The following is a 57,303-nucleotide window of genomic DNA, read 5'->3' as shown; positions in this document are numbered from 1 at the left end:
CTACGCGACCGTCCCGCGATAGACGGCCATGGGCACCGCGGCCGCCGACCAGCCCGGCGGTACCGACAACGCGCCGAGCGAGGTTGCGCGGCCGACGCGCACCGAGATCGCGGCGCCGCGAACACCGTGCCGGTCGGGCACAAGGCAGCGCAGCGCCGCCGCCTTGTTCAGCGCGTTCAGGTAGGCGATCGCGACACCGGACGGCGCCGTGAGTGAGCTCAGCTTCGACAGCGGGCAGGTGGCCGCCGCGAGGGAGACGTCGAATGTGGCCAGCGGCGAACGGGACAGCGCGCGCAGCGCGCCGGGTGCGGCGGAGATGAGCCGACTTCCGGCCGAGACGATCTCCGGCGCCGACCTCGAGGCGCACGCGTCCCGGCTCGCGCCGCCGGGCGGCAACGCGAACGGCGCCAGGACCGCGGCGCCGGCCGATGCCCCGGCGTAGGCGTGCATGGCCGCGGCGTCCTGGGCCCACATCCGTTCGTAGTCGGCCTCGGTGTCGGCGATTGCCGGGCCGGCCAGACCGAGTGGGTCCGCGAGGATGAGCGATTGTCGCTGCGCGCGGTTGGCGCCGATGGTCTCGGGCGGCACCGTGGCCCCCAGCGCCGCGCCGTGCGCGCTTACCGCGGCGGCAGCCTGCGTGGCCGCCTGCTCGGCCCGGATCGCGGTGTCGGTGAGCCAGTCGATGTAGGCCGCCGCGCGCTCGGGGGCGGGGGTGCGGCCCTCGCAGCTGGCCAGCAGCTTCGCCGTCACCGCCCGGTAGTCGGCGACCGCGGTGTGCAGCCGGGTGGCCAGGCGGGCCCACGCCGTCGCGGCCCCGGCCAGCGACTCCGAACCGGGGCCGGTATGCAGCTGGCCGGAAATGATTTCGGGGGGAAGCGTCGTGAAATTCATAGCTATCTCTGCCTAACGACGGCCGGCTTCGGCCGTGCTGAGAACGGGACTCTTCTGTTGGACGTAGGCGCGGGGGTTACAGGCCCACCTGCAACGGCGGCAGTGCGGATACGGCGGTTGCCGCGGGGGAGTGAGCCCTCAGCAGCGGGCGACGCGGAGCCGCGTCAACAGATCCCCGTCCGGCGGGATCATCTCGGGCATCCGCGACGGCGCCCGGGGCAGCCGAAATATCGCGGCCTCGAACGAAGCCGGTAAGGGCGATCCGATCGACGGCGGCGACGAGCGGGCCCACGTCGGCGGCCGATCCTGGGTCATCCACGGGGTCTTGGTGGACTTGTGATGTGTCGGCGCGGACCCGGCGGAAAAGTTCGGGGCGCCGGGGCAGGCGTTGTGCGCTTGGACCGGCGCCGCATTCACCGCTGCGTGCACGGCCCGCGGGGACGCGGCGCGCTCCAGGCCGGCGACCGCTCTTCCGTGCGACGCCCAACCCGCGGTGACCGCGCAGAACAGCCCGAGGACCGCGGCGACCGCGATGGCTGACCGCCATCGTCGAGTCCCGTGGGCGTTTCCGACTGTCACAGTGGCCCGAATTTACAACACGAGGCTGGGCCGGCAAGCCGTGTGAGCTGTGAGAACGGTCAAAGTCCGGTGTGCGTTCGCGGGCCAACTAGCGGGCGGTGGCAGGGGAGTTGAATGCGATGAGCGGGATGGCCATTTCGGCGGGTGTCGCCGCGCCGTGAAAGCCTACGAGGCGAGCCGTTTCCGGTGGCTCGTGCCCGGTCGCCAGCACGGCGGTGTCGCCGGTGCAGACGGCGACGACGTCGCCGATCCGGGCCAGGTGGGCCGGGTGGACCGGTCCGAACATGCCGGTGGCCACCGCCTGCTCGCGGCTGTAGACGTGGGCCCTGCCGTCGAGTACCTCGGTCCAGGCGGCCTGGACGTCCGCCGCCGCACCGGGCTCGGTGTGCAGGTAGCGCACCCGCGGCTCGCCGGCGACGACGCGGACCCCCGCGGCCAGCCGCGGGTCGGTGTCGAGGTCGACCCGCGCGTCCGGCGGGACGTTGAAACCGCCGTGGTCGGCGGTCACCAGCAGCGCCGCTCGCGGGGGCAGGGCCTCGACGAGCCGGGTCAGCAGCTCGTCGACCTGGGCCGCCGCCTCGTGCCACCGGGACGATCCGACGCCGAAGGCGTGGGCCGCCGTGTCCAGCGCGGCGGTGTAGCCGTACACCAGGCCCGGCGCCGCCTTCAGCTCGTCGGCCAGTTTCCGCGCGTTGTCGTCCGGCGGTTGAATGGGGCGGAACTCCGCGCCCCGATAGGCGGAGTCGGTTAGCCCACTGCCGATGAACGCTGCCGGCAACACGGCGCGCGCGCTGACGCCCGCCCGGTTGAGCCTCCCGAACCACGTCGGCAGCGGCTGCCACTCGCCGTGCGGGGGGTCGTCGCGCCACAGGATGTGGTTGATCACCCGGTCGGTGCCGGGAACGTTGAGCGTGAAGCCCAGGATCCCGTGCTCGCCCGGCTGCGCGCCCGTGCCGAGGGAGACCAGGCTGGTGGGGGTGGTCGAGGGGAAGGTGCAGGTGAGCTCCGTGAGCCGACCGGTCTGCCCCGCGAGCACGGCGGCGAGCAGCGGCGCGCTGCCGGCCAGCTCCGCAAGCAGGTGCCAGCCCAGTCCGTCCACCAGCACCACCGCGACGCGGTCGACCTGATCGGCCCCGCCCAGCCATTCACGCAGCGCCAACTTGTCGACGGCGCCCGGCACGCCGAGGAGCGCGGCGGCGGCGGGCAGCACGTCGCAAAGGGAACCCGGCACCGGGCCAGTCTGGCATGAAATTAGACGCGCGCCAGTCGCTCGCTCGTCACGCGCAGCTGACGGTCGGTTCCCTCGGCGAGCGCGCGGACCTGCCGCGGGGAAAGCCGGCCACACAGCCGCCCCCAGTGCAGCGCAACCTCGTCGCCCACGACCACGTCGGGCACCGCGCTGAACCCGTCGGTCCATACGTCGTAGACGCCGGACGACGGTTCGGACAGCACCAGCGACCCGCCGTCGAGCACCAGCCTGCGGTGCCGCACCTCGATCCGGTCGCGGTCGCGGCCCAGTACGGTCCCCCAGGTGATGCGGCAGTTGTCGAGCACCTCGAGGGGGTGTTCGTCCATGCCCCGGCCCAGAAACCGCGTCCACGGGTACACCCCGAACACGTGAAAGCAGTGGTTGGCGGCGGCCTCGCGGGCCAGCTCCGGCGTCAGATGCGACCAGTAGCGGCCCGCCTGCGGGCCGATGATCGCCAGTAACGCCTCGAGGAAGGCCGGCGGGTCCAGGTCGGCGCCGGCGCCGCCGCCCAGCCAGTACGCCTCGACGAGCCGACGGTCCAGCGGGTCGGCGATTCCGGTGAGCGCCGACAGCACCCGCAGGTACGGCCACGCCCCGGAGAACCTCGCCGCCGCCCTGCGGACGTCCTCGATCGTGCCGTCGCGCAGGGTGGCTCCCAGCGGGGGACCGCAAAAGCCCAGCGCGTTGGGCGCATAGGCGTAGCGCGCGAACATCGCGACTCCCGCTTGAGGGTCGGCGGTCTCGCCGGTCAAGCGTGCCCCACCAGCTTGACCGCGTCGCGGTGCATGCGCCCGAAGTTGTAGTAGGCCGCGCACGCCCCCTCGGGGGAGACCATGCAGGTGCCGATCGGCGTCTCGGGAGTGCATGCCGTGCCGAAAACCTTGCATTCCCAAGGCTTGAGCACACCCTTGAGCACCTCGCCGCACTGGCAGGCCTTGGGGTCGGCGACGCGCACGCCGGGCATCGCGAACCGCAGCTCGGCATCGAACTCCGCGAAGTCGTCGTGCAGGCGCAGCGCGCTCTGCGAGATGAATCCCAGCCCCCGCCACTCGAAGTGGGGACGCAGCGCGAACACCGTGCCCATCAGGGCCAGCGCGGCGGGATTGCCGTGCTCGGGCACCACGCGCGTGTACTGGTTCTCCACCTCGCAGCGGCCCTCGCGGATCTGCGTCAGCAGCATCGCGACGGCGGCCAGGATGTCCAGCGGCTCGAAACCGGCTACCACCAACGGCTTTCGATACACCTCCGGCACGAACCGGTAGGGGCGGTTGCCCACCACCGTCGACACGTGCCCGGGGCCGATGAACCCCGAAAGCCGCAAGTCGGGTGACTCCAGGATGGCCTTGATGGGCGGGACGATCATCACGTGGTTGCAGAACACGCTGAAGTTGGTCAAGCCAAGGTCGCGCGCCCGCACCAGCGTCACCGCGGTCGACGGCGCGGTGGTCTCGAAACCGATGGCGAAGAACACCACGTGCTTGTCGGGATTGTCGAGCGCGATCTTGAGCGCGTCCAGCGGCGAATAGACGAACCGCACGTCGGCGCCCTTGGCCTTGGCGTCCAGCAGGCTGCCGTTGGAGCCGGGCACCCGCATCATGTCGCCGAAACACGTGAAGATCACCTCCGGCTGGCCGGCCAGCCACATCGCGTCGTCGATGCGGCCCATCGGGATCACGCAGACCGGACACCCAGGGCCGTGCACCAGCTCGACGTTCTCGGGCAACAGGTGCTCGATGCCGTGCCGGTAGATCGTGTGCGTGTGCCCGCCGCACACCTCCATGAATTTGAACTGCTCACCGTCGGCGCCGGCCAAGCGACCGATGGCGCCCAGCAGCTTCCGCGCCGCGGCCGGATCACGGAACTCGTCTACGAATTTCATTGTGCGCCTTCCCCTAGACTATGGCCGACGAGTCGAAGGCTTGAATCTCGGTGTCGTAGGCGTCGCCGAGTTTCTGGACGGCGGCCAAAGTGAGCAGCGCCTCGGTCTCGTCGATCTTGGCCATCGCGAACCCGACGTGGACCAGCACCCAGTCGTCGGGCTCGGGCATGTCGTCTTCGAGCAACCGGACGCTGATGGTGCGCTGCACGCCGCTGACATCGACCTTCGCCAGATAGTTGGCGGGATCGGTGATTTCGACGATCCGGCCCGGAATTCCAAGACACATCTGCTGCTACTCTCCTTCTTTTCCGCCGAGCGGGTCTAACAGATCCGCGGCAGCGGGTCGCCGACGAGCATGTCGACGATCCGCGTACCGCCGAATCCCGTTCGCAGCACCACGCTTTCGGCTGGTTCTCTGAAGATTTCCCCGACCTCGGCCGCGTCGGCACCCAGCGGGTGCGACCGCAGCGCCGCCAGCCCTGCCTCCGCCTCCTCCGCCGCGACGACGGCGACGAACTTGCCCTCGTTGGCGACGTAGAGCGGGTCGATGCCGAGCAGCTCGCAGGCGCCGTTCACCGTGGGCGCCACGGGAAGCCGCTCCTCTTCGAGCAGCACCCCGAGGCCGCAGGCCTGGGCCAGTTCGTTGCAGACGGTGCCCACCCCGCCCCGCGTCGCGTCGCGCATCCAACGGGTGGACGGCGCGGCCGCCATCAGCATTTCCACCAGCGGGCTGACCGACGCGGTGTCGGAAGCGATGTCGGCCTCGATGGCAAGGTCGCCCCGCGCGAGCATGACCGCCATGCCGTGATCGCCCATCGAACCAGACAGCAGCAGCTTGTCACCGGGCCGCACCGACGCCGCGGACAGCGTGCGTCCGGCGGGGATGATCCCGGTCCCGGCGGTGGTGACGAACATGCCGTCGGCGGCGCCCTTGGGCACCACCTTGGTGTCGCCCGTGACGATCCGCACGCCCGCGTGGGTGGCCGCCGCCGCCATATCGGCGACGATCTCCTTCAACTCGGCGATGGGAAAGCCCTCCTCGAGCACGAACGCCGCCGAGATCCAGGACGGCACGGCGCCGGCCATCGCGAGGTCGTTGCAGGTGCCGTGCACGGCGAGGGCGCCGATGGAGCCGCCGGGAAAGCGCCTGGGCTGCACCACGAACGAGTCGGTGGACATCGCGACGCGCTGCCCGCCCGGCAGCGTCAGGACCGCGCTGTCACCCAGCGACTCCAGCAGCGGGTTGCGGAACGCTTCCACGAACACCGCGTCCACCAGCGCCGCCGACGCCTTGCCGCCGGCGCCGTGCGCCAGCGTCACGTGGTCGTCGAGCAAGCGGGGGCGGCGCCTGCGGAACGATTCGATCCGCTCGATCACCTCGCCCTCGGCGAATCGCGGCCCAGACGAAAGGTATTCACCCGCAGGCTTGTTCATGCCGCCCCCACGCCCTGGCCGCCGCCGAGTTGCTCGTGCACGCTCAGCCACAGCTGATAGCCCAGCAGCGCCTGCGCCTCCTGTATCCGGTGCACGCTTTGCGAGCGAACCACGAAGCAGGCGTCCACATTCGGATTGTTCGCGAATGCGCCGCCGTCGTAGCCGGCGAATCCGATGGTGTACAGGCCGCGCTGGCGTGCCTCGGCCAGCGCGGCAAGCAGGTTGGGCGAGCCGCCGCTGGTCGACATGGCGATCGCCATGTCACCGGCCTTGGCGCGGGCGATCAGCTGCCGGGCGAACACCAGCTCGAAGCCGACGTCGTTGCCCAGCGCGGTCAGGATCGCCTGGTCGGTGGTCAACGGCCACGCGGGCAACGGCTTGCCGACCGGCGGCCGGGCGAACAGCCTCGCCAGTGTGGTGGAATCGGTGCAGCTGCCGCCGTTTCCGAAAGTGAACATCCGCCCGCCCGCCGCGAACCGGCGCGCCAGCTCGGCGGCGGCCCGGTCGAGCAACGCGGCGTTGGCTTCCAGGCTCGAGCGCCGCAGCGCCAGGCTCTCGGCGGCCTTCGCCTCTGCCGACGCGGCCAGGTCGGCCAGCAGCGACCCGGCATCGTCCTCCTGGGCGTCGATGAAGGGGTACAGGAAGTTGGTGGGTTCGTCACCGGCGGGGCTCATCGGCCGTCCTCCTCGTCGTCCAGTCTGCCGATCGCCATGCCGGCGTGCACCAGAATCAGGTCCCCGGCGGCGACGGGGTCGATCAGCGTGGTCACCACGTTCTCGACGCCCCGCGCGGTGCGCACCGTGGCGTGCCCGTCCGCCGACGCCGTCACCGCCTCACCCGGGCGCCCCTCGTCGCTGCAGGTGACGCAAACCGACTCGGGGCGTTCGGGTTTGAGCAGTCCGGGGTGTTCGAAGCAGACGTGCGTCAGCTCCCACAGCAGGTGGTAGAACAGCACGAAGCCTCCCGTCGCGGGCACGCGCGGATCGGGGTCGTCGAGCCACAGCACGTGATCGGCCAGGCCCGCCGCGGGTCGTTCGCCGCTGCCGATCCAGATCGTCGTGGCGCCCCACGCGGGGGCGCGCCGCATCACCGAGCGCACTTGCGCGTCGGCCGCCCCGGACACCGCGACGACGAGGTCGCCCGGCCGCACGGACACCCGAACCAGATCCACCAGGTCGGGACCGGTCAGCGCCACTGCGGGCAGGGCCCGTTTGCCCATGATCACCGGGTGGACGAACTCGACCGCGATGTGCAGCGCGTGCGGTTCCCACGATGGCGCAATGGACCACATGGTGGCGCCGGCCGCGAAGCGTTTGGCGAGAGTCAACGCGGTGGCGGCGAGGTCTTCGGCCAATTCGGCGCCGAGCCCGCGATCGATGGCCGTGGTGGTCATGGTAGGCCCCCCTCCGGCGCGGTCAGCATGGAGATCGCCGCCTGCCCCAGGGCGAGCCCGCCGTCGTTGGGCGGGACGGTCCGGTGGGTGAGCACCTCGAACCCGGCCCGCTGCAACCGGTTTCGACACGATTTGAGCAACAACACGTTCTGGAACACCCCGCCGGTGAGGCCCACCAGCCGGGTGGCGCCGGCCACCTGCCCGACCACCGTGGCGACGGCGTCCGCGACGGCCTCGTGGAAGGCGGCGGCCAGGACCGCGGGTCGCGCGCCGGCGTAGAGCGCCGACACCAGCGTCTGCACCATCGGGGCGGGATCGATCACCCCGTCGGCCCGCACCATAAGGGGCAGGGACGGCAGGGTCTTCGCGTCCGCCGACTCCGCCAGCGCCTCCAGCTCGATGGCGGCCTGGCCTTCGTAGTCGATCCGGTGCCGCACACCGAGCAGCGAGGCGACCGCGTCGAACAGGCGCCCCACGCTCGAGCAGGGCACGCATCCGGTTCCGGTCTCCAATTGCGCACGGGTGACGCGCAATTCGTCGGGGGTCGCCGCCGCGACGGGGGCCAGGTCCGGCGTCCAGTCGATGCCGGCCGACCGCAACTGGGACAGCGCCATCCGCCACGGATTGCGGACCGCCGCGTCGCCGCCGGGCAGGGGCACCGCCAACAGGTGGCCGGCGCGGACGAACCGGTGGCTGTCGCTGCCGAGCCGCAGTATCTCTCCGCCCCAGATGGTCTGGTCGCACCCGTAACCCGTGCCGTCGAAGGCGACGCCGACGATGGGCTCGCCGATGCGGCCGCGCTCGGCCAGCAGCGACACCACGTGGGCGTGGTGATGCTGAACGAGGTCCAGCGGACGACCGTTTGCGCGCCGCTCGGCCCAGTTCCGGGTGTGATATCCGGGGTGCAGGTCAGCGGCCAACCGAGCCGGATCGCCGCGAATCTCGCTGAGCTGGCTCACCGCCCGCTCGAACGCCCGCAGCGTCTCCCAGGTGGCCATGTCACCGATGTGCCCGGACAGGTAGGCGCGCGAGCCATCGGTGAGGCAGAAGGTGTTCTTCAACTCCCCGCCGACGGCCAGCACCGCGGGCCCCGCGATCTTCAAGTCGACCGGCAGCGGCGCGTAGCCACGGGACCGGCGGATCGGCAGTTCGGACCCGGCCCCGGCCCCGTCGTCTTGCACCACGCGCACCACAGAGTCGTCGCACGGGACGTGGATCGGGCGGTCATGGTCCAGGACCGCGTCGCACAGCGCGGGAAGCCGCCGGCGCGCATCGTCGTCGGTGAAGCAGATCGGCTCGTCGGAGCGGTTGGCGCTGGTCAACACCAGCGCGTCGGGCACCGGACCGGCGTACCCGGGAACGGGCGCCAGCAGCAGGTGATGGATCGGGGAATACGGGAGCATCAGCCCCAGCAGCGGGCTGCCCGGCGCGACGGCGTCGGCGACGGGCGCGTGCGGCCGGCGGCGCAACAACACGATTGGGCGGGCGGGACTCAACAGCGCAGCGGCCTCGGTGTCGTCGACGCGGGCGTAGCGGCGCGCGACGCAAAGGTCGCGGACCAGGATGGCAAAGGGCTTGGCGCCACGCGCCTTTCGCGCGCGCAGGGCGTCGACGGCCCCGGCGTCGGTGACGCCGCAGGCCAGGTGGTAGCCGCCGACGCCCTTGACGGCGACCACCGCGCCCGCGGCCAGTGCGCGCTGCGCGGCGCCGAGCGCGGCGTCGGCCCCGTCGATGCGCCCGCCCGCCGACCGGAACCACAGGATCGGCCCGCAGTCGGGGCAGGCGATCGGCTGCGCGTGGAACCGGCGATCCGCCGGGTCGCGGTATTCGGTGGCGCAGCGCTCACACATGGCGAACCCCGACATGGTGGTGCCCGGGCGGTCATAGGGCAGGCCGCGGACGATGGTGAAACGCGGCCCGCAGTTGGTGCAGGTGACGAAGGGGTGGCGGTAGCGCCGGTCACGCGGGTCGAAGAGCTCGGCGACGCAGTCGTCGCAGACCGCGACGTCTGGCGGTATCGGCGTCGTGACGCCGGGGACGGCGCGGCTGGCCACGATCCGGAACTCCCGCCCGCAGCCGGCGTCGTAGGCGACCTCGCTGACGGCGACGTCGCCGACCCGCGCCAGCGGCGGGGCGTCGGCCCGGAGGCGCCGGCCGAATTCGGCTATCCGTGCGCGTTCGCCCTGCACCTCGAGGAAGACGGCGCCGGAATCGTTGCCGACGAAGCCGGACAGGCCCAGCTCGGTCGCGAGGCGGGCCACGAAGGGCCGGAAGCCCACCCCCTGCACGACACCGGTCACGGTGAAGCGCTGCCGAACCCGGGCACAAGCGGGGCCTTGCCGCAGCAGCAGGGGGGACGGGGTCATCTCAGCCGCCCTCCGGGAAATCCGTCGGGTCCGTGTAGCCCCTGCCCATCAGCTGCAGGCCGGCCATCGCCTCGTCGGCCCCCGCACGGTCGGTCTTTTCCACGGCGAAGCCCATGTGGATGATGATCCAGTCGCCGGGTGAGAATGTCTCGTCGGGCAGCATGCCGACGTTGACCCTGCGCTGTTCGCCGGTGACGTCCACCAGGGCGAGCTGCCCCTCGAAGCCGTCCAGCATCCGGATCACCCGGCCCGGGATCCCTAGGCACATGGCTCGGGGTCCTGTCGGCTGGTCGCGGCCGAGTGGGACTGCAGCGCCGCGACGATCTCCTCGACGGCGCGGGCGGCGCGGGGGACCGCCCTGGCCACGGGTTCGGTGAGGCCGATGCCCTCCTCGACGCTGCCGGCCTCGCAACCGACGACGACCGTGTACGGTGGGCTGCCGCCCAGCGCGCGCAGGCTGGCGAACACCGCGGCGGGATCCATGCTGTGACCGTCGAAACCCGTTGCCGCCGAATTCGATTCATGGTCGGCCTGGAAGACGTGTAACGTGCCGGGGCTGCCACGGCTGGGCACCGCGTCGACGAGCACCAGCGTGTCCCAGTCCTCGAGCAGGTCGTAGGCCAGATGCATGCCGCTGATGCCGTAGTCGGTGACCCGGACGCAGGAATTGCCGTTCGGGTCGTCCTGCGCGATCTCGGCGTTGCGGATCACCTCGGATCCGAACCCGTCGTCGCCCAGGAAGATGTTGCCGATGCCCGCTACCAGGATGCGCGCCGTCATCTCCCGGGCCGGCTACATTCGCCTCAGTTTGAGGTAGCGGCGAGCATCGGGCACCGACGCCACCCCCAGCACCAGTCCGATCGCGATCACCAACGCGATGATCGCGACGAATATCCAACCCATGATCTCCATGTCGGACTCCTTTCACGAGTTTGCCGGGCTGCGTTGCGCTTCCAGCGGCTCGATTTCGTCGGGCGAGAAATACAGGTAACGGCCGTACCAGTCGTGCAGGTCGGCGGCCGGGTCGTCGTCGACGACGACGGCGACATGCTTGTTGCCCTCGACGTCGGAGTGCACCGAGGTGACGCGTGCGGTCTTGCCGGCGACGAAGATGTCCTGGGCGTCGGCGTTGCGCCGGGGCCGCAACCGCACTTTGCTGCCGCGCGCTACCCGGGTCCCGTTCACCAGCACGGCATCGATCTCCGGACGGACCGCGTTGTCGGCCAGGGGATCCCACCAGTCGACTCCGTTCGGAACCTCCGGGACCAGGCCGCGGACCGCGTGGGGATCGCGCAGCACGCCGTGGAGCCGCGCCATCGCCTCTGGGGACATGGCGTCGCACTGGTCGATGATCCGCGCCGCCCGGGGGTCGGTGGCCCGCGCCTGTGCCTTCTCCGCGTCCGTCATGGTCATCACCCGCAGGGTGAGGATTTCGTCGATCTCCGTGCAGTCGTACAGGGCGGTGTCGCTCTGTTCGGCGACCTCGGGGTGGTCGTAGAGGATGATCGGCGAGACCAGCAGCAGGTCGCGGACGCCGGGCGGGCCGGCCAGCACCGGGAAGCAGCGGTGCTGGCCGCACCTTGACACCGCGTCGGCCGCCTCCGGTGGCGGTTCGAGCAGCGAAACGAACTGGCCGCGCTCGAGTTCGGCGATCAGGTGCGTTCCGATCATCGACCGCGCGATCGAGTCGTTCTTGTCTGCCGCACCGTCACCGACGTTGCGGACCCGCGCCGACACCCGGCACAGGTCGCCGTCCGCCTCGCTGGCGACCGTCAGCACCCCACGCACCTCCCGTCGTTGCCGGACGAGGCGACCGCCATCGAGGAATTCGATGTCGGTGGCCGCGTCCGCCGTCACCGACAGTGTCCACGGCCCGCCGTCCAGCGCGACAGGGCCGAATGACCTCTCGCATTCGACCGCCTCGTCCCAGGTGAGCCACGACCCGCCCGCGGTCGTCAGCTCGTCGACGGGCCGGTATTCGCCGGGGGCGACCTCGCGCTCGGCCCGGCGGTGCTGCAACTGCAGGAATCGCACCACCAGGCGCAGCTCCGCGGCGCCGTCCACCAGGAACTGCGAAGCCATGGTGTCGTCCTCGCCCAGGCCCGCGTCCAGCGCCCCGGGCGGTCCCAGAACGCCGAACTGCCAGCGTGATTGGTTCTTGCTCGACGTTCCGCGATACGGGTAGAGCAAGTAGCCCTCGTAGAGCACCGCGTCGGCGACGGCGCGGGCCCGGTCCCGATTCTCGCTCACCGCGCCGTCTCCCGGTCCGTGTCCAGCAGTGAGGTGATGGCGTGGTCGAGGTCCAGCAGCCCGTGCGCCGACTTGTAGGCGGCCAGCGCGGCGATGGTGTCATGGCTCAGCCGCACCCAGCCGGCGTTCGGATAGTGCTGGGCCATCAGCTGCCGCCAGACGGCAACCGGCATGTCGTAGCGGCATTCGCAGTCCCACGGCACCTGCTGGACGAAGAACCCACGTTCGGATTTGACGAAAATTGTTCCACTGAACAGGAATTGAAGTGGCAGCGCGCCGTCGCGCAGCGCGTGCAGGTATTTGGCGGCGGCGACCTCGAAGTCGTAGGTGCAGTCCAGGGGCAGCGCCGCCGTCGTGGTGCCGGTGAACCCCGGCACCATCGCGCTGCAGTGCTGCCAGAGGAAGGTGCGCTGGGTGCTCGCCCAGCGTTCCCGCGGGCCGAACAGGTCGACCACGCCGGCGGCCTCGTCGTCGGAGTAGGACCGCCGCAGCGGCTCGATGCGGACCTGGCAGCGCAGGGCGATCGCGTGGACCGGCTCGGTGGCATCGCCGGCATCCACGGCGACGCGCGCGGTCAGCACCGGGCTGACGGTGTACGGCTCGGGCGCTACGTCGAGGACCGTGAAGGCCGTGAAGGCTAGGTCCATCATGGCGGCGTTTCAGGCTGCTTCGCGGCGCGGGTTTCCAGGTGCGCGAAGAAGCCGTCGATGAATTCCCGCGCCTCCTGGCCGCCGTCGAACCCGCGCCACAGCAGGCGCAACCGCCCGACGAATTCGTAGCAGGCGTCGATGGGGACCAGATAGCTCTGCGGTGCACCGGTTTCCGGGACGCGGACCAACAGCGCCTCGATGTCGTCGGCCAGCATGCGGACCCGAGCGTCGGCGCCGCGGAGCGCGTCCCAAACGTCGAGTGCGAGCTCGGATTCGCACGCCCCGGCCGGGCCCGGGTAGAAGGCGACGGTGCGGCCGAGGGCGGAGTTGGTGAAGAAGAACGCGACGCCCACCGGGATCTGCAGCGTCTCCCACGCGCGGCGGTCCAGCGCGAAATCCGGGAAGGAAAGGTACCGGTCCGGCACCGCGCGGTAGCGGAGTTCGGCCCGCGCGTCGGTGAACAGCAGATAGCAGGCGCGGCACACGCACATGAGCTGCCGGTCGGTCACGTTCACCACATGCTGGTGCTCGTCGGCGATCCATTCCGAGCACATCTCGCACCGCTCGCCCGCCGGTTCGGGGGCCGGCCGGTTGGTGCGGATGCGGGTGAGCACGTCGTACGGAGTCGTCATGCCGGGGCGCCCATCGGTTCGGCCAGCGCTACCGATGGCACGCCATCACGAACAAGTAGGGGGAGCGGCTCGAGGTGAGTTCCGTCGGCGCCGGCACCCGCGTGGATGACGTCGAATTGCGTGCCGCACCGGGGGCAGCCCAGCAGCGTCTCGCGCAGTCGTGCACCCGCCAACGAGCCGTCACACACCGGACAATGGTCACGGTAGGCCAGCGGCAGGTCGCCGATCCTGCACACCAACAACGGAACGTCCGACACCAGGAAGCCCGCCACCTCGCCGGGCGCCAGCTCGGCCAGTTCGGGTACCGGGTACCAGGTCGAGCTGGTCGAATGAACGTGGGCCAGCAGGGATTCGGCGGGGATCACGGCCGGGCCGGGCGCGGATTCCGCGGCCACCACCTCGATCGACGAGACCTCGGGCGCCGCGGCGCGCACGGCGTCCTGGACCGCCAGCTCCAGCGTCACCGCCGACGACGGACAGCTCTTGCAGCTGCCGGTGAAGGCGAGCCGCACCACCCCGTCATCGGTGACCTCCAGCAGGTCGACGTCGCCGCCGTGCGAGCCCAAATACGGCCGCACCCGGTCGAGGGCGTCGGACACCCGGCGGTGCAGGTCGTGCGGGTGCAGGCCGTGGACCAGGAGCAGGCTGGCCACCAGGTCGTCGGTGGCCAGCCGCTCGGCCAGGCCGGGGCCTGGACCGTCTTGGGCCAGCAGCATGATCCGTTCCAGCCCGGCCCCGTAGAGCCCGACCACCTCGCGGACCAACTCCCGGGCGCGTTCCTGCGCGGCCGCGCCACCCGTCGCGCAGGAATCCAGCAAGGTCTGGATCCGATCGCCCGCTGTGCGCCAACGCGCCTCGCTGTCAAGGTTCTCCGGGCGATCCACCTTCAATCACTCCCCGACGGGTGACTGTGTCGGCGTGTGCAGTCTCTCCAGGGTCTTGCCCTTACCCAGGTACATATGCACGCCGCAGGGCAGGCACGGATCGAAGCTGCGCACCGTGCGCATGACGTCGATGCCCTTGAAGTTCTCCCGGCTGTTCTCCTCGAAGATGGGCTGGCCCTGCACCGCGTCCTCGTAGGGCCCCGGCGTGCCGAAGCTGTCGCGCGGGTTGGCGTTCCACGGGGTGGGCGGGTAGGGGTGATAGTTGGCGATCTTGCCGTCCCGGATGACCAGGTGATGGCTGAGCACGCCGCGCACGGCCTCGGTGAAGCCGCAGCCGATGGCCTGGTCGGGCACCTCGAAGCGCTCCCAGGTCTTGGTCCGCCCGGCGCGGATCTCCTCGAGCGCCTTCTCGGCGAAGTGCAGCGCGCACGCCGCCGCGTAGGCCTGGAAGTAGGTGCGCGCTCGGTCCCGTTCGATCGTGTTGCTGCCGTACTCGGGCACCTTCCACTCGAACTCGACCGGGCCCTTGAGCGCGGTCTTGGGCAGGTTGATCTTGACGCTGTTGCCGGTCGCCTTGACGTAGCCGATGTCGACCAGGCCGGCCAGCGCGGTCGCCCACAACCGGGCGAGCGGGCCGCCGCCGGTGTCGAGCGCCAGGTGGTCCGTGCCGTCGAACCACCGCGGCGACATCACCCAGCTGTACTTGCCGCCGTCCATGTCGCGCTTCTGGGGGTGCGGGTTGGTGTGCTGGTTCCACGGGTGCCGCCGGTCCACCGCGTTGCCCAGCGGATCGGTCTTGACGAACATCTCCTGATCGGTCCAGTCGTCGTAATACGAACTGCCCAAAAGGATCCGGATGCCGAGGTTGATGTCCACCAGCGAGTGGGTGAGCAGCTTGCCGTCGACGACCACGCCCGGGGTGACGAACATCGCGTTGCCCCACCGCTCCATGTCCTTGTATTCGAAGTTGCACACCTCGGGGTCCTGGAAGGAGCCCCAGCAGCCGAGCAGGGTGCGCCGCAGCCCGACCTTCTCGTAGCCGGGCAGTGCCTCGTAGAAGAAGTCGAACAGGTCGTCGTGCATGGGCACGACCTTCTTCATGAACTCGACGTAGCGCATCAGCCGCGTCATGTAGTCGGTCATCAGCTGCACGGTCGCGACGGTGCCGACCCCGCCGGGGTACAGCGTCGACGGGTGCACGTGGCGACCCTCCATGAGGCAGAACATCTCTCGCGTCCAGCGGCTGACCGCCAGCGCCTCCCGGTAGAACTCGCCGCTGAACGGGTTGAGCGATCGCATGATGTCGGCGATCGTCCGGTACCCGTGCGCGCCGGCCTGCGGCGCCGGCGTCTTCTCCGCCAGCGCAAGGACGCTCGGGTTGGTCTCGGACACCATCTTCTCGCAGAAGTCCACGCCGACCAGGTTCTCCTGGAAGATGTTGTGGTCGAACATGTATTCCGCTGCCTCACCCAGGTTGACGATCCACTCGCCGAGGTGCGGTGGCTTGACCCCGTACGCCATGTTCTGCGCGTAGCACGAGCAGGTGGCGTGGTTGTCACCGCAGATGCCGCAGATGCGGCTGGTGATGAAGTGGGCGTCGCGCGGATCCTTGCCCTTCATGAAGATGGAGTAGCCGCGGAAGATCGACGAGGTGCTGTGGCACTCGACCACTTCGCGGTTCTCGAAGTCGATCTTCGTGTAGATGCCCAGGCTGCCCACGATCCTGGTGATGGGGTCCCACGCCATGTCGACCAGTTGGCCGGGTTCCCGCTTGGCGTGGGTGGGCTCCGGAATGATGGTTGTCATCGCACTTCTTCTTCCCGCTGCAGGCGCTCAAGGCCGACGGCTCATTGGTGAGAGCGAAGCGCGCCGACCCGGTAGGTGACCTACCAGGTGCGGCGCGCCCCGGTGGTGAGTTGGTTACCGCTGTGGCGCCACCGCGGTTCCTTGTCGACGGTGCGCGCCGTGATACCCCTCAAGTTGCGAATCACGGTGCCGTACAGACCCGACGCGGTGCTCGAAAACTTCCCGCCCGGCGGTTCGTCCATGAACGGCATGAACTTGTCGGGGAAGCCCGGCATCGTGCACCCGATGCAGATGCCGCCGACGTTCGGGCAGCCGCCGACACCGTTGATCCACCCACGCTTGGGCACGTTGCACTTGACCACCGGACCCCAGCAACCAAGTTTGACAATGCATTTCGGCGAGCCGTATTCGGTGGCGAAGTCGCCCTGTTCGTAGTATCCGGCCCGGTCACATCCTTCGTGCACGGTGTTGCCGAACAGCCACTTGGGGCGCAGCGCGTCGTCGAGCGGAATCATCGGCGCCTGACCGGTGGCCATGTAGAGCAAATAGGTCAGCGTTTCCGACAGGTTGTCGGGATGGATCGGGCAGCCGGGCACGCACACGATCGGAATTCCGGCCTTGCTCTTCCAGTCCCAGCCCAGGTAATCGGGTACCCCCATCGCGCCGGTCGGGTTGCCGGCCATGGCGTGTATGCCGCCGTAGGTGGCGCAGGTGCCGACCGCCACGATCGCGGTGGCCTTGGGCGCCAGCCGGTCGAGCCACTCGCTGGTGGTCATCGGCTGGCCGGTGGCCGGGTCGTTGCCGAACCCGCACCAGTAGCCCTCGTCCTTGATCTTTTCGTTGGGGATGGATCCTTCGACGACGAGCACGAAGGGCTCCAGCTCGCCGCGGTCGGCCTTGAAGAACCACGAGAGGAAGTCGTCCGCGCCGCCGGTGGGGCCGCATTCGAAATCGATGAGTGGCCAGTGCACGGCGACCTTCGGCAACCCCGGCAGAGCGCCCAGGGCGATCTCCTCGACCGTGGGTTGGGTGGCGGCAGTCAACGCCACCGAATCGCCGTCACAACTGAGCCCCGCGTTAATCCAGAGAACATGGATCAATGTTTCTTCTGCTTTGACTGCTGCTTCTGTTGGCATGCTGCAGCTTTCCGGGGCCGGGCTGAGACCCCTGCGCCGCCGGAGTCGACCGTCGGCCCACTTGCGCAGCGCTAGTTTTTGGGTCTACTCCTCACCGTCGGGTGTGTCAACGGTTCTGCGGCACCAAGTAGTTAGACAACCGTTGCAAAGCCTTTCGCGCCGCCGGGCGCCCGCGCGGGCCCGGCCGGCGGTGACGCGCTCATGCAAAGTGCTTGCAGGAACGGGCAGGTCAGCCCGGGCGGTCGGCGGCGAAGCGCCGCAGCCAGCCGAACCACGCGGCCATCCCGGCGCCGGTGCGCGCGCTGAGCGGCAGGATCGTCGCGGTCGCATTGACCTTGCGCACGTGGGCGATGTAGGTGTCGACGTCGACGTCGAGGTGGGGGACCAAGTCAATCTTGTTGAGCAACACCACATCCACCGACCGGAACATCACCGGGTACTTCAGCGGCTTGTCCTCGCCCTCGGTCACCGAGTAGACCATGGCCTTGGCGTGCTCGCCCACGTCGAACTCCGCCGGGCAGACCAGGTTGCCGACGTTCTCGATGATCACCAGGTCCAGTGCGGGCAGGTCGAGTCCCGGCAGCGCGCGGTTCACCATCGGCGCGTCGAGGTGGCATTCGCCGCCAAAACCGTTGCTGGTGTTGAGCAGTGACACCTGGGCGCCGCGACCGCTGAGCTTGGCGGCGTCCAGGTCCGTGGCGATGTCGCCCTCGATCACCCCGATGGCCAGCTCGCCGGCGAGCTCGTCGAGCGTGGCCTGCAGCACGGTCGTCTTGCCCGATCCCGGCGAGCTCATCAGGTTGACGGTGCGTACACCGTTGCTGTCGAATGCCGCCCGATTGGCGTCGGCGAGGAGGTCGTTCTCGGCGAAGATCGCTTCCAGCACGTCGACACGCTGCTTGCCGGTCTGGTAGCCCCCGTGATCGCCGTGCCGGTGATCCGGATCGTCGTGGGCGTGGGTGTGCACGGTGCCGTCGTCATGCCGATGAAATCTTCCCATGGTCAAATCCGTTCGGGAAAAGCGCTTTTCACGAGACGTCCAGCGAGGTCACCAAGAATTCGTTGCCACGCAACACCTCGACGTCGGAACTGTCGCACTCCGGGCACCAGATCGACCAGGCCGACGTGATCTCCGATCGGCGGCCGCAGGCACGGCAGCGCACCTCCGCGCCGACGCATTCGAGCTCCAGCTCGGCCCCCGGCATGTTCTCGGCGTCGCGCACGAGCGTCCAGCAGAACGACAGGGATTCGGGCACCACCTGGCGCAGCGCGCCGATCCGAACCCGCACCACGTCGACGCGCCGGCCGTCGGCATGCGTCTTGACCACCCCGGCGATCGCTTCGCACAGCGACAGCTCATGCACCGCCGGTCACCGGCATCCGCCCGCAGCGAGGCCCATGAGCACTGTTCTACACCCGAAGGGCCCGGCCGCGCAGCAGTGTGGGTGGGCGAACGCTCAGGAGGAAGTCCACTTTTGTTCGAGGCGGCCGTAGCGCCAGACGAGCAGGGCCACCGCCCAGGTAACGACGAACGCCCCGACGACGAAATAGCCCACGGCGTTGAGGTCCAGCCCGCCGATCCAGCTCCAGAACGGCCCCCGCCAGCCGAATTGCTCGGCGAACAGGCTGAGCAGTTCGACGCTGCCGATCAGCAGCGCGACGACGACCGACAACGCGGTGATCGTGATGTTGTAGTAGATCTTGCGCACCGGGTTGGAAAACGCCCAGCCGTAGGCGAAGTTCATGAACGAGCCGTCGATGGTGTCCAGCAGGCACATGCCCGCGGTGAACAAGACGGGCAGGCACAGGATGGCGTACCACGGCAATCCGGCGGCCGCGCTGGTGCCCGCCAGGACCAACAGCGCGATTTCGGTGGCGGTGTCGAAGCCGAGCCCGAACAGCAGCCCGACGGGGTAGGAGTGCCACGACTTGGTGATCGATTTGGTGAAGCGGCCGAGGAACCGGTTCATCAGGCCACGGTTGTCCAACTGCCGTTCGAGTTCGGCCCCGTCGGTTTCGGGGTCGTAGTCGCCGCGGCGCAACCGGGCGAACACCCGCAGGATCCCGACGAGCACGACGACGTTGAGCAGTGCGATCGCGTAGAGGAACACCCCGGAGACGCCGGTGCCGATCAGCCCCGTGTAGTGGTGCAGCGTCGAGGAGTCGTCGCGGACCGGTCCGACGATCGTCTTGACCCCGGACGCCAGCAGGATCGCCAGTACGAAGACGACGGTGGAATGGCCCAGCGAGAAGAAGAAACCGACGGCCAGGGGGCGCTGGCCGTCGTTCATCAGCTTGCGGGTGGTGTTGTCGATGGCGGCGATGTGGTCGGCGTCGAACGCGTGCCGCATGCCCAGCGTGTAGGCCGTCAGCCCCACGCCGACGCCAAACGCCTTGCCTCCGAGGCTGAATTGCGCCGGGGTCACCAAAGCCATCAGGGTGAACCAGCCGATGACGTGGAGCGCGACGATGATCGCCGACATGGCCGCGAGTCGCCACCACTCCGCCGCCGTGAGGGCGCTGCGAAGCCTGGTCGTCCATGACGGGCGCCAGTCGAGCTCAGTACCGGCCACTGGGGTCCTTCGGCGTCGGGCGGGAAACAACCGGCACGACTGTATGTGCCGCCGTCGACTAGATGCAAGTGGGTTGCAGGAATCCCCGCGACCGGGGCGGGGCCAATTCGGCCGAAAACTGGCGCGCCCAGCTGACCGGCGCGACACTGAACGGGTGACGCCCAAGCCGTCGGCACTGGACCCGTCCGTCACCGCCCGGATCGGCGATCTTCTGCGCGCCCGCGGGCTGCGGCGGATGTCCTCACGCATCGAGGTGCTGGCGGTGCTCGAGCCGGTGGACGGGCACCTGCCGGTGGCGGAGATCCACAAGCGGGTGCAGGCCGGCCTGCCGCACGGCGCGCACGCCCCCGACGTGGCGACGATTTATCGGACGGTGACCACCCTGGTCGGGCAGGGCGTGCTGCACGCGTTGACCCTCGACGGCGGTGTCACCACCTACGGGATGGCGACGGCGCCGCACCACCACGCCGTCTGCACCGAATGCGGCGCGATCATCGAGGTGCCCGCCCGGCAGCTCAGTTCGGCGCTCGAACACGCGATGGCGGGAAGTTCCTTCGCGCTCTCCGAGGCCGCGGGCCTGACGTTGCACGGGCTGTGCCCGCAGTGCCAGGACGCCAAGCCGCTCAAACGATCAGGGCGCTGAGCCCGGTCCGAATGTGGCGACCCGCTTCGCGGGGCTGTGCCGAATGTGGCGACCCGCTTCGCGGGGCTGTGCCGAATGTGGCGACCCGCTTCGCGCGGCTGTGCCGCGCTTGCGATCGCCACGGCCGCGCTTGCGATCGCCACTAGTACAGGTCCAGTAGCGCGTTCTCGACCACCTCGGGCAGCGCCGGGTGGATCCAGTACTGCCCGCGGGCCATCTGCGGCGCCGTCAGCCCGAAGCTCATCGCCTGGATCAGCGGCTGGATGATCGACGACGCCTGGGGGCCCATGATGTGCGCGCCCAGCAGGCGGCCGGTGCTCCGCTCGGCGACGAGCTTCACTATCCCGGTGGTGTCCTCCATCGCCCAACCGTAGGCGACGTCGCCATAGTCGCGTATCGCGACCGAAACATCGAATCCCTTTGCAATCGACTGGTTTTCGGTCAGGCCGACGGACGCGAGCTGAGGGTCGGTGAACACCGCCGACGGCACGAAGCGGTGATCGGTCCTCACCATCGAATCGGTGTCGTCCCAGTCGCAGATCAGGTTGTGCCGCACGACGCGGGCCTCGTGGTTGGCGACGTGCTTGAGCTGATACGGCGACGAGACGTCGCCGAGGGCGAAAACCCCACGGGCGGAGGTACGTTGGTATTCGTCGACCACCACCCGGCCGTCCTCGACGTCGACACCCGCCTGCTCGGCGTCCAGCAGGTCGCCGTTGGACACTCGCCCGGTCGCAACCAGCAGCAGGTCGGCCCTCAGCGTGGATCCGTCGTCGAGTCGCAGCGCGACGCCGGAGCCGTCGTCGGTGCCGCCCACCACGTTGCGGTGCGTGCGCAGTTCCCATTTGGCGGCCGCGATGCGGGTGAAGCGTTCGCAGATGGTGTCGTCGCAGTGCCGCAGCATCGTGCCCCCCCGGATCACCAGGGTCACCCGCACGCCGAGCGCGGAGAAGACATGGGCGAATTCGGCTGCCACGAAGCCACTTCCGACGATCACCAGGTGCTCGGGCAGCTCGGGGATCCGCATGATCGTGTCGCTGGTGTGATAGGCGACGCCGCAGTCCAGGATCGCCGGCGGGATCACCGGCCGGGACCCCGCCGCGATCACCACCTGGTCGGCGGTGAATTCGTCGCCGGCATCGGTGCGCAGCAGGTAGCGCCCGTCGGGCTGGCGCGGCCCGAACCGGGTGTGCTGGCTGTACAGGTCGATGTTGGGAGACACGCTGCGGTAGTCTTCGCCGCTCATCGAGATCGGATCGATCCGCCCGAAGATCCGCGAGACGATGTCGTCCCACCGCAGCCGGTCGATGTGGGCGTCGACCCCGTAGCGCGCCGCCTCCCGGATCGTGGTGGCGACCTCAGCGGCGTAGACGAACATCTTGGTCGGGATGCAGCCCACGTTCAGGCAGGTGCCGCCGAACGTGCCGTGCTCGCACAGCGCCGCACGCTTGCCGGTGAAACGGTCATCGAGAATGGTGTTGCCCGAACCGGTTCCGATGATCGCGATGTCGTACGTCTCCACTCCTCAGCCCTTCTTCGAGGACGTGCGGTCGGCGGCGACGTAATGATCCAGCCAGCGGTCGAGCTGGTGGTAGGCAGCCTGCCGCGGTTGCGGCAGCGACAGGAACACGTCGTGTTTGGCGTCGCCGATCGGAACGATCGTGCTGTGATTGCCGATACAGCCGGCCCGCCTGGCGATCTGGGTGACGTCGAGCACCGCGTCGCCACGTTGCATGGACGCCGCGTCGCTGGTTTCCCGGACGGTGTGATCCGAACGCAGGATCAGGTTGGGCACCCCCACGTCGAGCCCGCGGTGCAGCCGCGCGTGGCCGCGCCGGATGGCGTGCAGCCAGCCGAGCGTGATGGGGAAGCCGCCCACCGGTTTCCACTGCAGGTTGTAGTCGAACTCGCCGTGATAGTCGCGGTGCAGCGTGGTGCCGTAACCGCCGTCGGTCGGCGTCCGCACCACCCCCTTGGACCGCACCCGGGACAGGCCGGCGATCAGCGCCGCGGTCACCGGGAGGCGCAGGACCGCCGGGCCGTGCAGGTCCAGAAACGGGCTGTTGAGCACCAAACCCCCGATGCCGGCGTGTGCCGCGGCATCGCGCCGGCGCAGCCGGTCCAGCCACAACGACACGATCAGCCCGCCGGAGGAATGGCCGTAAACCAGGACCGTGGCGGGCCGGTCCTGCTCGCGGATGGCCGCCAGGGCGTGCTCGAGTTCGGCGTCGTAGTCGTCGAGGTTGGTGATGAAATGCGGTGTCTGACCGTCGCGGCGCGAGCGGCCACATTTCTGTAGGTCCAGCGCGTAGAAGGTGAAGCCGCGATCGGCGAAGTGATCGGCCAGCGCGGTGTTGAAGAAGTAGTCGGTGTAGCCGTGCACGGCCAGCACCGCGTGGCCAGCGGCTGAGGGGCCGGAGGGCTGGTCAGGCTCGCCACGCCGGATCAGCGTCGCGACGATCTCGCCCTCGCCGACCGGATCCGGCCCGAGGGGGATGGTGCGCTGCCAATAACCGGGCAGGACATCGGGCACCCAGCCAGTCACCCCGCCACTCACCAGGCCAGCTTAGAGGTTTTGCTGGCCGCCGGAAGGCGCACGCCGTTCGTGCCCCGTTTGGCTCGGGATAGCCTGGGAACCGGCGTAGTCGAGGGAAGGACCACGGAGCACGTGTCATCGTTAGCCCGAACCGCACGCGCGGACGTCGTGCTGGTGGGCGCGGGCATCATGAGCGCGACGCTCGGTGCGTTGCTGCGGCGGCTTGAGCCCGACTGGTCCATGACCGTCGTCGAACGCCTGGACGCGGTCGCCGCGGAAAGCAGCAGCCCCTGGAACAACGCCGGCACCGGACACTCCGCGTTGTGCGAGCTCAACTACACCCCGCAGAGCCCCGACGGTTCGATCGACATCACCAAAGCGGTGCGCATCAACGAACAGTTCCAGGTGACCCGGCAGTTCTGGGCCTACGCCGTCGAGCACGGGATCCTCACCGACACGGGCTTCTGCAACCCGCTCCCGCACGTCAGCTTCGTGCGCGGCGCGCAGCGCGTCGAGTTCCTGCGGCGGCGCCAGCGGGCCCTGGCGGGCAATCCGCTGTTCGCCGGCACCGAATTCATCGACGACCCGCACGAGTTCGCCCGCCGGCTGCCGTTCATGGCCGCCAAACGCGACTTCTCCGAGCCGACCGCGCTCAACTGGGCGCCGCACGGCACCGACGTCGACTTCGGGGCGCTGTCCCGCCAGCTCATCGGCTTCTGCGTGCGAGATGGCGCGACCGCGCTGTTCGGCCACGAGGTCCGCGGTCTGACCCGGCAATCGGACGGCAGCTGGACGTTGCTGCTGCGCAATCGGCGCACCGGTGAGAAGCACCGGCTCAACGCCAAATTCGTCTTCGTCGGGGCGGGCGGGGACGCGCTGCCGTTGCTGCAGAAGTCGGGTATCGGCGAGGTCAAGGGCTTCGCCGGATTCCCCATCGGCGGCCGGTTCCTGCGCACCGACAACCCGGCGCTCACCGCCGCGCACCGGGCCAAGGTGTACGGGGTCCCGGCCCCCGGCGCCCCGCCGCTCGGCGCGCTGCACTTGGACCTCAGGTTCGTCAACGGCAAGTCGTGGCTGGTGTTCGGGCCGTACGCCGGCTGGTCGCCGAAGTTCCTCAAACACGGCCGCCTCTCCGATTTGCCCCGCTCGGTGAAGCGCGACAACGCGCTGTCCATGCTGGGCGTCGGCCTCACGCAGCTCAGGCTGCTCCGCTATCTGATCGGGCAGCTGCGGCTGTCGGAGCCGGGCCGCATCCGGGCGCTGCGCGAATTCGCGCCCAGCGCGGCGGCTTCCGACTGGGAGCTGACCGTCGCCGGCCAGCGGGTGCAGGTGATCCGGCGGGACAAACGCAAGGGCGGCGTGCTGGACTTCAGCACCACCCTGGTCGCGGCCGCCGACGGCAGTATCGCCGGGCTGCTGGGCGGCTCGCCCGGTGCGTCGACGGCCGTCGCCGCCATGCTCGACGTGTTGGAGCGGTGCTTCGCCGGCCGCTATCGCTCCTGGCTACCCACGCTGGAAGAGATGGTGCCGTCGCTAGGGGTGGAGCTGTCCCGCGAGCCCGCGCTGTACGACGAGGTGTGGTCCTGGGGTTCCAGGATGCTGGGGTTGACGTCCGATTCGGGGGTGCGGTCATGAGTGAGGCGTTACGTCGGTCCTGGGCCAAAGACCTTGATGCCCAGACCCTTTACGAACTGCTCAAATTGCGTGTGGAGGTTTTCGTGGTGGAGCAGGCCTGCCCGTATCCGGAGCTGGACGGACGTGACCTGCTCGCCGAGACCCGGCACTTCTGGCTGGAGACGCCGCAGGGGGAGGTGATCTGCACGTTGCGGCTGATGGAGGAGCACGCCGGCGGCCGCAAGGCGTTCCGGCTCGGACGGTTGTGTACGAAACGCAGCGCGCGCGGCCAGGGCCACACCACCCGGCTGCTGCGTGCGGCCCTGGCCGAGGTGGGTGACTACCCGTGCCGGATCGACGCGCAGACTTACCTGGCCGACATGTACGCCCAGCACGGGTTCGTCCGTGCCGGCGAGGATTTCGTCGATGACGGCGTTCCACACGTGCCCATGCTCAAGCCTTCGCGGCCGGGCTCGGGTCTGACGGAGCTCCCGTGAAGCCGTATCCGTTCAGCGCGATCGTCGGGCACGACCAGCTGCGGCTGGCGCTGCTGTTGTGCGCGGTGCGCCCCGAGATCGGCGGTGCGCTGATCCGTGGCGAGAAGGGCACCGCCAAGTCGACGGCGGTGCGCGGGCTGGCGGCGTTGCTGTCCGCCGCCAACGGCAGCTCGGAGAGCGGACTCGTCGAAATGCCGCTCGGCGCAACCGAAGACCGGGTGATCGGTTCGCTGGACCTGCAGCGGGTGCTGCGCGACGGCGAGCACGCCTTCTCGCCGGGTCTGCTGGCCCGCGCGCACGGCGGCGTGCTCTACGTCGACGAGGTCAACCTGCTGCACGACCACCTGGTGGACGTGCTGCTGGACGCCGCGGCGATGGGCCGGGTGCACATCGAGCGCGACGGCATCTCGCATTCGCACGAGGCCAGGTTCGTGCTGATCGGCACGATGAACCCGGAGGAGGGCGAGCTGCGCCCACAGCTGCTGGACAGGTTCGGCCTGACCGTCGACGTGCACGCGTCGCGCGATGTCGACGTGCGGGTCCAGGTGGTGCGGCAGCGGATGGCCTACGAGGCCGACCCGGACGCGTTCGTCGAGCGCTATGCCGGCGCCGAGGCCGAACTGGCCCGGCGGATCGCCGACGCGCGGGCGCTCGTCGGCGAGGTGGTGTTGCCGGACAACGAGTTACGGCGCATCGCGGCGGTATGCGCGGCGTTCGACGTCGACGGGATGCGGGCCGATCTGGTGGTGGCCCGCACCGCCGCGGCGCACGCCGCCTGGCGCGGCGCCACGTCCGTCGAAGAGCAGGACGTCCGGGTGGCCGCCGAGCTGGCGTTGCCGCATCGGCGCCGCCGCGACCCGTTCGACGACCCGGGCATCGACCGCGACCAGCTCGATGAGGTGCTGGCCCAGGCCGGCAACGACGATCACGAGTCTGCACCCGAGCCCGAGCCCGACCCGCCGGGCGGTGGGCAGGCCGCGGAAGTCCCTGCGGAGCAACCGGACTCATCGGTAGGCCAGAAGTCGCCACCGCCGCGGCCCAGCGCGCCCCCGTCGAAGACTTTCCGCGCCCGGGCGCTGAAGGTGCCGGGTGTCGGCGCGGGCGCGCCGGGGCGACGCTCGCGGGCCCGCAACGCCACCGGCAGCGTGATCGCCGCCGCCGACGGCGGCGACACGGGTTCGGGCGCGCACGGGCTGCACCTGTTCGCGACCCTGCTGTCCGCCGCCGAGCGCGCCGGCGCCGGCCCGTTGCGGCCGGGACCCGACGACGTGCGGCGCGCGATCCGCGAGGGGCGCGAAGGCAACCTGGTCATCTTCGTCGTGGACGCCTCGGGTTCGATGGCTGCGCGCGACCGGATGGCGGCGGTCAGCGGCGCGACGCTGTCGCTGCTGCGCGACGCCTATCAGCGCCGGGACAAGGTCGCGGTGATCACCTTCCGTCAGCAGGAGGCGCGGCTGTTGCTGCCGCCTACGTCGTCGGCGCACATCGCCGGCCGGCGACTGGCCCGATTCGACACCGGCGGCAGGACGCCGCTGGCCGAGGGCCTGCTCGCCGCGCGCGAACTGATCGTTCGGGAGAAGGCGCGCGACCGGGCCCGCCGCGCCCTGGTCGTGGTGCTCACCGATGGTCGGGCCACCGCGGGACCGGACCCGTTGGGCCGCAGCCGCGCGGCGGCCGGCCGGTTGCTGGCCGAGGGTGCCGCGGCGGTGGTCGTGGACTGCGAAACCTCTTATGTGCGGCTGGGATTGGCCGAGCGACTGGCCCACCACCTCGGCGCGCCGGCCGTGCGCCTCGAGCAACTGCACGCCGATTCCCTGACGCGCGCCGTGCGCCGCGCGGCCTGAGAAAGGTAACGGCTCATGCCACAAGGCCGCCCACTGCAGGTCCCCGATGACGGACTGAGCACCAAGGCCCGGCGCAACACCCCCGTGCTGGCGGTGCACACCGGGCCCGGCAAGGGCAAGTCGACGGCCGCCTTCGGAATGGCATTGCGGGCCTGGAACGTCGGGTTTTCCGTCGCCGTGTTCCAGTTCGTGAAGAGCGCCAAATGGAAGGTGGGCGAGGAGACCGCCTTCGCCCAACTCGGCCGGGCGCACCGCGAACACAACATCGGTGGGCCCGTCGAATGGCACAAGATGGGGGCGGGCTGGTCCTGGTCGCGCAAGGCTGGCAGCGAACTCGACCACGCCGCGGCCGCGGCCGACGGGTGGGCGGAGATCTCGCGCCGGCTGGCCGAACAGCGCCACGACTTCTACGTGCTGGACGAGTTCACCTATCCGCTGAAATGGGGGTGGGTGGACGTCGATGAGGTGGTGGACGTGCTGTCGGCCCGGCCCGGCCACCAGCACGTGGTCATCACCGGGCGCGACGCCCCGCAGCGGCTGATCGACGCCGCTGACCTCGTCACCGAGATGACCAAGGTCAAGCATCCGATGGACGCGGGCCGCAAGGGGCAGAAGGGGATCGAGTGGTGAGCGTCCCGGCGGTGGTCGTCGCCGCACCGACGTCGGGCAGCGGAAAGACCACCATCGCAACGGGTTTGATTGGCGCCCTGCGGCGCGCGGGCCATGCCGTGGCGCCGTTCAAGGTCGGCCCGGACTTCATCGACCCCGGTTATCACGGCCTCGCCGCCGGTCGCCCCGGCCGCAACCTCGACCCGGTGTTGGTCGGCGAGGACCTCGTCGGCCCGCTGTACGCCCACGGCGCCGCCGGCGCGGACATCGCGGTGATCGAGGGTGTGATGGGGCTCTTCGACGGCCGGATCGGGCCCGCCGCGGCCGGACCCGCGGAGGGTTCCACCGCCCACGTGGCCGGCCTGTTGGGCGCGCCGGTGATCCTGGTGGTCGACGTGCGCGGCCAGAGCCAGAGCATCGCGGCTCTGCTGCACGGCTTTTCGACGTTCGATGCCGCGACGCGGGTACGCGGTGTGATCCTCAACCGGGTCGGTTCGGCGCGGCACGAGCACGTGCTGCGGCAGGCCTGCGAGCAGGCGGGCGTCGCGGTGCTGGGCGCCATTCCGCGTAGGGCCGAGTTAGAGCTTCCGACAAGATATTTGGGTTTGGTCACCGCGGTGGAGTACGGGCGGCGGGCGCGGGCCGCGGTGGAGGCGATGACCGACCTGGTCGCCGGTCACGTCGACCTGCCGGCGGTGGCGGCTGTCGCCGCCGGCCGGGCCGGCCCGGCGTGGGACCCGGCCACGGCGGTGGGCGAGACAACCGGCGGGCGGGCCACCGTGGCGATGGCGGCCGGGAAGGCGTTCAGCTTCGCCTACGCCGAGCATGCCGAGCTGCTCCGGGCGGCCGGCGCCGACGTGGTCGAATTCGACCCGCTGGCGGACGAATTGCCGGACGGCACCGACGCGGTGCTGCTGCCCGGCGGCTTTCCCGAGCAATTCACCGCCGAACTCTCGGCCAACGACGTCGTGCGGCGGCAGCTCAACGAGCTGGCCGCCGCCGGCGCGCCGATCCACGCCGAATGCGCCGGACTGATCTACCTGGCCAGCGAGCTCGACGGCCACCCGATGTGCGGGGTGCTGGCCGGCTCGGCGCGGTTCACCCCGCACCTGACGCTGGCCTACCGCGACGCCGTCGCCGTGGCCGATTCGCCGCTGTACTCCGCCGGGCAGCGGGCGGTGGGCCACGAATTTCACCGCACCGCAGTCAGCTTCAGCGAAAATTACCAACCGGCGTGGGTGTATCGCGGCAACGAAGCGGATCCCGTGCGGGACGGGGTGGTGCGCGCGGGTGTGCACGCCTCGTACCTGCACACCCATCCGGCCGCCGCGCCGCGCTCCGTCGCGCGGTTCGTCGCGCACGCCGCGTCCCGCCGCGCTCGCGGTCGCCACTAGTTCCGATGGTGGCGACCCGCCGCGCCCGGCGTCCCGCCGCGCTCGCGGTCGCCACTGTTCCGATGGTGGCGACCCGCCGCGCCCGGCGTCCCGCCGCGCTCGCGGTCGCCACTGGTTCCGATGGTGGCGACCCGCCGCGCCCGGCGTCCCGCCGCGCTCGCGGTCGCCACTAGGCTTGTCCGGTGACCGAGAACGCCTACCTCGCCGGCCTGCGGCTGGCCGGCAAAAAGGTCGTCGTGGTCGGCGGCGGCTCAGTGGCCCAGCGCCGGCTGCCGCTGCTCATCGCCAGCGGCGCGGACGTCCACGTCATCTCCCGCAGCGCCACCAGGTCCGTCGAGGCGATGGACGGAATCACCTTGTCCCTGCGCGAATACCGCGACGGTGATCTCGACGGGGCCTGGTACGCGATCGCGGCCACCGACGACCCGCAGGTGAACGCCGCGATTGTCGCCGAGGCCGAACGCCGCCACCTGTTCTGCGTCCGGGCCGACGTCGCGGTGGAAGGGACCGCGGTGACACCGGCGTCCTTCAGCTACGCGGGATTGTCGGTCGGGGTGCTGGCCGGCGGCGAGCACCGCCGCTCCGCGGCCATCCGCTCGGCCATCCGCGAGGCGTTGCAGACCGGGGTGATCACCCCGGACAGCGCGACCAGCCCCGACGTCGTGCGCGGCGGGGTGGCGCTCGTCGGCGGCGGGCCCGGCGACCCCGAACTGATCACCGTGCGCGGGCGGCGGCTGCTCGCCCACGCCGACGTGGTGGTCGCCGACCGGCTCGCGCCGCCCGAACTGCTGGCCGAGCTGCCGCCGCACGTGGAGGTCATCGACGCCGCGAAGATTCCCTACGGGCGCGCGATGGCGCAGGACGCGATCAACGACGTCATGATCGACCGCGCCCGGTCCGGGAAATTCGTCGTCCGCCTCAAGGGTGGGGACCCGTTCGTCTTCGCCCGCGGTTACGAAGAGGTGCAGGCGTGCGTCGACGCCGGGATCCCGGTCACGGTGGTACCCGGTGTGACGAGTGCCATAGGGGTGCCCGCCCTGGCCGGCGTTCCGGTCACGCATCGCGCCATAAATCACGAATTTGTGGTGGTCAGCGGGCATCTGCCGCCCGGTCATCCCGAATCGTTAGTGAATTGGAATGCGCTCGGCGCGATGTCGGGCACCATCGTTTTGCTGATGGCGGTCGAGCGCATCGAGCTTTTCGCCGATGCGTTGATAAAGGGCGGGCGACCTGCGGATACGCCGGTGTTGGTGGTGCAGCATGGGACGACCGCGTCTCAGCAGACTTTGCGGGCCGCCCTCGCCGACACGCCGGAAAAGATCCGCGCCGAGGGCATCCGACCTCCCGCGATCATCGTGATCGGGCCGGTCGCCGCTTTCGGGCTTTAAACGGATCTTAAGATTACTGTAAGGTAACCCTTTATGACGGCTCTCAACGACAGTGAGCGCGCGGTGCGGAACTTCACGTCCGCGCGCCCCGATCGTCCGGCCCCGGTGCGCGCCACGCGCCCGGCGGAGACCGCCTCCACCCGCATCAGCAAGTACTACCCGGCGTGGCTGCCGTCCCGTCGCTTCATTGCGGCCGTGATCGCCATCGGTGGCATGCAGTTGCTGGCGACCATGGACAGCACCGTCGCCATCGTCGCGCTGCCCAGGATCCAGAACGAGCTCAGCTTGTCCGACGCGGGCCGCAGCTGGGTGATCACCGCCTACGTGCTCACCTTCGGCGGGCTGATGCTGTTGGGGGGGCGGCTGGGCGACACCATCGGGCGCAAGCGCACGTTCATCGTCGGCGTCGCGCTGTTCACCATCTCCTCGGTGCTGTGCGCGGTCGCCTGGGACGAGGCGACCATGGTCATCGCGCGGCTGTCGCAGGGGGTGGGGTCCGCGATCGCCTCGCCGACCGGGCTCGCGCTGGTGGCGACCACCTTCCCCAAGGGGCCCGCGCGTAACTTCGCGACCGCGGTGTTCGCCGCGATGACGGCCATCGGCTCGGTGATGGGCCTGGTGGTCGGCGGCGCGCTGACCGAGGTGTCCTGGCGGCTGGCGTTTTTGGTGAACGTGCCGATCGGGCTGGTGATGATCTACCTGGCCCGCACCGCGCTGCGCGAGACCAACCGGGAGCGGATGAAGCTCGACGCCACCGGGGCCATGCTGGCCACGCTGGCGTGCACCGCCGCCGTTTTCGCTTTCTCGATGGGGCCGGAAAAGGGCTGGGTGTCGATCACCACCATCGGTTCCGGCGTAGTCGCGATGGCCGCCGCGCTGGCCTTCGTCATCGTCGAGCGCAGCGCCGAGAACCCCGTCGTTCCATTCTCGCTGTTCCGCGATCGCAACCGGCTGGTCACCTTCGCGGCGATCTTCCTGGCCGGCGGGCTCATGTTCAGCCTGACGGTGTGCATCGGCCTGTACGTGCAGGACATCCTCGGCTACAGCGCCCTGCGCGCGGGCGTCGGCTTCATCCCGTTCGTCATCGCGATGGGCATCGGCCTGGGCGTCTCCTCGCAGCTGGTGTCGCGCTTCTCGCCGCGGGTGCTGACCATCGGCGGCGGGATCCTGCTGTTCTGGGCGATGCTCTACGGCTGGGGCTTCATGCACCGCGGGGTGCCCTATTTCCCCAACCTGGTGCTACCCATCATCGTCGGCGGCATCGGCATCGGCATCTGCGTCGTCCCGCTGACGCTGTCGGCCATCGCCGGCGTCGGTTTCGACCAGATCGGTCCGGTGTCGGCGATCGCGTTGATGCTGCAGAGCCTCGGCGGCCCGCTGGTGCTGGCCGTCATCCAGGCCGTGATCACCTCCCGCACGCTGTATCTGGGCGGCACCACCGGCCCGGTGAAGATCATGAACGACCTCCAACTGCACGCGCTCGACCAGGGCTACACCTACGGCCTGCTGTGGGTGGCCGGGGTTGCCGTGGTCGTCGGCGGGGCGGCGCTGTTGATCGGCTACACGCCGGCGCAGGTCGCCCACGCGCAGGAGGTCAAGGAAGCGATCGACGCCGGAGAGCTGTAACGCCGCCGGTCGCCGTTGGCGGCCAACTCCAGTGTCGTTGCGCCGGATTCGATAGCGCCGGCGATATCAAGTTCGCGCGGCCGTGCAAGCCTCGGCTCGCGGCGCTGACCCACTCACCAGTTAGGCTGGCCCGCTGTGATCACCCGGATGTCCCAGCTGTTCTTGCGCACGTTGCGGGATGATCCCGCCGACGCCGAGGTACCCAGCCACAAACTGCTGATCCGGGCCGGCTACATCCGGCCCGTCGCGCCCGGGCTGTACAGCTGGCTGCCGCTCGGCCTGCGGGTGCTGCGCAGGATCGAACGGATCGTCCGCGAGGAGATGGACGCCATCGGCGGCCAGGAGATCCTGTTTCCCGCCCTGCTGCCCCGCGCGCCGTACGAGACGACGAACCGGTGGACCGAATACGGCGAGGGCGTCTTCCGGCTCAAGGACCGCCGCGGCAACGACTACCTGCTGGGGCCGACGCACGAAGAGCTGTTCACGCTGACCGTGAAGGGCGAATACAGCTCCTACAAAGACTTTCCGGTGCTGCTCTACCAAATCCAGAACAAATACCGCGACGAGGCCCGGCCGCGCGCGGGGATCCTGCGGGTGCGCGAGTTCCTGATGAAGGACTCCTACTCCTTCGACATCGACGACGCGGGACTCAAGGCGGCCTACCACGCGCACCGGGAGGCCTACCAGCGCATCTTCGATCGGCTCCAGGTGCGCTATGTGATCGTGTCCGCCGTGTCGGGGGCGATGGGCGGCAGCGCCTCCGAGGAGTTCCTGGCCGAAAGCCCCGTCGGCGAAGACACCTTCGTGCGGTGCCTGGAGTCGGGTTACGCGGCCAACGTCGAGGCCGTCGTCACCGCCAAGCCGGAGGCCCGGCCCATCGAGGGGCTGCCCGAGGCCGTGGTCCACGACACCGGTGACACCCCCACCATCGCCACCCTGGTGGAGTGGGCCAACACGGCCGGCCTCGGCCGCGCCGTCACCGCGGCGGACACGCTGAAGAACGTGTTGCTGAAGGTGCGCCAGCCGGGCGCGGAGTGGGAGCTGCTCGCCATCGGCCTGCCGGGCGACCGCGAGGTCGACGACAAGCGGCTCGGCGCGGCGCTGGAGCCGGCCGACTACGCGATGCTCGACGACGCCGACTTCGCCAAGCACCCTTTCCTGGTGAAGGGCTATATCGGTCCGAAAGCGCTGCAAGACAACGGCGTTCGCTACCTTGTCGACCCGCGCGTGGTGGACGGCACCAGTTGGATCACCGGGGCGGACCAGCCCGGCCGGCACGTCGTCGGCTTGGTGGCCGGCCGGGATTTCACCGCCGACGGCACGATCGAGGCCGCCGAGGTGCGCGACGGAGACCCGTCGCCCGACGGCGCCGGCCCGCTGGTGTCGGCGCGGGGCATCGAGGTTGCACACATCTTTCAGCTCGGCCGCAAATACACCAACGCCTTCGCCGCCGACGTGCTCGGTGAGGACGGCAAACCGGTCCGGCTGACCATGGGCTCCTACGGCCTCGGGGTGTCGCGCATGGTGGCGGTGATCGCGGAGCAGCACCATGACGAACTGGGCCTGCGCTGGCCCCCGTCGGTGGCGCCCTTCGACGTCCACCTGGTGATCGCCAACAAGGACGCGGACGCGCGCACCGGGGCCACCGAACTGGCCGACGACCTGGACCGCTTGGGCGTCGACGTGCTGCTCGACGACCGCCAGGCGTCGCCGGGTGTCAAGTTCAAGGACGCCGAGTTGCTCGGCGTGCCTTGGATTTTGGTGGTGGGGCGCGGCTGGGCCAATGGCGTGGTCGAGTTGCGCGACCGGTTCGGCGGACAGACGCGCGAGCTGGCCATCGGTCCGTCGCTGGCCACCGACATCGCGGCGGTCCTGGCCGGTTAGCGACCAAAAACCCTGCGCGCTAGTCGTTTCCGCCCGGGAAGCTCGTCGTGATGGGCCAGGCGCCCAGGATGCGGTTCCATCGGGCGGCCATCACGGCGCTCTGCGTCAACGCCGTCGCGGCGAACGCGCGGTCGTCGGCCGTCTCGGCGTGCTCGATCACCACCCGCCAGGCCGACGCACCGTCGTTCTCCATCCGCGCGGCCAGGCGCGCGGCGTCGGCGGCGCTGCCCACCAGCATGGGCAACTGGTAGCCGGGCGCGGCGACGGGCGCGTTGACCTTGCGGGCGGTCAGCATCGCGATCACGTCGTCGCGGCGTTGGCGGTGCTGGTTCAGGGCCTCCACGACCAGGTCGTTCACGCTGGGCGGCGACAGCGCCGACACCATGCCGTAGCCGTAGATCGTCGAGTGTTCGACGGCCAGCGCGTCGCACAGCGCCGAGTTGTCGGCGTCCTTCCCGGAACTCATATCGACGGGCCGCCGGGCACCAGGGCGACCGTGTACGACGCCGTGCAGGACGCGATGATCGAGGCGAGCAGCCCGGCACGATAGCCCGATTCGCCCGCCACCAGCCGGCTGGCGCTGTCCGCCGAGGCGCGCAACGCGTTGATCACGTCGGACACCGGTGGGGGAGGCGGCGGTGGCCCCGCCGGCTCGGCCGGGCTCGGACTCGGGCCCGTCGTCTCACTCGTCGACGAGGTGGTGATCTTGCCGGCGGCCCGCGAGATCTCCGTGGACAGGGCGCGCGCGTGCGCGGCGCGCTGGCTTGCGACCACGGTCAGCGCGGCCGCGATCTGCGGCGGGTTGCCGACGGCCGCCGCGGCGGCCCCGGCCAGGGCGCTGTCCTTGCGCGCCTGGTCCAGCGGCCCCAGCAGCTCTTCGACAGCCGGGGCCTTGGGCGGGGACTCGCCGCAGGCGGAGGTGACCACCCCGAGCGCAGCCAAGGCCGCGCCGCCGGCGAGCACACCCCGCCGGTTGACGACGGGATCTGCGCTAGACACAAACACATCCTGCCATCGGTGCGATGGTGGGCACGAAGCCAGGACGCGATCCCGCCGGCAGAGGCGATTCCTGGCGTATCGTTGATAGCTGCTCTCGCGGAACGGCAGCCTTTGCGTTCCGCCAGGACACTGGAGCCGCCCGCGAGCCAACGGGGCGGCGACGCCCTCCAGCTGACCGGACAACTCAAGATGAGGAGCTCGCCGTGACCACCGGGCTACCTTCGCAGACGCAGGTGATCGAGCTACTCGGCGGTGAGTTCGCGCGCGCGGGATACGAGATCGAAGACGTGGTCATCGACGCCCGGGCGCGCCCGCCGCGAATCATGGTGATCGCCGACGGCGACAAAGCCCTCGACCTGGACACCATCGCCACGTTGTCGCGCTCGGCGTCGGCTTTGCTGGACGGTCTGGACGATGTCGGCGACCGGTACGTGCTCGAGGTGAGCTCGCCGGGGGTGGACCGCCCGCTGACCAGTGCGAAGCACTTCCGCCGCGCCCGTGGCCGCAAAGTCGAGGTCGTCCTCTCGGATGGTTCGCGGCTGACCGGTCGCGTCGGCGAGACGCGGGGCGACGTCGTCGCGCTCGTGGTCCGGGACGGCCGCGACTACCGGCTGCGCGAGATCCCGCGCACCGACATCGCCAAAGCCGTTGTCCAGGTGGAGTTTTCGCCGCCAGCCCAAGCGGAGTTGGATCTGGCGGGCCGGGCCGACAGGACGGAGGCCGAAGCATGAACCGCGCCGGCGACGATGCATATCGCAGGGATGTGGGGGCACGCTCCTACAAGTGGGCGGTATCCCCACCCCCTGGCGGGGGAAAGGAGCGGCGCTGATGAACATCGACATGGCCGCGTTGCATGCCATCGAGGTGGATCGCGGCATCTCGGTCAACGAGCTGCTCGAGACGATCAAGTCGGCGCTGCTCACCGCGTACCGGCACACCGAGGGGCATCAGAACGACGCGCGCATCGAGATCGACCGCAAGACCGGTGTGGTCAAGGTGGTCGCCCGTGAGACCGATGACGACGGCAACGTGATCAGCGAATGGGACGACACTCCCGAGGGATTCGGCCGCATCGCCGCAACCACCGCGCGGCAGGTGATGCTGCAGCGGTTCCGGGACGCGGAGAACGAGCGCACCTACGGCGAGTTCTCCACCCGCGAGGGCGAGATCGTCGCGGGCGTCATCCAGCGGGACAGCCGCGCCAATGCCCGCGGTCTCGTCGTCGTCCGGATGGGCACCGAGACCAAAGCCTCCGAGGGTGTGATCCCGGCGGCCGAACAGGTGCCCGGCGAGAGTTACGAGCACGGCAACCGCGTGCGGTGCTACGTGATCGGGGTGACCCGAGGCGCGCGGGAGCCGCTGATCACGCTGTCCCGCACGCACCCCAACCTGGTGCGCAAGCTGTTCTCCCTGGAGGTCCCCGAGATCGCCGACGGGTCTGTCGAAATCGTGGCGGTGGCGCGGGAGGCCGGCCACCGGTCGAAGATCGCGGTGAAATCCAACGTCGCCGGCCTGAACGCGAAAGGGGCCTGCATCGGCCCGATGGGGCAGCGGGTCCGCAACGTGATGAGCGAGCTCTCCGGGGAGAAGATCGACATCATCGACTACGACGAGGATCCGTCCCGCTTCGTCGCCAACGCGCTGTCGCCCGCCAAGGTGGTCTCCGTGTCGATCATCGACCCGAACGCCAGGGCCGCCCGCGTGGTGGTGCCCGACTTCCAACTGTCGCTGGCGATCGGCAAGGAGGGTCAGAACGCGCGGTTGGCCGCCCGGCTCACCGGGTGGCGCATCGACATCCGCGGCGACACCCCGGGCGGCTCCGAGGGGCATTCGGAGGGCCATCCCGAACACGGCGCCACCCGCGGGATGGCGCACGACCGCTAGCGCAGGAGACCCGGCGGGGCGTGGCCGCCGCGGGGGAGAGCGGCCGGCACCCTCGGGCGGTTCTGACCATCGGGTGAGTGACGCTAGACTGAGCCGTGATCCAGCGTGAGTCTCCGGCCCCCGGTCCCAAACGGGTGCACAGACGTGTGGACGGACCAGTCCGGACGTGTGTCGGGTGCCGGAGGCGAGAGTTGGCCGTCGAACTGCTTCGCGTGGTGGCGGTGTCGAACGGGAACGGCGAGTATGCCGTGGTCGTTGACACCAGGAGTAGCCTGCCGGGGCGGGGTGCGTGGTTGCATCCCGTACCGCAATGCGTCCAGCAGGCGATTCGGCGGCGGGCTTTCACCCGAGCGCTGCGCATCGACCGTCCACCGGACACATCCGCGCTGGTCGAGCACGTGGAAACGCTCGACTCGCCCGGCAACAGAACAGGTAGCAAAGAACATGAGCACACCGTGAAGTCCCGATGACTCGCATTCCTATGCGTTACAGCTAATTCCCGAGGCGCGGCCCCACGACTGTCGCCTCTCAGACAGGAGATGTAGTGGCAGGTAAGGCCCGCGTACACGAGTTGGCTAAGGAACTCGGTGTTACCAGCAAGGAAGTCCTCGCCCGGCTGAATGAACAGGGCGAATTCGTAAAATCCGCATCCTCGACGGTGGAGGCGCCGGTCGCCCGCCGACTGCGCGAGTCCTTCGGCGGCGGCAAGGCGGCCCCCGAAAAGGCCACGGCCAAGGCCAAGGCGCCAGTCAAGGGCCCGGACAAATCGCTCGACCAGGCGCTCGACAAGGCCATCGGCAACGGCGAAGCCGCCGGCACGGCGCCAGCCGCGCCACCGGCGCCCGCCGCGCCACCGGCCGCCGCCGCGCCGACCGAGGCGCCGGCGCGCCCCGGCCCGGTGCCCGGCCGCCCCGCACCCGGCCAGCCGAAGCCGCCCGCGCCGGGGCAGCCGGCCGGCCCGCCCCCCGGCCAGCCCGGGCCCCAGCCCGGCATGACGCCGGGCCCGCGCCCCGGGCCGGCCCCCAAGCCCGGCGTCCGCACCCCGCGCGTCGGCAACAACCCGTTCTCGTCCGCGCAACCCGTCGACCGGCCGATCCCGCGTCCGGTGCCCCGTCCCGGGGCGCCGCGGCCCGGCGCCCCGCGCCCCGGCGCGTCGCCCGGCAACATGCCGCCGCGTCCCGGCGGCGCCGCAGGCCAGGGCCGCCCGGCCCGGCCCGGCGCCCCGCGTCCCGGCGGTGGCCGGCCCGGCGGACCGGGCGGTCGTGACGGTGGCGGCGGCAACTACCGCGGCGGTGGCGGCGGAGTCGGCGCCCCGCCCGGGGGTGGCGGTGGCTTCCGCGGCCGCCCCGGTGGCGGTGGCGGCGGTGGCCGCCCGGGTCAGCGCGGCGGCGCCGCCGGCGCGTTCGGCCGTCCCGGCGGTGCGCCGCGACGCGGCCGCAAGTCGAAGCGGGCAAAACGCGCCGAGTACGAAAACATGCAGGCGCCGGTCGTCGGTGGCGTGCGGTTGCCGCACGGCAATGGCGAGACCATCCGGTTGGCCCGCGGCGCCTCGCTCTCCGACTTCGCCGACAAGATCAACGCCAACCCGGCCTCGCTCGTGCAGGCGCTGTTCAACCTCGGTGAGATGGTGACGGCGACCCAGTCCGTCGGCGACGAGACGCTGGAGCTGCTGGGCAGCGAGATGAACTACGTCGTCCAGGTCGTGAGCCCGGAGGACGAGGACCGCGAGCTGCTGGAATCCTTCGACCTCACCTACGGCGAGGACGAGGGCGGCGAGGAAGACCTGCAGACCCGGCCGCCGGTGGTGACCGTCATGGGTCACGTCGATCACGGTAAAACCCGGCTGCTGGACACCATCCGGAAGGCCAGCGTGCGCGAGGGAGAGGCCGGCGGCATCACCCAGCACATCGGCGCCTACCAGGTGTCCGTCGACTTCGATGGCACCGAGCGGCCGATCACCTTCATCGACACCCCGGGCCACGAGGCGTTCACCGCCATGCGTGCCCGCGGCGCCAAGGCCACCGACATCGCCATCCTGGTGGTCGCCGCCGACGACGGCGTCATGCCGCAGACGGTGGAGGCCATCAACCACGCGCAGGCGGCCGACGTCCCGATCGTGGTCGCGGTCAACAAGATAGACAAGGAGGGCGCCGACCCGGCGAAGATTCGCGGCCAGCTCACCGAATACGGTTTGGTGGCAGAGGATTTCGGCGGCGACACGATGTTCGTCGACATCTCGGCGAAGGAAGGCACCAACATCTCCGCACTCGAGGAGGCGGTGCTGCTGACCGCCGACGCCGCCCTGGACCTGCGGGCCAACCCCGACATGGAGGCCCAGGGCGTGGCGATCGAGGCGCACCTGGACCGCGGTCGCGGGCCGGTCGCCACCGTGCTGATTCAGCGCGGCACGCTGCGCGTCGGCGACTCCGTGGTGGCCGGTGATGCCTACGGCCGCGTCCGCCGCATGGTCGACGAGCACGGCGAGGACGTCGAGGAGGCGCTGCCGTCGCGGCCGGTGCAGGTCATCGGCTTCACGTCGGTGCCCGGTGCCGGTGACAACTTCCTGGTTGTCGACGAGGACCGCATCGCCCGACAGATCGCCGACCGGCGCAGCGCCCGCAAGCGCAACGCGCTGGCGGCGCGGTCGCGCAAGCGGATCAGCCTGGAGGACCTGGACTCGGCGCTGAAGGAAACCAGCCAGCTGAACCTGATCCTCAAGGGCGACAACGCCGGTACGGTCGAGGCGCTCGAGGAGGCCCTGATGGGCATCCAGGTCGACGACGAGGTGGAACTGCGCGTGATCGACCGCGGCGTCGGTGGCATCACCGAAACCAACGTCAACCTGGCGTCGGCGTCGGACGCGGTGATCATCGGCTTCAACGTGCGCGCCGAAGGGAAGGCGACGGAGCTGGCCAACCGCGAAGGTGTCGAGATTCGCTACTACTCGGTCATCTACCAGGCGATCGACGACATCGAGAAGGCCCTGCGCGGCATGCTCAAGCCGATCTACGAGGAGAAGGAGCTGGGTCGCGCCGAGATCCGCGCGATCTTCCGGTCCTCGAAGGTCGGCATCATCGCCGGCTGCATGATCAGCTCCGGGGTGGTGCGACGCAACGCGAAGGCCCGCCTGTTGCGGGACAACGTCGTGGTCACCGAGAACCTCACGATCAACTCGCTGCGACGGGAGAAGGACGACGTGACCGAGGTCCGCGAGGGCTTCGAGTGCGGTATGACGCTGGGCTACTCCGACATCAAGGAAGGCGACATCATCGAGTCCTACGAGCTCGTCGAGAAGGAGCGCGCCTGATGGCGGGAGGCTGCGCCGATGCCTGACCCGGCCCGGGCGCGCCGACTGGCCAAACGCATCAACACGATCGTCGCCTCGGCGATCGAGTTCGAGATCAAGGATCCCGGGCTGGACGGGGTGACCATCGTCGACACGAAGGTCACCGCCGACCTGCACGATGCCACGGTGTTCTACACCGTGATGGGCCGCACCCTGGACGACGAGCCGGACTACGCGGCCGCCGCGGCGGCGCTGGACCGGGCCAAAGGGGCGCTGCGGACCATGGTGGGGGCGGGCACCGGTGTGCGCTTCACGCCCACGCTGACCTTCACCCGCGACACCACGTTGGACACCGTGCAGCGGATGGACGAGCTGTTGGCGCGCGCCCGCGCCGCGGACGCCGATTTGGCGCGCGTACGCTCGGGAGCCAAGCCGGCCGGGGACGCAGATCCATACCGTGCCAGCGGCTCGAGCGACGAGGACACCGGTGACGACGACCGACGCGAAGACTGAGCTTTCCCGCAGCGCGGGAGCCGGGGCGCGCGTCGACGTCCACGGTGCGGTGGAATTGCTCTCCGGCGCGGCGACGATCGCGGTGGTCGCCCATGTCCACCCCGACGCCGACACCATCGGGGCAGGCCTGGCCCTGGCGCTGGTGCTGGACAGGTGCGGCAAGCGCGTCGAGGTGGGTTTCGCCGAGCCCGCCGCGCTGCCGGAGTCGCTGTCGTCGTTGCCCGGTTGTTGGCTGCTGGTCGGTGCGGAGGAGATGCGGCGCGACGTCGACCTGGTTGTCACCGTTGACGTTCCGAGCGTCAAGCGGCTGGGCGCCCTGAGTGATCTGGCCGGTCCCGGCCAGGAGTTGCTGGTGATCGACCACCACGCCTCCAACGACCTGTTCGGCACCGCGAATTTTGTTGACGTTTCAGCGGATTCGACGACGATGATGGTCGCCGACATCCTCGACGCGTGGGACAAGCCGATCGAGCCTGACGTCGCGCACTGCATCTACGCCGGGCTGACGACCGACACCGGGTCATTCCGCTGGGCCAGCGCCCGCGCCCTTCGGCTGGCTGCCCGGCTGGTGGAGACCGGCGTCGACAACGCCGCGATCAGCCGAACGCTGATGGACAGCCACCCCTTCACCTGGCTTCCGCTGCTGTCCCGCGTCCTCGGTTCGGCCGAGCTGCTGCCCGACGCGGCCTGCGGCCGCGGGCTGGTGTACGCCGTTGTGCGGCACCAGGATTGGGTCACCTCGCGCCCCGAGGAAGTGGAGAGCATCGTCGACGTCGTGCGCACCACGCAGCAGGCCGAGGTGGCCGCGGTGTTCAAAGAAGTCGAACCGGCGCAGTGGTCGGTGTCGATGCGGGCCAAGGCCGACGTGGACCTGGCGGCTATCGCGTCCGGGTTCGGCGGGGGCGGCCACCGGCTGGCCGCCGGCTATTCGACCAGCGGCCCGATCGACGACGCGGTGGCGTCGCTGCGCGCGGCGCTCGGCTAGCCCCGAAGCGGGGCTAGAAAGCCCAGCTGCCCGAGCGTTGCAGCACGAACCCGTGGTCGCCGCTGGTGGTGTCCAGGCAGGCGACGAGGTTGTCGGCGCCGACGGCGCACGTGACGTTCAGGTGGGTCAGTTTCTGACCCGCCCCCAGCAACTTGCCGCCCGGTGGCAGGGCGGCCGGGTTGCCGTCGCACCCGCCGTAGGACATCCGGCTCAACTGGTACCCCGGCCCCTTGAACTCGGCGGAACCCACCAGGCAGTCGCCCGGGTGCGGGCGCCCGCCGAGGACGGGGACGTCCTCGATCCCGGGCATGTCGCCCTTGCACCGGATGTCCTGTGACGGCTGCGGCGCCGGTGCCGGCCCGCCGTAGAAATCGCACGCCAGGCTGTAGGGAGTGGAGAAACTGATCCGGGGCGGGGTGCCCGGACCGGTGCTGGTCAGGTAGCCATCCGCCGGTACGGCGGTGAAGCCGTCCAGGCTGGGGAACCCGGCGGGCGGCAGCGCGGCCGCATGCGGCGCGGGCCCCGCGACCGTGGCCACCGCCGCGAGCGGCACAGCGCTCGCGAGCATCCTCACCATGACGTCGACGACCGCACGCATGCGCTGATCGTATTGGTTGTCCTCCGTCCACCCACAAGCCAACGGCGAAGAAAACCGAAACACCGGCGATGACCAGGCCCAACGCCGGCCATTTCCAGAGTCCGGCGCCGCGGGGGACGGGCCTAACGCACCTGGGCCCGTCCGCGCTGCAGGACCGCCTCGCGGTTGGCGGCGATGTCGTCGCCACTGGTCCGGAACTGGCGGGCCGCCATCGCTTCGAGCCACAGCCCTCCGCCGGTCTGCGACTCGTCGATCCGGTGATAGGAGGCCAGCAGCGCGCGCACCGCGTCCTGGTTGTTGCCGACGATCGAGGCCGCCACGGCGCGGGCGGTGCCCAGCAGCTGGTCGTGCGCCACCACCTCGGTCACCAGCCCGGCGCGCAGGGCGTCGGCGGCGGACAGGTAGTCCCCGGTCATGCTCATCCGCCGCGCCAGGCCGACACCGACCTTCTGCGGCAACCGCACGCTGAGCCCCCAGGTGGGCAGCAGGCCCACCCGCGCGTGGGTGTCGGCGAACCGGGCGTTCTCCGAGGCGATCAGGATGTCGCAGTACAGGGCCAGCTCCAGCCCGCCGGTCACCGCGGCGCCGTTGATCGCACCGATCACCGGCTTGCTCAGCGGTGGCCACCGCGGGGAGATGTCCGGAAGCGCCGCAGATCCGCCCAGCTCCTTGAGATCCAGTCCCGCGCAGAAAACCGGATCGGTGCCGGTGACGATGACGACGTCGACGCCGTCGTCGGTTTCCGCGTCGGCCAGCGCCCCGAAGAACCGGTCCCGCAGCGCCGAAGACAGCGCGTTGCGGGACTGCGGCCGGTTGAGGGTCAGGGTGCGCACCCGCTCGTCGGTTTCGATCAGCAGGATGTCGTCGGTCATGACATCACCGTAAAGGGTCATGGGCCGCGCCTATCGTTATGGGCATGTGCAGGAACATCACCGAGCTGCGCGGGTTGCAACCGGCGGCCACCGCCGAGGAGATCGCGGCGGCGGCCCGCCAATACGTACGCAAGGTCAGTGGGATCGCCCGGCCTACTCGCCTTCCTGAGGCCAGCGCCTCCGCCTTCGAGGAGGCGGTCGCCGAGGTCACCGAGGCGACGACGCGGTTGCTGGCGGCGCTGCCCCCGCGCCGTCAGCCGCCCAGGACCGTCCCGCCGTTGCGCCGGCCCGTGGGGGTACCACCCGCTTGCGGGGGCGTGGTGGCCCGGCTGGGCGGGCCGCAATGACGCTCGCCGCGACCAGCCCCACCACGACGCCCGCGCTCAAGGAGTGGAGCGCCGCCGTGCATGCCCTGCTGGACGGTCGCCAGCGGGTGCTGTTGCGCAAGGGCGGCATCGGGGAGAAGCGATTCGAGCTGGCCGCCTCCGAGTTCCTGCTGTTCCCGACGGTCGCCCACAGCCACGCGGAGCGCGTTCGGCCCGAGCATCGGGACCTACTGGACGCGGCCGCCGCCGACAGCGCCGACGATCGCCTGGTCATCCGGGCGGCCGCCAAAGTCGTTGCGGCGGTGCCGGTTGACCGGCCAGAAGGCCTGACGGAGATCGAAGACCTGCACATCTGGACCCCCGAGTCGGTGCGCGCCGACCGGCTCGACTTCCGCCCGAGACACCGGCTGGCCGTGCTGGTGGTCTCGGTGCAGCCGCTGGCCGAGCCGGTGGAGATCATCCGGACCTCGGAGTACGGCGGCTGCAAGAGCTGGGTGGAGTTGCCCCTGCGCGCGCCGTTGGCGCCGCCCGTTCATGACCCGGGGTCGCTAGCCGAGGTCGCCGCGCGCGTCCGCGGCGCCGTTGGCTGACAGGTCGAGCGGGCCGACGGGCAGCAACAGCCGGGAGCGTCCGTAGCGCACCGTGTGGGTGGCCGGCCTGGACTGCCGGCCGGTCAGGATCGGCTCGTCGGTGCCCAGGTTGCGGGCGTAGCGGGGAAACCAGCTGCCTGCGATCAGCACCCGGATGCGCGAGCCCGCACGGAAGCGGTGGGCGACGCCGTCGAGTTCGATCCGGACGGTCCCCCTCGACGACTTCTTGGCCGCCCGCAACCGCCGGTAGCCGTCGCTGACGTTTGTCGACCGGCCTTTGGCGTCGACCTCACTGACCCGGACGAACAGGTCGACGTGCGGGTTGTCGGCCCCGTGCGCCAGCTCGACGACCGGGCTTCCGTAGACGCACAGGTCGTGCGTGAGGGTGAGGCTGGTGAACGTCAGCACGTCGTCGCGCGCCGCGAGCCGGCTGTCGTCGCGGTAACCGCCGTTCGGCGACAGCAGCGGCCCGCCCGTGGTCGGGGTCGGATCGGCGGGGTCATAGCGGAAAGTCGCCGGGGCCAGCCGCGGCAGGTCCGTCGGCGCGGTCTCACCCAGGTGGCCGCCGGGCCGCAGGTAGAGCGAGCGCTCGGTGGTGGCGGGCGGCCAGTGGGCCAGGTTGCGCCAGCCCTGGCCGGTCACGTTCACCCGGACCCGAGCGGGCCGGCGCAGGGGTGTTGCGCCGTCCAGGTGGGCGCCCAGCCAGTCCAGCGACTCCCGCACGCAGGTGCTCAGCCCGCTGGTGAGCAGCTGCGCGTGCGTCCAGGGACCCATGGTGAGCGCGACGTCGACGCCCCGGCCGCGGAGGTGCTCATACTGCTGCAGCGTCTGCCTGACGAAGATGTCCTGCCAGCCGCCGATCAGCAGCACTGGCACGTCGACGCGGTCCAGCGCGTCGCCGCAGCGCAACGCGTCCCAGAACGGATCGTTCGGGTCGGTGTGCTCGACCCACGATTCGAACCACGGTGCGCCCGCACCCAGCAGCGCCCGGGCCGTCTCGCCCACCGGCAGCCCGAGTGCCGCCCGGGTCACGTGGCGGCGATTCTGCAGCTGGCGCATCGCGGACCGGGCGCGCACCGGATCCTCCTGGTGGGCGACCATGTCGCTCCAGCCCAGGAAGTCGTTGATCGCGAACGAGCCGGTGCCCCAGACCGAGGCGTTGAAATCGTGCGGTCCCACCGCGATGACGGCCGTGGCCAGTTCCGGCGGGGGATCGGTCAGCAGCGCCCACTGGGTGAACCCGAGGTAGGACAGCCCGAGGGTGGCGAAGCGGCCCGTGAACCACGGCCGCTCGCGCAGCCAGGCCACCGTGTCGGCGCCGTCGGCGGCCTCGTTGGCCATCGGCTCGAAGTCGCCGCCCGACCCGAACGTTCCGCGCACGCTCTGCAACACGACGTGGTAGCCGCGGGCCGCGTACAGCGCGCCGAAGACCAGCGAAAACGGAAAGGCGCGCCCGTAGGGCCCCCGGATCAGCAGGGTGCCGGCGGGTGCGGCGGTGTTGGGCGCGTAGTGGTCGGCCACCAGGTCGACCCCGTCGCGCATGGGCACCCGGACGCGCTCGACGGTGTAGTCGGTGGTCGCCGCCGGCAGGCCGAGCAGCCGGCCGACGGCCTTGCCGCCGAGGTGTCGCAGGGCGTGCAGCGTGGGCTGGGCGGATCGGGTCGAGGTGATACTCACGGTGCCAGGTTAAGGCCAGGCCGGCCGTCAGAACTTGTAGTAAGGCGCCAGGTCGTTGGCCCGCTGCAGATTGGTCGACATGCAGTCCACCTCCGGGTTGGAGTAGACGGTCGAGTAGAAGAGCGCCTGCTGCAGCACGCCGTAGCCGGTCTTGAACGCGACCATGCAGGAGTAATACCAGTAGCTGTTGTGATACGTCGGCTTGAGCACCCAGTACTGCGCCGCGCGGTGGCCCGCGATCGTGGTCTCGACCGCGTCGGGGGGCAGCGTCGCCTCGTAGGTGCGCCAGATGATCGGCTCGACCGCCAGCTGGTAGTTACCCGCGTCGAAGTGGCACCGCAGGCCGTCCTCGTGCTCGGGCGGTGTGAACGCCAGCCCGAGCCGCTGCACCGCGTCGAACGGGATGTCCTCGCACGCGTCGAACGGGCGCGGGTCGGTGGTCGCGACGATCGGGCTCTTCATGGTGGTTTCCATCGGCGCCGCGGTCGAGCGCAGCTCGACGCGCCCGCCTCCCGCCGGCCCCGGCGCGACGCCCTGCCACCCCGCCGTGCCGGCTATCGCCGCTGCGACCAGGGCACCCACCGCCCCGATCAGACGCACCTTGGCGAACACGACACCCCCTGACGGCTCCGCGGTCTTGCGGGGAGTCTACAAGTCGCGTCGCCACTCCCCACACGGAAACAAGAACACGTTCCAACGGCGCGGGCAAGGGCCGGCGCCGTCCGCCCCGGGGGTGCGGGTCATTAGGCTGGTTAATCGTGGCTGGTCAAAATGCGGGGCACGACTCGACCGATGGGGGGCAACCCACGCTGTGGGCGGTCTCCGATCTGCACACCGGACACCTCGGCAACAAGCCGGTCACCGAATCGCTGTACCCCTCCTCGCCGGACGATTGGCTGATCGTCGCCGGCGACGTCGCCGAACGCACCGACGAGATCCGGTGGGCCCTGGACCTGCTGCGCCGGCGATTCGCCAAGGTGATCTGGGTGCCTGGCAACCACGAGCTGTGGACCACGACCCGCGACCCGGTGCAGATCTTCGGCAAGTCCCGCTACGACTACCTGGTCAACATGTGCGACGAGATGGGCATCGTCACTCCCGAGCACCCGTTCCCGGTGTGGACCGAGCGCGGCGGCCCGGCGACGATCGTGCCGATGTTCCTGCTCTACGACTACAGCTTCTTGCCCGAGGGCGCGACGAGCAAAGCCGAGGGCCTGACCATCGCGCGGGAACGCAACGTGGTCGCCACCGACGAATTCCTGTTGTCGCCAGAGCCGTATCCCACCCGGGAGGCCTGGTGCCGGGAGCGGCTCGCCGCCACGCGGGCCCGGCTCGAGCAGCTCGACTGGATGACGCCGACCGTTCTGGTGAACCATTTTCCGCTGGTGCGCGACCCCTGCGACGCGCTGTTCTACCCGGAGTTCTCGCTGTGGTGCGGCACCACCAGGACCGCCGACTGGCACACCCGTTACAACGCCGTCTGCTCGGTCTACGGTCACCTGCACATTCCGCGCACCACCTGGTACGACGACGTGCGCTTCGAGGAGGTGTCGGTGGGTTATCCCCGGGAGTGGCGGCGGCGCAAGCCGCACAGCTGGCTGCGCCAGGTGCTGCCCGATCCGCAGTACGCCCCCGGCTACCTCAACGACTTCGGCGGTCACTTCGAGATCACTCCCGAGATGCGACGGCAGGCCGAGCAGTTCCGGGAACGGTTGCGGCAGCGGCAGTCACGATGACCGGGGACATGCTGGTCTCCTCGGTGCTGCCCGACGTCGGCGAGCTGGCCTGTTCGGAGCTGTATGACGACCCGCCCGGCCTGGCCCCGCTGCCCGAAGAGGAGCCGCTGATCGCCAAGTCGGTCGCCAAGCGGCGCAACGAGTTCGTCACCATCCGGCACTGCGCGCGGGTCGCGATGCGCGAGCTCGGCCTGCCGCCGGTGCCGATCCTCAAGGGCGAGAAGGGCGAACCGTGCTGGCCCGACGGCGTGGTGGGCAGCCTCACCCACTGCACCGGCTATCGCGGTGCGGTCGTGGGCCGCGCCGAGGCGGTGCGCTCGGTGGGTATCGACGCCGAGCCGCACGACGTGTTGCCGGACGGTGTGCTGAACGCGATCAGCCTGCCCGAGGAGCGACACGAGATGACGACGCTGCCCGACGGCCTGCACTGGGACCGAATCCTGTTCTGCGCCAAGGAGGCAACGTACAAGGCGTGGTTCCCGCTGACCAAGCGCTGGCTAGGTTTCGAGGACGCCCACATTGCCTTCGACCTCGACCCGCCCGACGGCGGGACCGCCGGCGTGTTCGTGTCCAAGATCCTGATCGACGGGCAGGCCCTCGATGGCCCGCCGCTGACCGCGCTGCGCGGCCGGTGGTCGGTGGAGCGGGGGCTGGTGCTGACCGCCATCGTGTTATGAGTTCGAGCCCGAGGGGTCCGGGGTTGGTCGTCGTCGACAAGCCGGCCGGGATGACCAGCCACGACGTGGTGGGGCGGTGCCGCCGTATCTTCTCCACCCGCAGGGTGGGGCACGCCGGGACGCTGGACCCGATGGCCACCGGCGTGCTGGTGATCGGCGTCGACCGTGCCACCAAGATCCTCGGACTGCTGGCGGGGTCCTCCAAGTCGTACGCCGCCACCATCCGGCTCGGCCAGACCACCTCCACCGAGGACGCCGAAGGTCAAGTGCTGCACAGCGTCTCGGCCGCGCACCTGACCCGCGAGGCGATCGGCGCCGCGGTCGCCGGTTTGCGGGGCGACATCGAACAGGTGCCGTCGGCGGTCAGCGCGATCAAGGTGGACGGCCGGCGCGCATACCGGCTGGTTCGGGAGGGCCGGGCCGTCGAACTCGAGGCGCGGCCGGTCCGCGTCGACCGCTTCGAGGTGTGCGACGTCCGACCCGCGGGGCAGTGGGTCGACGCCGACGTCGAGGTCGACTGCTCGTCGGGGACCTACGTGCGCGCCCTGGCCCGCGACGTCGGCGCCGCGCTCGGGGTGGGCGGCCACCTGACGGCGCTGCGGCGCACCCGCGTCGGTCGCTTCACGCTGGAGCAGGCCCGCTCGCTCGACGACCTGGCCGAGCGGCCCGGGCTGTCGCTGACCCTGGACGAGGCGTGCCTGCTGATCTTCCCGCGCCGCGACCTCAGCCCCGAGGAGGTTGAGGCGACGGCGAACGGGCGGCCGCTCGCCGCGGCCGGCATCGACGGCGTCTACGCCGCCTGCGACGCCGGCGGCCGGGTGATCGCGCTGCTGTGCGACGAGGATTCGCGGACCAAGTCGGTGGTCGTGATCCGCCCGGCGACCCTCCAGGAATAGGCTCCGGGAATAGGCTGAGGTCTCTCCACCCTGTCGAAGAAGGGGCGCGCTATGTCCAACAAGGTTTACGTCGTCGGCGTCGGGATGACGAAATTCGAGAAGCCGGGCCGCCGCGAGGGCTGGGACTACCCCGACATGGCGCGCGAGTCCGGAACCAACGCGCTGGCCGACGCGGGGATCGACTACCGCGAGGTGCAGCAGGGTTACGTCGGCTACGTGGCCGGCGATTCGACGTCCGGGCAGCGGGCGCTCTACGAGCTGGGCATGACCGGGATCCCGATCGTCAACGTCAACAACAACTGCTCCACCGGGTCGACCGCGCTGTTCCTGGCGGCGCAGGCCATTCGCGGCGGGATCGTCGACTGCGCCATCGCGCTCGGGTTCGAGAAGATGCAACCCGGCTCGCTGGGCGGGGGAGCCTCCGACCGCGAATCGCCGATGGGCAAGCACGTCAAGGCGATGGCCGCGATCGACGAGTTCGCCATGCCCGTCGCCCCCTGGATGTTCGGCGCGGCCGGCCGCGAGCACATGAGGCAATACGGCAGCACCGCAGAGCATTTCGCCAAGATCGGCTACAAGAACCACAAGCACTCCGTCAACAACCCGTTCGCACAGTTCCAGGAGTCCTACACGCTCGAGGACATCCTGGCGGCGCGGATGATCTCCGACCCGCTCACCAAGTTGCAGTGTTCGCCGACGTCCGACGGATCCGGCGCGGCGATCCTGGCCTCGGAGAGCTTCGTCGACAGCCACGGGCTGGCCGGCCGGGCGGTCGAGATCGTCGGTCAGGCCATGACGACCGACTTCGCGTCCACCTTCGACGGCAGCGCCAAGAATCTGATCGGCTACGACATGAATGTCCAAGCGGCCCAACAGGTTTACGACCAGTCCGGGCTGGGCCCCGAAGACTTCCAGGTGATCGAGCTGCACGACTGCTTCTCGGCCAACGAGCTGCTGCTCTACGAGGCGCTGGGGCTGTGCGGCCCGGGCGAGGCGCCCAAGCTGATCGACAACGGCGACACGACCTACGGCGGGCGCTGGGTGGTCAACCCGTCGGGCGGCCTGATCTCCAAGGGCCATCCGCTGGGCGCCACCGGGCTGGCGCAGTGCGCCGAGCTGACCTGGCAGCTGCGCGGCGCCGCCGACAAGCGTCAGGTCGAGGGCGTCAGCGCCGCGCTGCAACACAACATCGGGCTCGGCGGCGCGGCCGTGGTCACCGCCTACCAGCGCGCCGAACGCTAGCCCGAGCCAACTCCGGGCTAGCCCACCACCCAGATCGCCCGGGCCGCCGGGCTGCCCAGGTCGACCGTCGTCTGAGCGCCGTCGCCGGATTCGATCGCGACCGAGATCATGCCGGCGAACTCCCGGCGGGTCAGCACGCGCAGCCGTGAATCGAGGTTGATGCCGACGTCGGCGAAGTAGCGCAGCATCTCCGGGTCGGCGTCGGAGATGCGGGCGACCGTCCCGGCGTCCCCGTCGCCGCATGCCCACAGCTGGCGTGCGGGCGGGGTCGGCACCTGCCCGTCGGAGGCAGGAATCGGGTCCCCATGCGGGTCGCGCCGCGGGAAGCCCAGCTTGGCGTCGATGCGGGCCACCAGCCGGTCCGACACGGCGTGTTCGAGCACCTCGGCCTCGTCGTGCACCTCGTCCCAGCCGTAGCCGAGCTCGTTGACCAGGAACGTTTCCAGGAGCCGGTGGCGGCGCACCATGGCCAGCGCCGCGCGCCGGCCCGCCTCGGTCAGGGTGACGGCCCCGTATTTCTCGTGGTCGACCAGTCCCTGCTCGGCGAGTTTGCGGATCGATTCCGACGCCGTGCTGGCCGACACCCCGATCTTCTCGGCCAGCATCTTGGTGCTGACCTTCTGCGGCGCGTCCTTGGGGGACCACTCCTGGGCGTTCCAGATGACCTTCAGGTAGTCCTGGCCGACCGCGGTGAGACCGCCACGCTCTTCGTCAGCCCTCACACCGAGAAAGTTTAGGCAAACCAAGCCTGATCGTGTGCTCCTCGACACCCTCGCGCCCACGGATCTCCCGGCGGCGGACGCGTAGCCGTAGGCTTGCGGGCGTGCAGCGGTGGCGCGGCCAAGACGAGATTCCCACGGACTGGGGCAGATGCGTGCTCACCATCGGCGTGTTCGACGGTGTGCACCGGGGCCACGCCGAGCTGATCGCGCACGCGGTCAAGGCCGGACGCGCCCGCAACGTGCCGACCGTGCTGATGACCTTCGACCCGCACCCGATGGAAGTGGTCTACCCGGGCAGCCATCCGGCCCAGCTGACGACGCTGACGCGGCGCGCGGAGCTGGTCGAGGAGATGGGCATCGACGTCTTCCTGGTGATGCCGTTCACGAGCGATTTCATGAAGCTGACGCCGGAGCGCTACGTCCATGAGCTGCTGGTGGAGCACCTGCACGTGGTGGAGGTCGTGGTGGGGGAGAACTTCACCTTCGGCAAGAAGGCCGCCGGCAACGTCGAGACGCTGCGGCGCGCCGGGGAGCGGTTCGGATTTGCCGTCGAGGCCATGTCGCTGCTGTCCGAGCACCACAGCAACGAGACGGTGACGTTTTCCTCCACCTACATCCGGTCCTGCGTGGACGCCGGTGACGTGATGGCGGCCATGGAAGCGCTGGGCCGTCCGCATCGCGTCGAGGGCGTCGTCGTCCGGGGCGAGGGGCGGGGGATGGAGCTGGGATTCCCGACGGCCAACGTGGCGCCCCCGATGTATTCGGCGATCCCGGCCGACGGCGTGTACGCCGCGTGGTTCACCCTGCTCGGGCACGGGCCGGTGACCGGCAGCGTCGTCCCGGGCGAGCGCTACCAGGCCGCGGTGTCCGTCGGGACCAACCCGACGTTCTCCGGACGGACCCGCACCGTCGAGGCCTTCGTCCTGGACACCGCGGCCGACCTCTACGGCCAGTACGTGGCGCTGGACTTCGTCGCCCGCATCCGCGGGCAGCGCAAGTTCGACTCGGTGAAGGACCTCATCGACGCGATGGGCAAGGACACCGAACGGGCCCGCGCGATGCTCTCGGCGCAGGACTGATTCGCCGCGGGTGCCGACGCAGGTCGCTGGCCTGGGATTTCGGTGGACATCGCAGCCGCTGATAGACTCGCCCCCCGAGCATGGCGTGTGCTGCAGTCCGCGGCGGCCACGGACAAGTTTCTCGTACAAGTTTTTCGCGGCACCGAATGATGGAGATGTTTTCGTGGCGCTGACCGCCGAGCAGAAAAAAGAGATCCTGGGCACCTACGGCCTGCACGACACCGACACGGGTTCCCCGGAGGCGCAGGTCGCGCTGCTGACCAAGCGGATCGCCGACCTGACCGAGCACCTGAAGGTGCACAAGCACGACCACCACTCCCGGCGGGGCTTGCTCCTGCTGGTCGGGCGGCGGCGCCGGTTGCTCAAGTACGTCGCGCAGATCGACGTGGAGCGGTATCGCTCGCTGGTCGAGCGCCTGGGTCTGCGTCGCTGACCCAGCCCCTTTCGGGCTATCTGCGCCCGTGTAGAGTGGGAGCGTTCTGGGCCGATCCGGCCCGAACGAACGGTGCGGCCGCGCAGATCCGCGTGTGCCGTTCCAGCGTGTCATGACGGGAGCAGCCCAGTCTGTATCGGGCGGTCTTCGGTAGTGGCGGCCGGGCTCTCCGGATCTGGGGCTTCTCGACCGCTTCGATCGACGGCCGTAGCCGCATTCAGACTTTTCCTCTCGGAGGAAGCTTCGGAGGAAGCTCTCGGGTTACTCGCGCGTGACGACGCGAAAAAGCTGAATACCCAGAGAGGCCGTACGGACACCTATGTCTGTCGCTGAAATTGAAGAAGGCGTGTTCGAGGCAACCGCCGTTATCGACAACGGGAGCTTCGGCACCCGCACCATCCGTTTCGAGACCGGCCGGCTGGCCCAGCAGGCCGCCGGCGCCGTCGTCGCCTACCTCGACGACGAAAACATGCTGCTGTCGGCCACCACCGCCAGCAAGAGCCCCAAGGAGCACTTCGACTTCTTCCCGCTGACGGTCGACGTCGAGGAGCGGATGTACGCCGCCGGGCGCATCCCGGGCTCGTTCTTCCGCCGCGAGGGCCGTCCCTCCACCGACGCGATCCTGACCTGCCGGCTGATCGACCGCCCGCTGCGGCCGTCGTTCGTGTCCGGGCTGCGTAACGAGATCCAGGTCGTGGTGACCATCCTGAGCCTGGACCCCAACGACCTGTACGACGTGCTGGCGATCAACGCCGCGTCGGCCTCCACCCAGATCAGCGGGCTGCCGTTCTCCGGCCCCATCGGGGGCGTGCGGGTGGCGCTGATCGACGGCACCTGGGTCGCCTTCCCCACCGTCGAGCAGCTCGAGCGGGCCGTGTTCGACATGGTGGTCGCCGGCCGCATAGTCGGCGGCGGGGCCGCCGAAAAAGACGTGGCGATCATGATGGTCGAGGCCGAGGCCACCGACAAGGTCATCGAACTCGTCGAGGGCGGCGCCCAGGCGCCGACCGAAACCGTGGTGGCCGAAGGCCTGGAGGCCGCCAAGCCGTTCATCAACGCGCTGTGCACCGCTCAGCAGGAGCTGGCCGACGCGGCCGCCAAGCCCGTCGGTGATTACCCGACCTTCCCGGAGTACGGCGACGACGTCTACTACTCGGTGGCCTCGGTGGCCACCGACGAACTGGCCAAGGCGCTGACCATCGGCGGCAAGGCCGAGCGCGACGCCCGCACCGACGAGCTGAAGGCCGAGGTACTGACTCGGCTGGCCGGGACGTACGAGGGCCGGGAAAAGGAGGTCAGCGCCGCGTTCCGCTCGCTGACCAAGAAGCTGGTCCGCCAGCGCATCCTGACCGACCACTTCCGCATCGACGGCCGCGGCATCACCGACATCCGCGCCCTGTCGGCCGAGGTCGCCGTCGTCCCCCGGGCACACGGCAGCGCGCTGTTCGAGCGCGGCGAGACCCAGATCCTGGGCGTCACCACGCTGGACATGGTCAAGATGGCCCAGCAGATCGACTCGCTGGGGCCGGAAACCTCGAAGCGCTACATGCACCACTACAACTTCCCGCCGTTCTCCACCGGCGAGACCGGCCGTGTCGGCTCGCCCAAGCGGCGCGAGATCGGGCACGGCGCGCTCGCCGAGCGCGCCCTGCTCCCGGTGCTGCCCGGCGTCGAGGAATTCCCCTACGCCATCCGGCAGGTGTCGGAAGCCCTGGGCTCCAACGGCTCGACCTCGATGGGATCGGTGTGCGCGTCCACGCTGGCGCTGCTCAACGCCGGCGTGCCGCTCAAGGCGCCGGTCGCCGGCATCGCCATGGGCCTGGTTTCCGACGACGTCGAGGTAGACGGCAAGACCGAGCGTCGCTTCGTGACGCTGACCGACATCCTGGGCGCCGAAGACGCATTCGGCGACATGGACTTCAAGTGCGCCGGCACCAAGGACTTCGTCACCGCCCTGCAGCTGGACACCAAGCTCGACGGGATCCCGTCCCAGGTGCTCGCGGGTGCGCTGGCCCAGGCCAAGGATGCGCGCCTGACGATCCTCGAGGTCATGGCCGAGGCCATCGACGCCCCCGACGAGATGAGCCCCTACGCGCCGCGGGTGACCACCATCAAGGTCCCCGTGGACAAGATCGGCGAGGTCATCGGGCCCAAGGGCAAGATCATCAACGCCATCACCGAGGAGACCGGCGCGCAGATCTCGATCGAGGACGACGGCACCGTGTTCGTCGGCGCCACCGACGGGCCCTCGGCGCAGGCCGCGATCGACCGGATCAACGCCATCGCCAACCCGCAGCTGCCGACGGTGGGCGAGCGGTTCCTCGGAACCGTGGTCAAGACAACCGATTTCGGTGCGTTCGTGTCGCTTCTGCCGGGACGCGACGGCCTGGTGCACATCTCCAAGCTGGGCAGGGGCAAGCGCATCGCGAAGGTAGAGGACGTCGTGAACGTCGGCGACAAGCTGCGGGTCGAGATCGCCGACATCGACAAGCGGGGCAAGATCTCGCTGGTCCTGGTCGAGGAAGACAGCGCCGCCCCGGCCGACGCCCCGGCGGACACACCTGCCGATGCCGCGACCGCCAGCAGCTGACCGCGCCGCGGCCCTACGCCGCGGCAAGCACGCTCTTGAGGTCGACACCTCGACCGCGCTGCGCCGCAGCACCCTTCCGGGGGGCCTGCGGGTGGTCACCGAGTACCTGCCGTCGGTGCGTTCGGCGTCCGTCGGGGTGTGGGTCGGCGTCGGGTCGCGCGACGAGGGTGCCACCGTGGCGGGCGCGGCGCACTTCCTCGAGCACCTGCTGTTCAAGTCGACGCCCACCCGCAGCGCGGTGGACATCGCGCAGGCGATGGACGCCGTCGGCGGTGAGCTGAACGCGTTCACCGCCAAGGAGCACACCTGCTACTACGCACACGTGCTGGACAGCGACCTGGCGCTGGCCGTCGATTTGGTGGCCGACGTCGTGCTCAACGGTCGTTGCGCGGCCGACGACGTGGAGCTGGAACGCGACGTCGTGCTCGAAGAGATCGCGATGCGCGACGACGATCCGGAGGACGCGCTGGGGGACATGTTCCTGGGCGCGATGTTCGGCGACCACCCGGTGGGCCGGCCGGTGATCGGCACCGCGCAGTCGGTGTCCTCGATGACCCGGGCCCAGCTGCACTCCTTCCACGTGCGCCGCTACACCCCGGAACGCATGGTGGTCGCGGTGGCCGGCAACGTCGACCACGACGAGGTGATCGCGCTGGTGCGCACGCACTTCGGGCCGCACCTGGTCCGCGGGCGCCGGCCCGTCGCCCCGCGCAAGGGCGCCGGCCGGGTGACCGGACGGCCCGGCCTGATGCTGGGCAATCGGGACGCCGAGCAGACCCACGTCTCGCTGGGCGTGCGCACCCCCGGACGTAGCTGGCGGCATCGCTGGGCGCTGTCCGTGCTGCACAGCGCGCTGGGCGGGGGCTTGAGTTCTCGTCTGTTCCAAGAGGTTCGCGAGTTGCGCGGGCTGGCCTACTCGGTCTATTCGACGGTGGACATCTTCGCCGACAGCGGCGCTCTTTCGGTCTACGCCGCCTGCCAGCCCGAGCGGTTCGCCGAGGTGATGAAGGTGACCAACGAGGTGCTCGAAGCGGTGGCCCGCGACGGCATCACCGAGGCGGAGTGCCGGATCGCCAAGGGGTCGTTGCGCGGCGGCCTCGTCCTGGGCCTGGAGGATTCCAGCTCCCGGATGAGCCGGCTGGGCCGCAACGAACTGAACTACGGCGAGCACCGCAGCATCGAGCACACCCTGCGCAAGATCGAGGAAGTGACGGTCGAGGAGGTCAACGCGGTCGCCCGTCGGCTGCTGAGCCAGCCCTACGGCGCCGCCGTCCTGGGGCCGTACTCCTCCAAACGGTCACTGCCCCAACAACTTCGGGCGATGGTAAATTAGCTCCGTGGTACTGGGCTTTTGGGACATCATGGTGCCCATCGTGGGTGCGCCGATGGCCGGCGGACCGGGCACGCCCGAACTGGCCGCGGCGGTGTCCAACGCGGGTGGGCTCGGCTTCGTTCCCGGCGGCCACCGAAGCGCGGAGCGGTTCGCCGAGGACATCGCCGCCGCGCGCGCGGCCACCACCGGCCCGCTGGGCGTCAACCTGTTCGTTCCCCAACCCAGCGTCGCCGACTGGGTGGCGCTGGACTACTACGCCGAAGAGCTGGAGGAAATCGCCGACTACTACCAGGTCGAGGTCGGTCACCCGGAATACGGTGACGACGACGACTGGGAGCGCAAGCTCGAGGTGGTGGCCGACGTCCGGCCCGAGCTGGTGTCGTTCACCTTCGGCGTCCCGCCGCCCGACGTCATCCGCCGGCTGGGGGCGCTGGGCCTGCTGGTGATGGTCACGGTGACGTCGGCGTACGAGGCCGGCGTGGCCGTCGCCGCGGGCGCGGACAGCCTGATCGTCCAGGGCCCGGACGCGGGCGGGCACCGGGGCACGTTCGCGCCCGACATGGAGCCCGGCAACGAGTCGCTGCACCACCTGATCGACCGCATCCGCCACGCGCACGATGTCCCGGTGGTCGCGGCGGGCGGACTGGGCAACGCCCGTGACGTCGCCGCCGTGCTGCACCGGGGTGCGGTGGCCGCACAGGTCGGCACCGCGCTGCTGCTCAGCGACGAAGCGGGCACCAGCACCGCGCACCGCACCGCGCTGAAGAACCCGGTCTTCGGCACCACCGTCGTCACGCGCGCCTTCTCGGGCCGCTACGCCCGCGGCCTGGAAAACAACTTCACCCGGCTGCTCGACAACGTGGCGCCGCTGGGCTACCCCGAGGTCAACCAGATGACCTCGCCGATCCGGGAGGCGGCGGCCGCCCTCGAGGACCCCAACGGGATACCGCTGTGGGCCGGGACGTCGTTCAAGGAGGCGCAGCCCGGGCCGGCGGCCGACATCATCGCCGGGCTGGTGGAGGCAGACTAGCTCTAAAACTGACTGAGGTTGTTGACAGTCTGAGCTCCTGATGGAAGGAGCTGCATGGCTGACCGTGTTTGGAGCGAG

General features: G+C 70.1%; 57 protein-coding genes. 26 read left to right on the top strand and 31 right to left on the bottom strand.

All coding sequences use genetic code 11. From position 1 onward, the window contains the following. The 22 genes from BST44_RS12775 to nicT all read right to left on the bottom strand — a co-directional run bounded on the left by BST44_RS12775 (position 1) and on the right by nicT (position 19,722). A complete protein-coding gene (locus BST44_RS12775; RefSeq protein ID WP_083177488.1) occupies positions 1 to 891 on the bottom strand; it encodes a PPE family protein in 891 nt (296 codons plus the stop codon). A gap of 138 nt (positions 892 to 1,029) precedes the next feature. Continuing rightward, positions 1,030 to 1,470 carry a hypothetical protein gene (locus tag BST44_RS12770; protein WP_083177487.1) on the bottom strand — a complete coding sequence of 147 codons (441 nt, stop codon included), beginning with the start codon at positions 1,468 to 1,470 and terminating at the stop codon, positions 1,030 to 1,032. An 88-nt stretch (positions 1,471 to 1,558) separates the two neighbouring features. Then, positions 1,559 to 2,701, bottom strand: a complete 1,143-nt coding sequence (locus BST44_RS12765) for an alkaline phosphatase family protein (protein ID WP_083177486.1) — start codon at positions 2,699 to 2,701, stop codon at positions 1,559 to 1,561. A gap of 20 nt (positions 2,702 to 2,721) precedes the next feature. Next, a complete protein-coding gene (locus BST44_RS12760) occupies positions 2,722 to 3,471 on the bottom strand; it encodes a DUF6390 family protein (RefSeq protein ID WP_279628974.1) in 750 nt (249 codons plus the stop codon). Further along, the gene (gene hypD, locus BST44_RS12755; protein WP_083177484.1) at positions 3,468 to 4,598 is read right to left on the bottom strand and encodes a hydrogenase formation protein HypD; all 1,131 of its coding nucleotides are present in this window, start codon (positions 4,596 to 4,598) and stop codon (positions 3,468 to 3,470) included. Before hypD ends, BST44_RS12760 begins: the two co-directional genes overlap by 4 nt. Before the next feature lie 13 nt (positions 4,599 to 4,611). Beyond that, positions 4,612 to 4,884, bottom strand: a complete 273-nt coding sequence (locus tag BST44_RS12750; protein ID WP_083177483.1) for a HypC/HybG/HupF family hydrogenase formation chaperone — start codon at positions 4,882 to 4,884, stop codon at positions 4,612 to 4,614. Positions 4,885 to 4,919: 35 nt separating this feature from the next. Continuing rightward, positions 4,920 to 6,032 (bottom strand): hydrogenase expression/formation protein HypE, encoded by a 1,113-nt coding sequence (gene hypE / locus BST44_RS12745; protein WP_083177482.1) that lies wholly within the window; start codon positions 6,030 to 6,032, stop codon positions 4,920 to 4,922. Next, entirely contained in the window at positions 6,029 to 6,706 is a 678-nt protein-coding gene (locus tag BST44_RS12740; RefSeq protein ID WP_083177481.1) for a D-sedoheptulose-7-phosphate isomerase, read from the bottom strand. Before BST44_RS12740 ends, hypE begins: the two co-directional genes overlap by 4 nt. Next, positions 6,703 to 7,425, bottom strand: coding sequence for a HypC/HybG/HupF family hydrogenase formation chaperone (locus tag BST44_RS12735; protein ID WP_083177480.1), 723 nt, complete (start codon positions 7,423 to 7,425; stop codon positions 6,703 to 6,705). Before BST44_RS12735 ends, BST44_RS12740 begins: the two co-directional genes overlap by 4 nt. Continuing rightward, a complete protein-coding gene (hypF, locus tag BST44_RS12730) occupies positions 7,422 to 9,791 on the bottom strand; it encodes a carbamoyltransferase HypF (RefSeq protein WP_083177479.1) in 2,370 nt (789 codons plus the stop codon). The genes BST44_RS12735 and hypF overlap by 4 nt, the downstream gene beginning before the upstream one ends. 1 nt (position 9,792) lies before the next feature. Then, positions 9,793 to 10,059 carry a HypC/HybG/HupF family hydrogenase formation chaperone gene (locus BST44_RS12725; RefSeq protein WP_083177478.1) on the bottom strand — a complete coding sequence of 89 codons (267 nt, stop codon included), beginning with the start codon at positions 10,057 to 10,059 and terminating at the stop codon, positions 9,793 to 9,795. Beyond that, positions 10,050 to 10,571, bottom strand: a complete 522-nt coding sequence (locus BST44_RS12720; protein WP_083177477.1) for a hydrogenase maturation protease — start codon at positions 10,569 to 10,571, stop codon at positions 10,050 to 10,052. The genes BST44_RS12725 and BST44_RS12720 overlap by 10 nt, the downstream gene beginning before the upstream one ends. Before the next feature lie 12 nt (positions 10,572 to 10,583). Further along, positions 10,584 to 10,703 (bottom strand): DUF6893 family small protein, encoded by a 120-nt coding sequence (locus BST44_RS31685; RefSeq protein ID WP_439330718.1) that lies wholly within the window; start codon positions 10,701 to 10,703, stop codon positions 10,584 to 10,586. A 12-nt stretch (positions 10,704 to 10,715) separates the two neighbouring features. After that, on the bottom strand, positions 10,716 to 12,041 hold the full coding sequence (locus BST44_RS12715) for a hypothetical protein (RefSeq protein WP_142274475.1): 1,326 nt from the start codon (positions 12,039 to 12,041) through the stop codon (positions 10,716 to 10,718). Next, positions 12,038 to 12,691, bottom strand: coding sequence for a DUF6084 family protein (locus BST44_RS12710; protein WP_083177476.1), 654 nt, complete (start codon positions 12,689 to 12,691; stop codon positions 12,038 to 12,040). Before BST44_RS12710 ends, BST44_RS12715 begins: the two co-directional genes overlap by 4 nt. Next, positions 12,688 to 13,323, bottom strand: a complete 636-nt coding sequence (locus BST44_RS12705) for a DUF5947 family protein (RefSeq protein ID WP_083177475.1) — start codon at positions 13,321 to 13,323, stop codon at positions 12,688 to 12,690. The genes BST44_RS12710 and BST44_RS12705 overlap by 4 nt, the downstream gene beginning before the upstream one ends. Continuing rightward, entirely contained in the window at positions 13,320 to 14,213 is an 894-nt protein-coding gene (locus BST44_RS12700) for a NifU family protein (protein WP_083177474.1), read from the bottom strand. The genes BST44_RS12705 and BST44_RS12700 overlap by 4 nt, the downstream gene beginning before the upstream one ends. After that, a complete protein-coding gene (locus BST44_RS12695) occupies positions 14,214 to 16,013 on the bottom strand; it encodes a nickel-dependent hydrogenase large subunit (protein ID WP_083177473.1) in 1,800 nt (599 codons plus the stop codon). Positions 16,014 to 16,093: 80 nt separating this feature from the next. After that, positions 16,094 to 17,149: an NADH-quinone oxidoreductase subunit B family protein gene (locus BST44_RS12690; RefSeq protein ID WP_083177472.1), complete on the bottom strand. Its 1,056-nt coding sequence runs from the start codon at positions 17,147 to 17,149 to the stop codon at positions 16,094 to 16,096. A gap of 229 nt (positions 17,150 to 17,378) precedes the next feature. After that, positions 17,379 to 18,149 (bottom strand): hydrogenase nickel incorporation protein HypB, encoded by a 771-nt coding sequence (hypB, locus tag BST44_RS12685; RefSeq protein ID WP_083177471.1) that lies wholly within the window; start codon positions 18,147 to 18,149, stop codon positions 17,379 to 17,381. Between the two features lie 28 nt (positions 18,150 to 18,177). Continuing rightward, positions 18,178 to 18,513, bottom strand: a complete 336-nt coding sequence (locus BST44_RS12680) for a hydrogenase maturation nickel metallochaperone HypA (RefSeq protein WP_083177470.1) — start codon at positions 18,511 to 18,513, stop codon at positions 18,178 to 18,180. A gap of 93 nt (positions 18,514 to 18,606) precedes the next feature. Continuing rightward, positions 18,607 to 19,722, bottom strand: a complete 1,116-nt coding sequence (gene nicT / locus BST44_RS12675) for a Nickel transporter NicT (protein ID WP_083177469.1) — start codon at positions 19,720 to 19,722, stop codon at positions 18,607 to 18,609. Positions 19,723 to 19,876: 154 nt separating this feature from the next. Between nicT and BST44_RS12670 the strand changes: the two genes are divergently transcribed. Then, on the top strand, positions 19,877 to 20,365 hold the full coding sequence (locus BST44_RS12670; protein WP_083177468.1) for a Fur family transcriptional regulator: 489 nt from the start codon (positions 19,877 to 19,879) through the stop codon (positions 20,363 to 20,365). Positions 20,366 to 20,507: 142 nt separating this feature from the next. Here the strand turns inward: BST44_RS12670 and mtr are convergent, their stop codons facing one another. Both mtr and BST44_RS12660 read right to left on the bottom strand, forming a co-directional pair. Then, entirely contained in the window at positions 20,508 to 21,887 is a 1,380-nt protein-coding gene (gene mtr, locus BST44_RS12665) for a mycothione reductase (RefSeq protein ID WP_083177467.1), read from the bottom strand. Between the two features lie 3 nt (positions 21,888 to 21,890). Then, a complete protein-coding gene (locus BST44_RS12660; protein ID WP_244184805.1) occupies positions 21,891 to 22,910 on the bottom strand; it encodes an alpha/beta hydrolase in 1,020 nt (339 codons plus the stop codon). Positions 22,911 to 23,033: 123 nt separating this feature from the next. Here BST44_RS12660 and mqo point away from each other — a divergent pair, with 123 nt between their 5' ends. The 8 genes from mqo to BST44_RS12620 all read left to right on the top strand — a co-directional run bounded on the left by mqo (position 23,034) and on the right by BST44_RS12620 (position 33,757). Next, positions 23,034 to 24,536 (top strand): malate dehydrogenase (quinone), encoded by a 1,503-nt coding sequence (mqo, locus tag BST44_RS12655; RefSeq protein ID WP_083177465.1) that lies wholly within the window; start codon positions 23,034 to 23,036, stop codon positions 24,534 to 24,536. Beyond that, positions 24,533 to 25,012: a GNAT family N-acetyltransferase gene (locus BST44_RS12650; protein WP_083177464.1), complete on the top strand. Its 480-nt coding sequence runs from the start codon at positions 24,533 to 24,535 to the stop codon at positions 25,010 to 25,012. The genes mqo and BST44_RS12650 overlap by 4 nt, the downstream gene beginning before the upstream one ends. Continuing rightward, positions 25,009 to 26,856, top strand: a complete 1,848-nt coding sequence (locus BST44_RS12645; protein ID WP_083177463.1) for a magnesium chelatase subunit D family protein — start codon at positions 25,009 to 25,011, stop codon at positions 26,854 to 26,856. Before BST44_RS12650 ends, BST44_RS12645 begins: the two co-directional genes overlap by 4 nt. A gap of 15 nt (positions 26,857 to 26,871) precedes the next feature. Next, positions 26,872 to 27,486: a cob(I)yrinic acid a,c-diamide adenosyltransferase gene (gene cobO, locus BST44_RS12640; RefSeq protein WP_083177462.1), complete on the top strand. Its 615-nt coding sequence runs from the start codon at positions 26,872 to 26,874 to the stop codon at positions 27,484 to 27,486. After that, positions 27,483 to 28,859: a cobyrinic acid a,c-diamide synthase CobB gene (locus BST44_RS12635; RefSeq protein ID WP_083177546.1), complete on the top strand. Its 1,377-nt coding sequence runs from the start codon at positions 27,483 to 27,485 to the stop codon at positions 28,857 to 28,859. The genes cobO and BST44_RS12635 overlap by 4 nt, the downstream gene beginning before the upstream one ends. Positions 28,860 to 29,041: 182 nt before the next feature. Continuing rightward, on the top strand, positions 29,042 to 30,247 hold the full coding sequence (cobA, locus tag BST44_RS12630; RefSeq protein WP_083177461.1) for a uroporphyrinogen-III C-methyltransferase: 1,206 nt from the start codon (positions 29,042 to 29,044) through the stop codon (positions 30,245 to 30,247). Between the two features lie 33 nt (positions 30,248 to 30,280). Then, the gene (locus tag BST44_RS12625) at positions 30,281 to 31,873 is read left to right on the top strand and encodes an MFS transporter (protein ID WP_083177460.1); all 1,593 of its coding nucleotides are present in this window, start codon (positions 30,281 to 30,283) and stop codon (positions 31,871 to 31,873) included. A gap of 135 nt (positions 31,874 to 32,008) precedes the next feature. After that, the gene (locus BST44_RS12620) at positions 32,009 to 33,757 is read left to right on the top strand and encodes a proline--tRNA ligase (RefSeq protein WP_083177459.1); all 1,749 of its coding nucleotides are present in this window, start codon (positions 32,009 to 32,011) and stop codon (positions 33,755 to 33,757) included. A 19-nt stretch (positions 33,758 to 33,776) separates the two neighbouring features. Here the strand turns inward: BST44_RS12620 and BST44_RS12615 are convergent, their stop codons facing one another. Both BST44_RS12615 and BST44_RS12610 read right to left on the bottom strand, forming a co-directional pair. Further along, positions 33,777 to 34,223, bottom strand: coding sequence for a ferritin-like domain-containing protein (locus BST44_RS12615; RefSeq protein ID WP_065440564.1), 447 nt, complete (start codon positions 34,221 to 34,223; stop codon positions 33,777 to 33,779). After that, complete coding sequence (locus BST44_RS12610; RefSeq protein ID WP_083177545.1) at positions 34,220 to 34,756, bottom strand: hypothetical protein; 537 nt, start codon at positions 34,754 to 34,756, stop codon at positions 34,220 to 34,222. Before BST44_RS12610 ends, BST44_RS12615 begins: the two co-directional genes overlap by 4 nt. Positions 34,757 to 34,959: 203 nt before the next feature. Between BST44_RS12610 and rimP the strand changes: the two genes are divergently transcribed. The 6 genes from rimP (at position 34,960) to BST44_RS12580 (ending at position 41,424) form a co-directional block, all read left to right on the top strand. Next, positions 34,960 to 35,487, top strand: coding sequence for a ribosome maturation factor RimP (gene rimP / locus BST44_RS12605; RefSeq protein WP_083177458.1), 528 nt, complete (start codon positions 34,960 to 34,962; stop codon positions 35,485 to 35,487). Between the two features lie 97 nt (positions 35,488 to 35,584). After that, positions 35,585 to 36,640 carry a transcription termination factor NusA gene (gene nusA / locus BST44_RS12600; protein ID WP_083177457.1) on the top strand — a complete coding sequence of 352 codons (1,056 nt, stop codon included), beginning with the start codon at positions 35,585 to 35,587 and terminating at the stop codon, positions 36,638 to 36,640. Positions 36,641 to 36,831: 191 nt separating this feature from the next. After that, complete coding sequence (locus BST44_RS12595; RefSeq protein WP_439330717.1) at positions 36,832 to 37,110, top strand: YlxR family protein; 279 nt, start codon at positions 36,832 to 36,834, stop codon at positions 37,108 to 37,110. A 74-nt stretch (positions 37,111 to 37,184) separates the two neighbouring features. Further along, positions 37,185 to 39,947, top strand: coding sequence for a translation initiation factor IF-2 (gene infB / locus BST44_RS12590; protein WP_083177455.1), 2,763 nt, complete (start codon positions 37,185 to 37,187; stop codon positions 39,945 to 39,947). 18 nt (positions 39,948 to 39,965) lie between these two features. After that, positions 39,966 to 40,439, top strand: a complete 474-nt coding sequence (gene rbfA / locus BST44_RS12585; protein WP_007171480.1) for a 30S ribosome-binding factor RbfA — start codon at positions 39,966 to 39,968, stop codon at positions 40,437 to 40,439. Beyond that, complete coding sequence (locus BST44_RS12580; RefSeq protein WP_083177454.1) at positions 40,414 to 41,424, top strand: DHH family phosphoesterase; 1,011 nt, start codon at positions 40,414 to 40,416, stop codon at positions 41,422 to 41,424. Before rbfA ends, BST44_RS12580 begins: the two co-directional genes overlap by 26 nt. Before the next feature lie 13 nt (positions 41,425 to 41,437). Here the strand turns inward: BST44_RS12580 and BST44_RS12575 are convergent, their stop codons facing one another. Beyond that, positions 41,438 to 42,022: a hypothetical protein gene (locus BST44_RS12575; protein ID WP_083177453.1), complete on the bottom strand. Its 585-nt coding sequence runs from the start codon at positions 42,020 to 42,022 to the stop codon at positions 41,438 to 41,440. 122 nt (positions 42,023 to 42,144) lie between these two features. Next, a complete protein-coding gene (locus BST44_RS12570; protein ID WP_083177543.1) occupies positions 42,145 to 42,894 on the bottom strand; it encodes an enoyl-CoA hydratase in 750 nt (249 codons plus the stop codon). A gap of 44 nt (positions 42,895 to 42,938) precedes the next feature. Between BST44_RS12570 and BST44_RS12565 the strand changes: the two genes are divergently transcribed. Together BST44_RS12565 and BST44_RS12560 are read left to right on the top strand one after the other, a co-directional pair. After that, a complete protein-coding gene (locus BST44_RS12565) occupies positions 42,939 to 43,241 on the top strand; it encodes a DUF2277 domain-containing protein (protein WP_083177544.1) in 303 nt (100 codons plus the stop codon). After that, entirely contained in the window at positions 43,238 to 43,810 is a 573-nt protein-coding gene (locus BST44_RS12560) for a DUF1802 family protein (protein WP_083177452.1), read from the top strand. Before BST44_RS12565 ends, BST44_RS12560 begins: the two co-directional genes overlap by 4 nt. Here the strand turns inward: BST44_RS12560 and BST44_RS12555 are convergent. After that, positions 43,769 to 45,487, bottom strand: coding sequence for a CocE/NonD family hydrolase (locus BST44_RS12555; RefSeq protein ID WP_083177451.1), 1,719 nt, complete (start codon positions 45,485 to 45,487; stop codon positions 43,769 to 43,771). The genes BST44_RS12560 and BST44_RS12555 overlap by 42 nt on opposite strands. A gap of 27 nt (positions 45,488 to 45,514) precedes the next feature. Further along, positions 45,515 to 46,099 (bottom strand): DUF3558 domain-containing protein, encoded by a 585-nt coding sequence (locus tag BST44_RS12550; RefSeq protein ID WP_083177450.1) that lies wholly within the window; start codon positions 46,097 to 46,099, stop codon positions 45,515 to 45,517. 146 nt (positions 46,100 to 46,245) lie between these two features. On the opposite strand from BST44_RS12550, the gene pptH reads away from it, so the two are divergent. Genes pptH through BST44_RS12530 form a run of 4 tightly spaced genes read left to right on the top strand, consistent with a single transcriptional unit; the run spans position 46,246 to position 50,038 of the window. Next, complete coding sequence (pptH, locus tag BST44_RS12545) at positions 46,246 to 47,223, top strand: ACP phosphodiesterase PptH (RefSeq protein WP_083177449.1); 978 nt, start codon at positions 46,246 to 46,248, stop codon at positions 47,221 to 47,223. Next, positions 47,220 to 47,900 (top strand): 4'-phosphopantetheinyl transferase PptT, encoded by a 681-nt coding sequence (gene pptT, locus BST44_RS12540; protein ID WP_083177448.1) that lies wholly within the window; start codon positions 47,220 to 47,222, stop codon positions 47,898 to 47,900. Before pptH ends, pptT begins: the two co-directional genes overlap by 4 nt. Beyond that, positions 47,897 to 48,796, top strand: coding sequence for a tRNA pseudouridine(55) synthase TruB (truB, locus tag BST44_RS12535; protein ID WP_083177447.1), 900 nt, complete (start codon positions 47,897 to 47,899; stop codon positions 48,794 to 48,796). The genes pptT and truB overlap by 4 nt, the downstream gene beginning before the upstream one ends. Before the next feature lie 51 nt (positions 48,797 to 48,847). Continuing rightward, positions 48,848 to 50,038 (top strand): lipid-transfer protein, encoded by a 1,191-nt coding sequence (locus BST44_RS12530; RefSeq protein WP_083177446.1) that lies wholly within the window; start codon positions 48,848 to 48,850, stop codon positions 50,036 to 50,038. Positions 50,039 to 50,055: 17 nt separating this feature from the next. On the opposite strand, the gene mntR is transcribed toward BST44_RS12530, so the two are convergent. Further along, on the bottom strand, positions 50,056 to 50,760 hold the full coding sequence (mntR, locus tag BST44_RS12525) for a manganese-binding transcriptional regulator MntR (RefSeq protein WP_083177445.1): 705 nt from the start codon (positions 50,758 to 50,760) through the stop codon (positions 50,056 to 50,058). Between the two features lie 101 nt (positions 50,761 to 50,861). Between mntR and BST44_RS12520 the strand changes: the two genes are divergently transcribed. The 5 genes from BST44_RS12520 to BST44_RS12500 all read left to right on the top strand — a co-directional run bounded on the left by BST44_RS12520 (position 50,862) and on the right by BST44_RS12500 (position 57,225). After that, a complete protein-coding gene (locus tag BST44_RS12520; RefSeq protein ID WP_083177444.1) occupies positions 50,862 to 51,839 on the top strand; it encodes a bifunctional riboflavin kinase/FAD synthetase in 978 nt (325 codons plus the stop codon). A gap of 163 nt (positions 51,840 to 52,002) precedes the next feature. After that, positions 52,003 to 52,272, top strand: a complete 270-nt coding sequence (gene rpsO, locus BST44_RS12515; RefSeq protein ID WP_003878661.1) for a 30S ribosomal protein S15 — start codon at positions 52,003 to 52,005, stop codon at positions 52,270 to 52,272. A gap of 319 nt (positions 52,273 to 52,591) precedes the next feature. Next, positions 52,592 to 54,862 carry a polyribonucleotide nucleotidyltransferase gene (locus BST44_RS12510; protein ID WP_167380196.1) on the top strand — a complete coding sequence of 757 codons (2,271 nt, stop codon included), beginning with the start codon at positions 52,592 to 52,594 and terminating at the stop codon, positions 54,860 to 54,862. Continuing rightward, positions 54,840 to 56,195, top strand: coding sequence for a M16 family metallopeptidase (locus tag BST44_RS12505; protein WP_083177442.1), 1,356 nt, complete (start codon positions 54,840 to 54,842; stop codon positions 56,193 to 56,195). Before BST44_RS12510 ends, BST44_RS12505 begins: the two co-directional genes overlap by 23 nt. A gap of 4 nt (positions 56,196 to 56,199) precedes the next feature. Further along, the gene (locus tag BST44_RS12500) at positions 56,200 to 57,225 is read left to right on the top strand and encodes a nitronate monooxygenase (protein ID WP_083177441.1); all 1,026 of its coding nucleotides are present in this window, start codon (positions 56,200 to 56,202) and stop codon (positions 57,223 to 57,225) included. Positions 57,226 to 57,303: the final 78 nt, after the last annotated feature.

The sequence above is a fragment of the Mycobacterium scrofulaceum genome (assembly GCF_002086735.1).
GTDB lineage: Bacteria > Actinomycetota > Actinomycetes > Mycobacteriales > Mycobacteriaceae > Mycobacterium > Mycobacterium scrofulaceum.
The sequence above is the reverse complement of the archived record's forward strand: the minus strand, read 5'-3'. Positions and strand labels throughout refer to the sequence as shown.

Coding starts and splice junctions, on each gene's coding strand:
- BST44_RS12775 (WP_083177488.1), bottom strand. CDS start 891: ATGAATTTCACGACGCTTCCCCCCGAAATCATTTCCGGCCAGCTGCAT.
- hypD (WP_083177484.1), bottom strand. CDS start 4,598: ATGAAATTCGTAGACGAGTTCCGTGATCCGGCCGCGGCGCGGAAGCTG.
- BST44_RS12750 (WP_083177483.1), bottom strand. CDS start 4,884: ATGTGTCTTGGAATTCCGGGCCGGATCGTCGAAATCACCGATCCCGCC.
- hypE (WP_083177482.1), bottom strand. CDS start 6,032: ATGAACAAGCCTGCGGGTGAATACCTTTCGTCTGGGCCGCGATTCGCC.
- BST44_RS12740 (WP_083177481.1), bottom strand. CDS start 6,706: ATGAGCCCCGCCGGTGACGAACCCACCAACTTCCTGTACCCCTTCATC.
- BST44_RS12735 (WP_083177480.1), bottom strand. CDS start 7,425: ATGACCACCACGGCCATCGATCGCGGGCTCGGCGCCGAATTGGCCGAA.
- hypF (WP_083177479.1), bottom strand. CDS start 9,791: ATGACCCCGTCCCCCCTGCTGCTGCGGCAAGGCCCCGCTTGTGCCCGG.
- BST44_RS12725 (WP_083177478.1), bottom strand. CDS start 10,059: ATGTGCCTAGGGATCCCGGGCCGGGTGATCCGGATGCTGGACGGCTTC.
- BST44_RS12720 (WP_083177477.1), bottom strand. CDS start 10,571: ATGACGGCGCGCATCCTGGTAGCGGGCATCGGCAACATCTTCCTGGGC.
- BST44_RS31685 (WP_439330718.1), bottom strand. CDS start 10,703: ATGGAGATCATGGGTTGGATATTCGTCGCGATCATCGCGTTGGTGATC.
- BST44_RS12710 (WP_083177476.1), bottom strand. CDS start 12,691: ATGATGGACCTAGCCTTCACGGCCTTCACGGTCCTCGACGTAGCGCCC.
- BST44_RS12705 (WP_083177475.1), bottom strand. CDS start 13,323: ATGACGACTCCGTACGACGTGCTCACCCGCATCCGCACCAACCGGCCG.
- BST44_RS12695 (WP_083177473.1), bottom strand. CDS start 16,013: ATGACAACCATCATTCCGGAGCCCACCCACGCCAAGCGGGAACCCGGC.
- BST44_RS12690 (WP_083177472.1), bottom strand. CDS start 17,149: ATGCCAACAGAAGCAGCAGTCAAAGCAGAAGAAACATTGATCCATGTT.
- hypB (WP_083177471.1), bottom strand. CDS start 18,149: ATGGGAAGATTTCATCGGCATGACGACGGCACCGTGCACACCCACGCC.
- BST44_RS12650 (WP_083177464.1), top strand. CDS start 24,533: ATGAGTGAGGCGTTACGTCGGTCCTGGGCCAAAGACCTTGATGCCCAG.
- cobO (WP_083177462.1), top strand. CDS start 26,872: ATGCCACAAGGCCGCCCACTGCAGGTCCCCGATGACGGACTGAGCACC.
- BST44_RS12625 (WP_083177460.1), top strand. CDS start 30,281: ATGACGGCTCTCAACGACAGTGAGCGCGCGGTGCGGAACTTCACGTCC.
- BST44_RS12615 (WP_065440564.1), bottom strand. CDS start 34,223: ATGAGTTCCGGGAAGGACGCCGACAACTCGGCGCTGTGCGACGCGCTG.
- nusA (WP_083177457.1), top strand. CDS start 35,585: ATGAACATCGACATGGCCGCGTTGCATGCCATCGAGGTGGATCGCGGC.
- rbfA (WP_007171480.1), top strand. CDS start 39,966: ATGCCTGACCCGGCCCGGGCGCGCCGACTGGCCAAACGCATCAACACG.
- BST44_RS12575 (WP_083177453.1), bottom strand. CDS start 42,022: ATGCGTGCGGTCGTCGACGTCATGGTGAGGATGCTCGCGAGCGCTGTG.
- BST44_RS12570 (WP_083177543.1), bottom strand. CDS start 42,894: ATGACCGACGACATCCTGCTGATCGAAACCGACGAGCGGGTGCGCACC.
- BST44_RS12565 (WP_083177544.1), top strand. CDS start 42,939: ATGTGCAGGAACATCACCGAGCTGCGCGGGTTGCAACCGGCGGCCACC.
- BST44_RS12560 (WP_083177452.1), top strand. CDS start 43,238: ATGACGCTCGCCGCGACCAGCCCCACCACGACGCCCGCGCTCAAGGAG.
- pptT (WP_083177448.1), top strand. CDS start 47,220: ATGACCGGGGACATGCTGGTCTCCTCGGTGCTGCCCGACGTCGGCGAG.
- truB (WP_083177447.1), top strand. CDS start 47,897: ATGAGTTCGAGCCCGAGGGGTCCGGGGTTGGTCGTCGTCGACAAGCCG.
- BST44_RS12530 (WP_083177446.1), top strand. CDS start 48,848: ATGTCCAACAAGGTTTACGTCGTCGGCGTCGGGATGACGAAATTCGAG.
- BST44_RS12510 (WP_167380196.1), top strand. CDS start 52,592: ATGTCTGTCGCTGAAATTGAAGAAGGCGTGTTCGAGGCAACCGCCGTT.
- BST44_RS12505 (WP_083177442.1), top strand. CDS start 54,840: ATGCCGCGACCGCCAGCAGCTGACCGCGCCGCGGCCCTACGCCGCGGC.